Source organism: Butyrivibrio sp. ob235, assembly GCF_900109475.1.
In the GTDB taxonomy this organism is placed as follows: domain Bacteria; phylum Bacillota; class Clostridia; order Lachnospirales; family Lachnospiraceae; genus Butyrivibrio.
The window spans coordinates 1-57,671 of record NZ_FOBE01000016.1; the positions used below are offsets into that span (position 1 = coordinate 1).

Sequence of the window (57,671 nt, forward strand, 5' to 3'; positions counted from 1 at the left end):
AAGAGCAATTATGCGGTTCCGGGACTCTATTTCTATGATAATGACGTAATTGAAATAGCAAAAAATGTTAAGCCTTCAGCCAGAGGAGAGATTGAAATTACAAGTGTTAACAATGAGTATCTTCGCAGAGGTACTCTTCGTGTTGAGACTATGGGCCGAGGCTTTGCATGGCTTGATACGGGTAATCATGACTCTCTTCTTGATGCCGCTGATTTCGTATGTGCATTCCAGAAGAGACAGGGACTCTATGTATCCTGCATAGAAGAGATTGCATATAAGAGAGGATTCATCAATAAGGAGCAGCTTCTTAAACTTGCTGAGCCTTTGATGAAGACTGATTACGGTAAATATCTTGTTGAGGTAGCAAATGGCCTTTAAGAATTGCAAAGAGTTATAATACGGAGGATGAAAAAAGATGGGACAGTTAAATGTTGAGACATGTGAGATAGAAGGGCTTAAAGTAATTACCCCGCAAGTATTTGGAGATAGTAGGGGATATTTTATGGAAAACTATTCAAAGCGTGACTTTGAGAAAATAGGTATAGATATGGAATTTGTTCAGGATAATCAATCCGCTTCCAAAAGAGGTGTGCTCAGAGGACTTCATTTTCAGAAAAAATATCCTCAGGATAAACTCGTTAGGGTAATTAATGGAGAAGTTTTCGATGTTGCCGTAGATTTAAGAGAAAGTTCAAAAACGTTTGGCAAGTGGTTTGGTGTAGTGCTTTCAGCTGAGAATAAGAAACAGTTCTTTATTCCCAAAGGATTCGCTCATGGTTTCCTGGTTTTGTCAGATTATGCCGAATTTGCTTATAAATGCACAGATTTCTACCATCCGGATGATGAAGGCGGACTTCTTTGGAATGATGAGGAGATTGGAGTCAAGTGGCCTTATCAGGATGGAGTAGAACTTATCATGAGTGATAAAGATACTAAATGGGGAACACTGGCAGATTATAAGAGAAATAGAGATGGTTGTGCAAAGGAAGATATAGATAATGGACAAAACAGATTATGCTAGAAATGAATCAATAGATAAATTAAAGGGAGTGGCTTGTCTGGGGGTGGTTTTTATACATATACCTTTCCCTGGAATGATTGGCAGTATAGTTTCGTATGTGTGTGCATATGCAGTTCCTGTCTTTTACATGATAGCAGGATATTATGCTTATAATAAAAATGAAAATGTCATACGAAGGAGACTGGTTAAAATATGTAAAATAGCAATGTTTTCGTTTGCACTTTTCTTCCTGTATTATTTCGGAATGGCATGTTACATCAATAGGATATGGGAGTGGATAAATAGTATTTTTAACTTTGAAACAATTGTAAAACTTATTGTTTTTTGTTCTGTAGATTTTGCGATACCTCTATGGTATCTAATTGCCCAGATTGAAACATATCTTTTTTGGTATTTTGTTGTTAAATATAAAAAAGAACAAATTATGGTTAGAATTATGCCGCTACTATTCATTATACAGGTTATTATTACAACAATCTGTGAAACAATAGGGGCTAGTTGGTATTTGAAGATAAATTTTATTACAAGGTCTTTATCATGGTTTGTTTTAGGCTATTATATAAATTCAGTTTCAGAGAAGAAAATACAGTACATAAAGAATAGAATTTTTAGCAATAATTGTTGCTTGTGGAATTATATTGGTGATAGCACCTGCTGTTTTACATTCACGCCTAAAAATTTCTTGCGTAGGATATATCCCGTTTTCAGTAGCAATGTTTATTTTTTCGATAAAAGGATGGAAAATCAAGAACGATGGGATATTCAGGGTTATAGGTAATAAACTATCACTGTGGATATATATTTTTCATGTATTAGTAGGCGAAATAATTCAAGACATATATGAAATGATAAAATCTAATCCTTACCAAGCTGTATTTGTTTGGGGGAAACCAATAATAACTTTGATGGTAACTATTATTATTTCATATATATTCAATATCTTCTTTGAAAGAGCTATAGGCAAAAATAAAGTATGTATTAAAGTGTAAGGCATAGTAATGGAGTTAAGAGTGAATGCAAGATAGATAGTTTGCTTCACTCTTTTATAATGTGCACTCATTTTCACAATTGTTACTGTATTAACAATTATGTAAAGTTGCACATAATATACGGATTTATAAGAAATTATTCTTTCTAACTGTCAATTGTTATCTGTGCTTTATCACTGTAAAATACTATATTGAATGTTTTTAGACTTAAAATAGGAGAATTATGTGTATGATAAGGGTTTTGCATTCAGTTAGTAATCTTGATAGAGCTGGAATAGAGACAATGCTCATGAACTATTATAGGCATATAGATAGAGATAAAGTTCAGTTCGATTTTATTTGCAATAAAAAAAAGCCGGGTGCTTATGATGAAGAGGTCAAGAGACTTGGAGGGAATATATATCATTCTCCGGGATTAAATCCAGCCAAAATGTTCAAATATAACAGATTCATGAAAAATCTTATAGAAGAACACCCAGAATATCAAATAGTTGAGGCACATAATGGGGCATTTGGAGTATATGCTCTGCATGGTGCTAAATTATGCGGGATTCCCAATAGAATATTTCATGCTCATGGGGCTTCAATTACTAAAGACTGGAAGATGCCATTAAAGATTATTTGCAAAAAGTTTTTACCTTCAAATATTACACATTGCTATACATGTGGAACAGCTGCCGCAAGATTCTATTTTGGAGATGAGATTGTAGATTCCGGAAAATATGAATTTATACCAAATGCGATTGAAGTGAAAAGATTTATTTTTAATGAGGATATTCGTAATGGAATTCGTGAAAAGTATGGCCTTCAAGATAAGCATGTTTTGGGACATGTTGGTAGATTTATGACTCAAAAGAACCACGCTTTTCTCTTGGATATATTTGCTAAGCTTGTTAAAAAGGATGAAAAGGCGATATTAGTTCTTCTTGGTGATGGAGAGCTTATGACAGCCATGAAAGAGAAAGCAAAGAACTTAAATATATCTGATAAGATTCTTTTTATTGGAAATGTGGGAAATGCGAATGAATGGTATCAGGCTTTTGATGCTTTTATTCTGCCATCTATATGGGAAGGTCTTCCTGTAGTAGGAGTAGAAGCGCAGGCTGCGGATCTACCATGTGTTTTTTCAGATACAATTACCAGAGAAATCGGATTTTCAGAAGACGCAGAGTTTATTAGTTTAGAGGCATCTAAGGATAAATGGGTACAGGCTATAGAAAAGGGATTTGAGAAAAAACAAAGAGTGGATAAATCTAATCTTATCAGAGAGAATAATTACGATATAGAGACGGAAGCAGGTAAATTACAGGCTAGATATTTAAAACTTGCTGGGGTTAAGGAATGAAAATAGGAATATTGACACATCAATATATAAATAATTATGGGGCCTTTTTACAAGCTTATGCGCTTCATCAGGCTGTAAGCAAATTATTTCCCGATGACCAGGTGGAAATAATTGATTATGTAAATATTAAGCATTTTATTATTAATACCGGAGGTTGGTTTAGATTTTATAAAAATTATGAAAATTTTGCTTGTTGGATGCAAAAAATAAAACTTCCAGGAACATTTGCTAAAGCCAGAAATACACATATGGTTTTATCAAAAACTGTTTATAATGCAAAGCAGATCAATGCCCTTAATTATGACTGCATTATTGTTGGCAGTGATGAAGTTTGGAATTTTAAGGATTCAAAAGGTAATGCTAAGCTGAAGTTTGGGGAGGGATTAAATTGTAAAAATCTTATAGCATATGCGCCAAGTGTTGGAAAGACATCACCGGATGATATGCTTCCTGATTATGTAGTTAATGGCATAAAGAGATTCAAGGCTCTGTCTGCAAGAGATGATCTGACTTTTGAATTAGCTAAGAAGATTACAGGAAAAGAACCAACCCGAGTTTTGGATCCTACTTTTCTTGGCACATTTCCAGAGACCAATCTTCCTGTTAAGAAAAAACCATATATTATGTTTTATTATTGCGAGAAGCTTCCGGTGGAGATTCACGATCAAATTTTTGAATATGCCAAAGCACACAATCTTGCGGTTTATGGTGCGGGAGAATGTGACAAGAGGTATACAGAAATATCAGTAAATCTCACACCGTTTGAATGGGTAGAAATGTTCAGAAATGCTGAGTATGTTTTTACAGGAACATTCCATGGGGCTGTATTTTCGATACTAAATAGACGTCAGTTTAAAGTTTACCTTACAAATGAAAGTAGAATAAAAAAAGTTGGGGCATTGCTTTCTGAGCTGGAGATTCCCAATAGAAAAATAGGTATGGATTACATTTTTGACCTTGAGTTACAAAAAGAAGAAATTGATTATGATAAGGTGTTTCAGCTGATTGATTTGAAAAGAAAACAGAGCAGAGAATATCTCAAGACAGCTGTAGAGAAATAAAAGAAAAATGACTGAGAAAGAAAAGATAGTACTGTTTGAAAGTAAAGAAAAATGTTGTGGATGTGGGGCGTGTATGAATGTATGCCCTAAGCATGCTATTTCTATGGAAACAGATGAATATGGTTTTGTATATCCCAATATAGATTATTCAAAATGTGTTGGGTGTGGCCTCTGTAAAAAATCATGTGGATTTCAAAATTTACCACAATTGTATGTTCCTCAAAAGGTATATGCAGCGACATCAAGAGATAAAACTGCGCTTAAGATATCTGCTTCGGGTGGTGCTTTTGAAGCTATTGCAAGAAAAGTGTTAAGTGATGGAGGATGTGTATATGGTTCTGCAATGGATAAAAAAAATCGAGGTATGCTTATTCATCATGTAGAAATAAATAATATAGATGAACTTTATAAGTTGCAGGGATCAAAATATGTACAAAGCAGTATAGGGAATATTTATAGAACTGTAAAACAAAAGTTAACAAGTGGCCAAAAGGTACTGTTTTCTGGTACGCCCTGTCAGATAGCTGGATTGAAAAAATATATTTTGAATGAATATGACAATTTATACACGGTAGAGATAATATGTCATGGTGTTCCAAATAACAAATTGTTCAACGATTTTATTTCGTATGAGGAGCAAAAATTAGGTGGTGATATTTCTGAATTCTATTTTAGAGATAAAACCAAAGGACAAGGGTATACTACCAAAACTGTATATACCAAAGATGAAAAAAAAATTATTAAAACTTCAGTTGGAGAGTTAAAAGCATATATCAGGCTTTTTTCCAAAGGATTGACTTTAAGAGATAGTTGTTATTGTTGTCCATTTGCACAATCTCACCGTTGTGCAGATATAACAGTGGGCGATTATTGGGGATTTCATGTTGAACATCCTGAAGTAAAAGGCCTAGAAATGAGCAATAGGCTTGGTGTATCGTGCGTTTTATGTAATACCGAAAGAGGTAAGGAACTAATTAGTGATTGCGAAAATATGTTTTATTTAGTTGACTCCTCTTATGAAAAGGTGGCTAGACATAATAAACAAATGAACGGACCATGTATTAAATCTGATATGAGACGTATTGTGCTGAATACATATAAAGAAGGTGGATACCAGGCATTAGAAAAACTATATTGGGCTAAGTGGAAACGGGATAAGGTTAAGTACTTCATTAGTGGTATAATGCCAAAATCATTAAAGACAAGTATAAAAAGTATTCTTTCTAAGAAAGGAAAAAATTTGGGATTATGAAAAAAGTGCTTATTGTAATGCCTACATTGTATAATGGGGGCGCTGAAAAAAGTTTAATTAACTTTTTGAACGAATTACCTAAGAACAAATATGAAATAGATATTCTGTTATTTAAACGAAAAGGTTTGTTTTTGAATCAAGTACCGGAAGAGTATACTGTTTTAAAAACTCCCAGAGATGTTCAAAGAATGTATGGGACCCTGTCGAAATCAGGTCTTTTGCTTCCTTGGAGAGTTATAGGAAATGCTATTTCTGATATTTGTACACAAAACTCGAGAGAAAAGCGAGGCCATAGATGGAAATATTTTTATGGCCCTGTGATTAGAAAAATCGATAAAGAGTACGATATTGCTTTAGCGTATATTTCAGGTGAGGTCTTATATTATGTAGACGAAAAGGTTAGGGCAAAAAAGAAAATAGTTTGGATACATAATGATTATAATTCTGCAGGCCACCCTAAAAAGTATGATTATGATCATCTAAAAAATATGGATGCTATAGTTTCTATATCTGAATCTTGTGTAGATATTTTAAAAAAAGAGTTTCCTGAGTTTTCCGAAAAAATTTATATGTTGGAAAATATTACATCTTCAAAAGTCCTAAAGCATAGAGCATGCGAATTTGACCCGCTAGAATTTGAAAATAATGATTGCAATATTTTGTCTATTGGTCGTTTGCATGAACAAAAAGGTTTTGATATGGCGATAGAAGCAGCATCAATACTAAAGAGTAAAGGAATTGTTTTTAAATGGTTTATTATTGGATCAGGACCGTTGGAAGAAGAACTAAAAAAGATGATAAAAAAATTCCATGTAGAGGATTGCGTATTATTGATAGGTGCTAGAAGCAATCCGTATCCATATATCGCAAAATCTACAGTTTTTGTTCAGCCATCCAGATACGAGGGAAAATCAGTTGTCTTAGATGAGGCAAAAATATTAGCTGCTGCGATCATAACTACCGCATATCCAACTGTGGGAGATCAGCTGAATGATAAAGAAGGATTGATAGTTCCTATGACACCGCAAGGTATTGCTGATGGATTATATACATTTATCAAAGATGAAGGCTTGCGCAATGAATATACACAATTTCTGGCGCAGCATGAATATGGTAATCAAGAAATAATAGGACAATATATTAAATTAATAGATGCTTAAATGGTAGATATAAAATGGTTAATGTAAATGTTTTTGATTGGGATGCTGCTGATAATAATACACTGACAAGTGAATTGAGAAATATCGTAGGTGGTACCTGGAAAGTTGTAGGAATGACAGATGAGGATAGGAAGAGTATTATTCTTAAGATTAGGTTGGTCTTGTCGTTGTTCTTTAAGCGAAATATAATGGATGAAATTGTTTTTTGGCAGCAGTCACATGGTTTGATGTATGCTAATTTGCTTGAACTTTTACGGGTGAAAAAAGTAAACAGAATTACAATAATGACATTGATTTATAAAGAATCTAAAGGCTTTAGAGGCAAAATTAAGTATAATTTTTTTAAAAGAGCATTACAGTCAAAGCATGTTAATACTATTATTTGTTATTCAGCTAATGAATGTGAGCTATATAGTAATATATTTGAAGTGCCAATAGAAAAATTTGCGCATACTATGCTTGGGGTTCATGATTTTAAACAAGACATAAGTAAATATTCATCTGATAAAGGATACCTGCTAGCTGCTGGAAATAGTAATCGTGATTATAAATTTTTAACAGAGGCTTTAAATGGAACTAACTATAAATGCTACATAATAGACAGAACATGTGAGTTGAGCGATACAGATAATTGTAAAATAGTTCGAAATGTAAATTACGGAGAACAATTATATTCATTTATTGAAAATTCCCAAGCCATTATAATTCCGTTGGTTGATGAAAATATTTCTTCTGGTCAGACTGTAATTATACAGGCGTTTATGTTCGGAAAGCCTGTTATTGCTACGTATTCTAAGGCAATAGATGAGTATATTACAGATGGTGTTAATGGATACATTATAAGTAAGAATAAACAGGATCTTCTAAATAAAATTGAAGACTTCTATTCAGATGAAAAGAAATATGAGAGTATGTCAAAGGCTGCACGAAAGCAATATGAAGATAATTTTTCATATGAGGCTTTTTCAAAAAATGTTGCCAATATTATAGCTGCCAGAAAAAAGACATATTAAATGCAATAAGGGGAAAAAATGGTTAGTATTATAATGCCGGTGTTTAATGCACAAATGTATATGCGAGAAACTATAGATTCTGTTTTAGCACAATCATATAGTGACTTGGAATTAATAATTGTTAATGATGGCTCAACAGATGAATCTTTAAGCATAGCATTAGAATATGAAGCAATTGATTCTAGAGTAAAAGTTATAACTCAAACAAATATGGGCGTTAGTTGTGCACGAAATATCGGTGTTGGTGAGGCAAAAGGTGAGTATATAGTTTTTATAGATGCTGATGATCTGTTGGCAGAAGATATGATAGAGTTATTATTTTCGACAGCAAATAATAATAAAGCGGATGTTGTTTCGTGTGGGGCAGGCGTAATATCTGACGGAAAGCTTATAAGAGAAGAGTTTGGAACAAATAGATTTGTAAAATTTAATCATAGAGAGGCATTAGAATTTTTTCTTAAAGGGAAAAAAGTAAACATAGGTGTATGGTCAAAAATCTTTTCAAGGGATATTGCAAAGCAAATCCAATTCCGTGAAGGCATACGGATTAATGAGGATAAGTTATATATTTTTGATGCCCTAATGATTTCAAATACTTTTATTTTGAATGATGTTACGAAATATTATTACATGAAAAGAGAGGGATCTGCTACTACAAGAAAATTTGATGAAAGATGGTTTGATTCTTTGCTTGTAGCAGATGAGATAAGAAGAAGAATAGATACAGAACAAAGAGAATTGAATGTATTTGCTCGTGTGAATATGGTAAAAGCGTATTATTGGGTTTTGCTTTTATTCTATAAGAATCCATGGGCAATAAAACAGTATAACGATAAGTATAGAGAAGTAATTAGCGTTATAAAGAAAAATACTAGTATCGATATATATAGATATTTAACAAGAAATATGATAATTAACATTTCTTTATTAAAGTTGTCTGCTGTTCTGTTGGAAAGAATAAAGGTTAAAAGATGAATAAGCTACTTCTTGGTAAAAAAGAATTGGTAATGTTAGGTGTTGCACTACTTGTTGTAAGAACCTATATGCCTTTTATGAAAGTGCCGGTTCCGGGTATTGTAAATGCTATGATTTGGTATACTATATTAGCATCTTTTGGGATGGCTATAATTATGTCAGGAGAATATGAATTAGGTCATTTTTTTGCAGTATTTGTTATAGGAGTACTCGGAATAAGTAATGTAGTTGCTGGGAATTGGACTGTTTTAGTAGCTTTTTTGTTATTGTATGCTTCAAAGGACATATCAATAAAAGAAATTGTTGGACTTATGTTCAAAATGTCAGCTACCATATTAATAGTAGATACTATATGGTATTTTTTAAATTTTATGGTCGGACGAGTATCCTTGACAGTTACACGTGAAATTGGTGGTGAAATTATATATAGACATATGTTCTTTTTTAGCCATGCTAATGTATATTCTTACTGTGTTTTGTTTACAGCTTTTATGTTTATATATTTATATTATGAAACAATAGATAAAAGAATAATGTATGCTATTCTGTCAGCTATTGCTGCATTTATATATGTTTTTCCGAATTCTAGAACTACTGCACTTGTACTGATTTTGTTTATTGTTTTTGATATAAAGAAACCTATTGTTATTCAAAATATAATATATTTTATCTGTGCAAATATATATGTATTATGTGCGGCTTTTGCGGCAATAGTGATTGTTTTAATGGCGCTAGATCCTAGTGATGTATTTCCTGCTACAGTGAATAAAATTCTTAATGGAAGACTATCGATGGTTGTTGCAGCATATTTGGTTTATGGAATTCAACCTTTTGGAAGTGATATTATACATGAGCAGCTCATAATAGATGGAATTGGATACCTGACTTTATATCTTGACAATTTCTACGGTACGATTCTTATTAAGTATGGCATTTTCTCTGCGATTATTATTTCATTATGTTCGATACGAACTTCATGGATACTTTATAAAACAAAGCATTTTAAGGAACTGATTTTATTTTCTATGGTTTTTATCTATGGGTTATCTGAAGGTTCAGCGTTAAGTATTGTTCCTGTTTTTCAATGGCTATTTATAAGAGACTCATTATTTTTTGATAAAAAGAATCATGTATATGATATTTGATGAGGATTAAGACACGTGTATAAGGTAGATGGTATGAAAAAGAAAGCTATTATTATAACAAGACATGCAATTTCAAATTATGGATCACTGCTGCAATCGATTGCTACCGAAAGGGTTTTTGAAAACAAAGGGTATGAGTGTGAAATATTAGATTACATAAGAAAAGACGAATATAAAAGCAATTCATTATTAACGGCTGGAAAAACAAAAAAATATGTAAAGAGGTGCCCACCTTTGTTATTTGCATATTATATTGCCAGATATAAAGAGTATTTGATTGCAAGTAAGCGTTTTGACGATATGAGAAAAAAGTGGTTAAAGACTACAGCATTATATCATACGCTGGATAATGTACCTGATGCAGATGTTTATGTTAGTGGTAGTGATCAGGTATGGGGACCGCTACTTGGAAATGAATATGATTGGAATTATTTTTTGAAGTTTGTATCAGATGACGTTAAGAAGATTGCATTTGCTTCTTCGTTTGGGAAAATGGCAATCGAAAAAGATGTCAAAGAAGTTATGGTTAAGCTCTTTTTGCGGTATGATTATATTTCTGTAAGAGAAAAGCAAGCAGTTGATTTCTTGAAATCAACTGGTATTGAAGCGAAGCAAATATTGGATCCGACTCTTTTTTTATCAGGTGATGAATGGAGAGACATGGTAGGTTCTGAAAAAAAATCAAGTAAAGGGAAGTATGTGCTGGTTTATCAAATTCATAGAAATAAAGACCTTTGCATTTATGCTGAAAAGGTTGCCGAGAAGTTAGACTTGCCACTGATAAGAGTATCAGCAATGAAGCATCAGAAAAATTGGGGGGGTAAATTTGTTCTGGCACCGGATTTGAAAGATTTTATTGAATATATTGATAATGCAACGTATATTGTAACAGATTCTTTTCATGGAACTGCATTCTCAATTAATCTTAATACTCCATTTACTACGCTAATGCCTAGAACAGGTACGAGTTCTAGAAATGTGAGTTTGCTGGAACTTGTAGGACTTACATCCCAAATTGCTCAAAATGTAAATGATTTACATATGCTTGATTGTGAAATTGACTTCACTTTATGCAATAAAAAACTGAACGAAGAAAGGATAAAATCCAATTTAATTGTGGATGAAATGCTAAAGATATAAATTGTTATATTATTATGCATTTTTTTGGAAGGATAGAAAAAGTTGGAAAGTTCACAGTTTACTAAAAATGTTTCTATAATAATGCCAGTTTATAATGTTGAGGAATACTTGCCGAATTGTCTGGAATCTGTTAATAAGCAGACTTATAAAAAAATAGAATTACTAATTATTGATGATGGATCAACAGACAGCTCCGGAAGTATATGTGATTCTTTTTGCGCTAAACATTCGTATGCCAAAACTATACATTTGAATAATGGGGGAGTAAGCATAGCTAGAAATACTGGATTAGATAATGCAAGTGGAGACTATATTGTATTTATTGATTCGGATGATATATTAAGCGAGGTATACATAGAAGAATTAGTAACTTTGATGAATAAATCCGAGGATGAAATGGGAATAGTCGGTTATGATTCGACTGATGTTAGCAATCTTTCAAGAGCTACTGATATCTCTTCTTGCTTATGCGAATCTAGTTTTATTATTGATAATTTAATAAAGGACAGGGACGTTGGTGGATATTTATGGAATAAAATATTCAAAAGATCAATTATCGAGCAAGAAAATATTCGTTTTTTGAAGAATGTACTAATTTGGGAGGATTTATATTTTGTTCTACAGTACTTAAATAATATTTCACAAGTTTGTTGGTGTAAATCAAAATATTATTACTACAGAAAAAGGGAGTCTAGTGCAGTTAGAAGTATTACTCTTGAAAAGAAGTTTAACAAGGTAGGCATAGCAAAAAAGATATGTGAGTTTGAAGTCGCAGGATGTGATCAATTTCATAATGATTCGGAAAGAGTATATATGATAACTTATTATGATTATTGCTGGTCAGCGTTCAAACTAAAAGGGTTAGATAAGGGAATAAAGAAAGATTATTTTTGCGAAGTAAAAAAATATAATGGGTTAAAACACTATTCAGCCAAAGATTCTCTGAATATTCTTTTTTTATGGCTTTTTGGTTGATAGAGTAATCAATACATTTAGAAGGGAAATAAAGATAGTTCCTAATGAAAAAAGCAGCTATTATTACAATTTGGGATTTATGGAATTTGGGTAACAGATTACAGAATTATGCTGTTACAAGTATCTTATCAAAGAAAGGATTACAGCCAATTACTGTTATAGAGAAGAATATAACAGAAAAAAAATGGTTGGAATTTTTGAAATTACAAATTTATAAGATTATTTTTCTATTTTCAAATGGCAAAAATCAAAGAAGTATGCTGTTCCTACGTGCAAACAGCTTCAAACAATTTACAAAAAGACATATTTGCTTTGAACATATACATGATAGTAAGGAGCTAAATAAATATGACTATATATTCATTGGAAGTGATCAAATCTGGAATGCTGAAATAGTATGTCCTAATGATTTTTCATATGGACAAGTAACTGATAAGGATAAAATAATATGTATGGCGCCGAGCTTTGGAATATCAGCATTTGAACCCTCAATTGAAGAAATAATTAAAGGTTATCTAAATGAAATTAAGTATTTAAATGTTAGAGAATTTACCGGCGCAAATATTATTAGGAGATTGGCTGGGAAAGATGTTCCTGTATTTGTTGATCCGACATTGTTGATATCTGCTGAGGAATGGCAGATATTAGAAAGAAAGCCCAAAAGACTGGGGAATAGAAAGTATATTCTTAAATATTTTTTAGGAGAGGAGAGTATAGAAAGTAAATCGGAATCAGAAGAATTATACAAATTATATGGATATGAGACTATAACTATTATGGATAAAGGAAATCCATGGGCTTTTATTACCGGGCCTGCAGAATTTTTGTATTTAATTCATCATGCAGAAATAATATTAACAGATTCTTTTCATGCATGCGTTTTTTCAATATTATTTAAAAAACCATTTTGGGTATATAGTCGTGTGGGGGAAAGAATGAATTCTCGGTTGGATACATTATTCGATATTTTAAGGATTGACAATAGGTTTATGCATGATATGTCTAATCCGTTTCAAGTTGATTATAGTAAAGCGGATGATAGATTAGTTGATGAGCGTAGAAGATTTAATGAATTTATAGAAAAAGCAATATATGCTGGATAGGGGCTTGGTAATATGAAATTTAGCAGAGCGAAAAATGCATCAAGAAATGCCTTTTTTGGGGTGATTTTAAAAGTATATCAGATACTTATTCCCTTTATAATGAGGACTGCATTAGTATATTTTATGGGAATACAGTACTTGGGATTAAATAGTTTATTTTCATCAGTGCTACAGGTTTTAAATCTGGCAGAACTTGGAGTCGGAAGTGCTATGGTTTACTCAATGTATAAACCTATTGCAGAAGATGACAAAAACAAAATCTGTGCATTAATGAATATGTATAGGCGTTATTATAGAATCATAGGTTTGATTATTGCAGTAATAGGTTTAGGGGTAACACCATTTATTCCCAAACTGATAAAAGGAAGTATTCCTGCTGAGTTAAGTATATACATTTTGTACTTTCTGGAATTAGGGGCGACAGTTTTTTCTTATTGGTTATTTGCATATAGAAATTGTCTTTTTTATGCGCACCAGAGGGATGATGTCAATAGTAAAATTAATATATGTGTAAGTACGTTTATGTATTTGGGACAGATTTTAGTGCTGATTTATGTAAAGAACTATTATGTTTATATTATTACTACTTTGGTTGCTACAATAATTCGAAATTTGTTAACTGCCTATTTGTCTAAAAAACAGTTTCCTGAATATGTACCTAGAGGTGCGCTTAGCAAAGAAGAAACAAAAATTATTAACAAAAGAATACGTGACTTATTTACCTCTAAGTTGGGGTTTGTTATAGTTGGATCTGCAGATACGATAGTTATTTCAGCATTTTTAGGACTTGAAGTTTTAGCTATTTACCAAAATTATTATTTTATTGTTAGTGCTATTATGGGGATTATGACAGTTGTCTATAATAGTTGTACTGCTGGAATAGGGAATAGCCTTATTACTGAAACTAAAGAGAAGAATTTTGAAGATCTTAAAAAAATGACGTTTTTAGCTTGTTGGATAGCTTGCTTTTGCTCAACATGTTTCTTGGTTTTGTTCCAACCTTTTATGACAGTTTGGATGGGTACGCAGAGATTACTACCATTTAGTATAGTTATATGTTTGGCGGCTTATTTCTTTATATATGAAGTTAATCAAATTATGAACATATTTAAGGATGCAGGTGGTTTGTGGAGTGCAGATAGGTTTAGACCATTGGTGACAGCTCTTACAAATTTGGGCTTAAACCTTATAATGGTACAATTTCTGGGACTATATGGAGTGATTTTATCAACAGTTATTTCGACGCTTTTTGTCGGAATGCCATGGCTGTTTAATAACCTATTTAATGAATTATTTAAAAAAGAACAATTTCCGATTTTATTTAAAGAAATCTTTCTCTTTGTTATCGCGGGGATAATTGTAAGTTCCACGACATATTTTATATGCTCGCTAATTCCATTCAAAGGGGTAATAGAGGTTCTTTCTAAACTTATATTATGTATTATAATAGCTAATTCGCTATTATATTTCATGTTCAGAAAAAATGAAGTGTTTATAAACGTGGTAATGCTTTTGGACAGAATTACGAAAGGAAGATTGCGTTTAACAAGGAAAATTTGTAGGTTAGAACAATAATACCTAAAATAAAGAAGGAGTGTATGATAATTACTTTAAAATCATACAAATAATGCGATGGATAAACATATAGCTATAATAGTTCCATATTTTGGTAATTTGCCAAATTGTTTTAAAGCATGGTGGATTTCAGCTTTAAAAAATCCAATGTTGGAGTTTTGGTTTTTTACTGATAATGAACATATCAAAAGTGAGGGCAACATTAGAGTGGAGCATATGTTTTTTTCTGATTTTGCTAAACTCATTCAGAATAATTATGATTTTACTATACAGTGCCCGCAACCATATAAATTATGCGATTTTAAACCAGTATATGGTGAAGTGTTTAAAGACCGTTTAAAAGATTATGATTATTGGGGGTATTGCGATGTTGATATGGTTTTTGGAAATGTTAAGAGGTTTATAACTGACGATATTCTAGAAAAACATGACAAAATATTTGTTGATGGACATATTTCTATTTTCAGGAATGACAATAGAATGAATACTATATATCGATCACAAGGTAATTACCCTGAATACAATTTTCAGGAAGCATTTACGACTTCTGATTCATGTTATTTTGATGAATATAGGGGGATGGAGTTAAAACTAATCCGTGAAAAATGTAATGTTTTTAATGAGGGAACATTTTATATTAATGCGAATCCCAAAAAACCACATTTCTTTGGGAAAAATGGTAAGAAAATTGTTGCAAAGTGGGAAGATGGCAGCCTTTTTCAAATTGATGAAGAGGGTAATAGGCTTGAACTTATGTATATTCATATATGCAAGAGAGAGATGGTACTGGTACTTGACGAGAAGGATAATCATATTAAAAACATGAATATAGTTCCTGGAAAAATACTGTGCAATGATGAGACATCGTTACCAGGGTTATTTGAGTTTGCATCTGGAGGTAAGCTGTATCCATATTATTGGATGATTAGCCGGCTGAATTCACAACTTAAAAGATATTCTTTGCTAAAAATAATTAAACTAAATATTAGACGAAAACAAATTAGAGAATTGAGAACTAAATTATTATCGGAAGGATAACGCGTGGTAGTAGTTGAGTTTTTCTCTGAATTATACATTGTTTAAGGTGCGTCGGAATAAAAAACAAAGAGGTTTAGTCTCTTTGTTTTTTATTTTTGCAATAATTCTTTAATACAAACATAATATACAATAATTAAGATAAGAAAATTATACATATTTGCAGTTGATAGTGTTCCTAACAGATATGTAAAGGGTGGAAGAATAAATAAACAAAAATGTGTTGAATCTAATTTGTGGATGGGAATGAACTTGAATATACGTATTGCTAGAAACAGATAAAGAGCTATATGTGCAATTAACCCAATAATTCCTTCCGAAATTAGTATTTCTACTAATCCAACATCATAAGTATAGGACACTCTCCATGCATCGTATGAATAATAATAAACATCACCATTTTGCAAAGCGCCATTGCCAAGACCAAATAATGGATTTTTTTTCATGGCGTATCTAATACCTGAAAATTGGTAAGTACGGGATGAAACAGCATTCTTATTACCGCCATTATCATTTATGGGCACATTGTTATCCATGTTTAATTCAATATCAATACCGAGTACGTTAAGGTTCGATTTAAGCGTGGCTTTATAATAATAGTCAAGTTTCGGAAATGCCTTTGACGTTATTAGTAAAAAAACAACTAATGATGTACATAGGATGATTACGTGTTTAATGTATGAAATCGCGTGATGTTTTTTGTGTAATGCAAAAAGACCATATATAAAATTGATAATGAGGAAAAAAATGATATCTGACCTTGATCCGGAGTGTATTATTGCAATGGCATCTAATAGTAACAATCCTAAATACTTTTTGGTGTGTTCAAGATTATATAGATATAAAATGAGGGGCAATAAAAAAAGGCACATATTGCCGAATAAGCCAGGGAGCCCCATTGTGGTAGTGGATCTAAGCAAGCCAAATCTTATGTAATGATCATTTGGCATATATCGGGATATGGTATAAAGATTATCGAATGGCCTGATTGAAGTATAGCTTTCCCAAATACCGATAAAGAATAAAAATCCCCCGACCCATGTGATTACTTTTGTAAGGCTGACCAGTTCGTCTTTTGAAGGGGAAAGTATGTATATAGCAATCAATAAAAAGGCTTGCTCAAATATTATTAAGAAGATCGATTTTATTGATTGTGAATAAGTGAAAATATAACAAATATTGGTAATTATTCGTAATATGAAGTAACATGCAAGAAAGATAAATTCAAGTGGCAGGTTGTTGAATTGTATATTCTTTAAGCTTATATTTTTTTTTCTGTTTTGATACGCGTATATAAAAAAAGCTATATACATTAATCTTGTTACAGTTAAGACAGGAAACGATTTGGAAAAATCTATCCCGTAGAAAGAAGGAAGAAATAGCATACATGGAATAAAAAGGAGTAAATATTTCTTTTTTACAAAAAAGACGATATTTAATGCTAATAATATAAGTGAAAAGAAAAATAAAAACATATCTAAAAGTATAAGCTCCTATGAAATATATATTTTTTTAATTTTACTCCATTTAGAGAAAATTATTGTGGTACCGGTTTTTCTGTATGTTCGAATCCGGAAAAAATACTTTCTATTTGATTTTAATCGACTAATTTTCTTACTACATTTATTGGATTTGGGTACATATTTGTTTTTTACATTTTTTCTGAATTTTCTATTAGTGCTATACTGGATTTGATATCCGGTAATAGACGCTGGGGGCTGTTTCCATCTGATATATAAAGCTTTATTTTTTACAATGAATTTGGTAATAGAAACCCGTTTTATACTTGAATCAACTATTTCATCTTTATATCCGTTAAATAAATTAGGTTCAATATTTCCGGTTACATATAGTTCATTAAGGGAAGAGGTGTTGTATTGCGTGTACTTGCTAGTGGGAACATTATGTCCCCAATGAGTTTTTGTCCAACTTTCTGCAGACAATCCTCGAGATGAATATAGTTGACAAACGCCGTCTAAACCATTTTGCTTTTTTATATCAATACCATTAGTAGCAGTAAGTTTTCCTGCAGCGTTAGGACTTACCCAAAAATCGTATGCACAGGCATAATATAGATAATCATCTTTATCAATAAATGCTGTTTTGCCCCAAAAATGCAAAGCACAATTATTAATTTCTTTGGCAGTTAAATCTATTTTTGCATAGTTTGATGAATAAGAGATTTTTGAACATTTTTTTATTTTGGTGTTACTCCATGGGAGTGTATAAAGATATATACCGGAAGGATAAGGTTGGTAATCTAAAACAATCCAGCGGTTTCTTGATGCGGAATAAGCAAAAAGCTTAATTTTTCCAAGGTATACTGAAAAAGTATCGGGAAGTTTCTTTTGGCTTGTAGTATATAATGCTCCCATAGAAATGACGGTTTTCGCATCGGGGGATGTGGTATCGCCAAGTATTTGTCCATAATCACGATTTGCACTTATCATGAAATTACATAATGATTCTGAAGGCAATGTCATTGAATCATAAACAGGATCATTACTGGAAGCTAATGCCGTAGTTTTTAAATTGGCTATTACATATGCTAAAAGCATAAATATAGTTAGAATATACCGGATATTTTTGTTCAAGAGCCGCACTCCGTGACTTAGTGTGTTTTCATTTTTGTTGGTTTACTCCATTTAGAATAAACTATTTTATCTCCTTTTTCCACATAAGTTCTTATCCTGATATATATTTTATTACTACTTTTAATATTTTTTATTGATTTTGACGCAGTTGCTGCAGATTTAATACTTATAGTCTTGGTGAACTTTGTAAATGATTTATTTGTACTATACTGTATCTGATATCCAGAAACTTTTTGTTTTTTCCAAGTTATATTAAAACAATTCTTCCCAGGACGAACAGAAGATATTTTACTATTTTTTTGAGTTGGATCAATGAGGTCGTCTTTGGTTGGAATGAGATTATTGATAGTTACATCTTTGTTTGTATACTGGGGCTTGGAATCTTTATTCTCTTTTTGGGATGCGTTATTATGAGGAATAACGGTTTCTTTAGCGTTATTTCCTTGAGGCTGATATACACCATTACTTGATTGGTCATAGGTTGACGGCTCAATCTGATTATCAATATTTTGAAAATCTTTTACGTTATCTATAGATGCAGAGCTATTTCCGAATAAAGCATCCTCTGTAAGTGCAGAGCTGCCTATTGGCAGATCTGCTTCGTTACTGTTCGATTGGATATTTTCTTCAACATTATTTGATTGTGATAATGTTAGATAATAATCTTCAGCTACAGTACCAGCATACAATTGATTAAGGATTGAAGCATTGCATGCTTTATATTCGGAATTAGGAACAGTGTGCCCCCAAAGAATTTTGGGCGTGGTACTCGAGGATAGACCTCTTGTTGAGAAAACCTGTGTTCCGCCTGTTCCGTTTAATGAAGTTTTAGTATCGATGCCACCTGTTGCCGTGAATTTATCGACTGAGTTGCTATCTACCCAAAATGTAAATGCACTAGCATAATAGAGATAGTCATCATTATCAATGGGAGCTATTTTTCCCCAAAAGTGAAGACATGCGCTGGACATTTCTTCAGATGTAAGATCAATTTTTGCATAATTTGCAGAATATGTTACATGGTTACATTTTGTTGCTTTGGTTGATGACCAAGGTAAAGTGTAAATAAATATACCTGAAGGATATCTTAGATTATCTAAAGTAAGCCATGCTTTTTTTGATTTAGAATAAGCAAAAAGCTTAATATTTCCTAAATATATAGAAAATGTTTGTGGTAGTTCCTGACCACTGGTTAAATATATTGCACCGATGGAGCACATATATGGATATGAAGTGGTGGCCATATTACATAATATATGACCATTATCTCTGCCGGCGCTTTTCATGAAATCGCTTTGGGATTCAGATGGGAGATTCATGGAACAATAAACTGGATCATTCAATAAAGATACAGGAATTGTTCCGTCATGTACATCACTACTATATTTATATTTGGGAGTCCAATGTATTACATCGTTTGAAGAATATGAATCTGATGTTGCATACAAAATGTTATCTCTATCCAATTCAATTGGTGTTGGATTATAATCTTGCGCATTGACAGGCTGACTGAAAGAAGATAATAAAAGAATAACTATAAGAAGTGTAGATATTGATATAAAGGTTTTTTTAATCATACTGTGTCCTCGTTATAAATTGCATATGAATAATAAAATCAACTTCCATAAACAATAATATACGAATATATGATTTGGTTCAAAGTACTTATGATTAAATATTTGAAAAGAATTTATAAAGGTGCTAATCAAAAAATAAAAAAAATTATCAAATTATTATTTTTTTTAGGAACAAATTTTACAAAAAATGTTCTAAATGTTTGTAGTAATTTATGAGTTTGACAGATATACATCATCTTCTTTTGATGTTATAATTTTTAAGATTTTGTGTTGGTAAAGAATAATTATTTAAGTTTGGGTTTTAGAAAGGATTATTATGTATAGGAACGAAATAGAGATTGATGTTTTTAGGTGCATTAACGCTCTTATTAAAAATATTAAGTTTATTTTGGTTATAACAGCACTTTTTCTATTTATAGGAATTGGTCTTACTTTAGATAAGGGAAGTGATAAATATGGAGCCAGTGCTACGGTATATGCTTCGGCAGATAATTCATATTCAGATGCAGCTAATGCTGTTACGGCGATGAATGCATATATGGATGTGGCTAAGTCTCATAAAGTATGCCAGAGAGCTGCTCTTATATTAGGAAGAAGTGATGTAGAAACTTCTGATATTCAAAATAGTATTTATGTTTCTTCCTCTGCTGAATCGGGGTCTTCAGCTGCTGCTTTAGCTAGAGCAAATTCAGCAACAATTATTTCGTTTAATGCAACAACTACTGATGCTAATCTTTCAATGGAAATGGCAAATGCCATGGCACAGGCATATATGATTGAAATGAATAATATTTTGCATAATGATTCAATTAAGATATTGGATAATGCATATAGTTACTATACAGCTCATAATGCATTTCGAGCAGCGCTTAAGAAAAGAATCCAATTTATGATTATAGGCTTTGCATTAGCATGTATGCTGGTTGTTTTTTCTGATATATTTGATAGTAAAGTTCGTACTGTACGTGAGGCTACGATTCGAGATAATCTTCCTATTATCGGAATTATTCCGGACTATAAGGAATAAGAGGTGTGACATTGAGACGATTAGAAATATATAAAAATGATAATTCTATTTTGAATGATGCTTTTGATCAAGCTGTAATGAATCTCCACATATTGAAAAAGCAAAATAATTACAAAAGCTTTGTTGTTTGTGGTTGTGAAGCAGGGAACGGTGCTACAACGGTAGCAATTAATTTAGCCGCTGCTCTTGCAAGTTCCGGGTGGGATACTGTTCTTATTGATGGAGATATGAGAAAGAAGAACAGATATAAGAGATTAAATGAGAATGCAAAGGAAGGTCTTTCGGATCATCTTTTGAATAGGGAAAATCTAAACAGAGTAATATATCCGACTACAACAGATAATCTTTCATATATACCTTGTGGAGAATTAATAGACAATCCGGTAAGACTTCTTTGCTCACAAAAAATGAATGATGTAAGGAAAGAACTGGAGAGCAGATTTGATTTCATAATATATGATATGCCCGCAATTAATGCCGCTATGGATGCGGAAGTTATTGCTGTGAACTCTGATGCAGTAATACTGGTTTCGGCAATGGGAGATACCAGCAAGAAGGCTCTAATAGCTGCAGCTAATGCGTTAAATGAGGTAAAAGCAAACCTCATTGGGACAATAATTAACAAAGCGGATATGAAGCAATATACTTCATATCATGAGGACTATGATTACTTCCTTAATGAAAGATATGTTAAGAAGAATACAAGGGATAAGAAGAGAAAGAGATAAGGACTTAACAATGATTAAACATACTGAAATGAAGGCATTTGTATTATGTCTAAGCACAGTTGTATTTCTTAGTGCTAACATAAAAATATCCGTGAATGCTACAGGAGCTGGGATTCAGCTTGGTACTGATATTGCTGAGGAGGTTGTACCTCATCCTGATCAAAACAATGGAATTGCTCAGGATGACTTAAACGCAGATTCAACACAGAATATCAATACTGAAAATGGAGAAGTGGCTGAAGCACAGACTGCAGAAGATGATAATTCGCTTTCACAGACAGAAGATGAACTTAATGGCGATTCAAATGTAGCATACATTGAAGTAAAAGAATATTCTATTGATGATGGTTTATTAGAACCGGGTAGTGATATTACAATTGATCTTACCATTCATAATGTAAGTTCTATGGCACGAGCAGAGAGTTTGGTTATGACTGTCTCAAGTGATTCAGGTATGATTTATCCCAAATATGGAACTGATAATCAGATTTTTGTCGGAACTGTTCTTCCTGATGAAACAAAAACTATATCGATTCCAGTGACAGTTAGTAATAAATTCGAAGGGGATGCGGCGGATTTTACATGTTCATTTAATTATATTAGTCTTGATAGACAGATCAGTAATTCATCAACAATGGTAATTACCTCTTCAAGTGGAAAAAGCTTGGTGGTTAAAAGTTTAGATATTAGTACACATGCAATACTAAATGGTAAATCTCTTCTGAACATTAATTATTCAAATAAGTCCAACGGAAATATCACGGATGCAGAACTGTTGATTGAAGGTAACGTATCAGATGATAGTAAAAAGATAAAATTGGACACAGCGTATGCCGGAAAAAGCTATAATAAGGATTACAATGTTACATTTATAGAAGCGGGTACGCAGGACGTTAAAGTTAAACTTGTATATACAGATATTACTGGAGAACGAATGCAGACTGATTTAGGGTCTTTTAACATTATTGTTAGCCCTGAAGCTACATCCGCTACTGTTAGCAAGACCAATACAATACTATTATGGTGCGGCCGTGCATTAGCAGGTATTGCATTTGTTATTGCATTATTTACAGTTTTTTTACACTTAAAAAAAAGATAACTGATGAGTTGATTGGGGGTCACTTTTTATTTTGTTTATAAATTAAAAGGTGGCCCTTTTAGGTTGTTATATGAGTAAAATAGCGATTATTACCCCTTGCTTACTTCCTGTTCCTGCGATAAAAGGCGGTGCAGTTGAGCGTTTGATTACCGGAATTATTGATGATAATGAGAAGTATAATAAATTTGATATAGACCTTTACTGCATCAGTGACAAGAACACTAATGAATTTGCTTTTAACAAAACACATATAATAAATGTATATAATGATGGGGTTGATAAGTATATAGATAAATTCACGGATTCTTTGTATAGGAGAATCCCCAATGTCAGTTCAAAAAGACTTTTAGATAAGCAGATAATTAAGTGCTTTTCTGCCAGATTACAACAGCTTGATGGAATATATGACGCGATAGTAGTGCAAAATGTTATGTCCACAGCGCTCGAAATTGTTGAATTTTGTCAGGGTAAATATGAAATACCTATATATTTCCATATGCACAACTGTGTAGATGTTTACAGAAGTCCATATTATGTAAAAAAGTTAGTTCAAAATGGGGTCCAATTTATTGCTGTAAGTGAATATATTAAAAAAGAAATACTTGAGTGTGACAGAAATGCTGTAGTTCATGTTTTATATAACGGTGTCAGTCTAAAAAATGTTCAAAAGAAGGATGTTGGTGAAGATGCTGCAAGGAAATTCTTATACTCGGGGAGAATCATTCCGGGTAAAGGAGTAAAAGAACTTGTTTTAGCATTTGGTAATTTTCTGGATAAGTTAAATTTGGAAGAAAAAAGGGAATATCGGCTTGATATTATTGGATTCTCAGATAGTTTGACATTGTATGAGCGGCAGGTAATGAATATTGCCCAAAAGTATAGTGAAAACATTTGTTGTTTAAAAAAGATATCGGCAGATGCAATCCTTGAGAAATATTATGATTATGATGTTATTGTTATGCCTACAAAGGGGATGGAGCCATTTGGATTGGTTGCCCTGGAAACAATATCAAGAGGAATACCGCTTATTACAACGAATTCTGGAGCGTTACCTGAAATTGTAGGAGCTGGCGCTGAAATAGTAGATAAAAGTAATAATTTTGTAGATAATCTTGAGAAATCAATATGGAGATTATCACATGACAATAACCTAAAGAAAGATATTGCTGAAAAAGGATTTGCCAGGGCAAGAGAAATAGATGATTTTAATTTAGATAAGTATTACTCGAATTTCATTAGTATTATAAATAAAGAGAATGACACAGGTGTTATTTCTATAATAGTTCCGGTATATAATGTTGAAAAATATCTTGATAGATGTGTTGATTCTATCGAAAAACAGATTTATCGGAATTTGGAAGTAATTCTTGTTGATGATGGATCCACAGATTCATCAGGAGATATCTGTGATAAATATGCTAAACTGGATCCCAGAATAAAAGTAATACATCAAGAAAACCAAGGACTTTCCGCAGCTCGTAATTCAGGGTTGGAAATAGCTAAAGGAGAATTAGTATTCTTTCTTGATAGCGATGATTACATAGAACCTGAAACAATAGAAAGTATGGCCCAAAAAATGGTCAAAGATCATGCTGATATTGTTGCATGTGGAATTAAGCTGACAGGTGATAAAAATGAGATTTTTACGTCTTCTGAGTGTGGAATGTGGAGTGGGCATGAAGCGGTTATTCAAATGATGAGAACTAACAACGTTTGTAGTGTTGCCTGGAATAAGCTTTATAAAAGAAATTTGTTTAACTCCATCCGGTTTCCTGCTGGTATGCTTCATGAGGACGAAGCGACAACATATAAATTGTTGTATAAAGCAAAACTTGTATCATATACGCCAGAGACATTTTATTGCTATTTCCAACGTAGCAATGGGATTATGGGCGAAAAAATAAGTGAAAGAAGCAGACATTTTATTAAAGCAATACAGGAAAGGATTGCATTCTTTGATGAACAGGATGAAAAAGACCTTGTTCAGCATAGTCGCATTACACTGCTGGATGGAATTAAATATGCATATAGAAATGAAAAAGATGTAAAAAGGAAAAAAGAGTTACTGAAAATGTATCAAAGTAATATCGGCTTTGGTAATGCTCCGGAAGTTATGGGCGTTAGAAAAGCAAGTGCATTATTACTTTGGAAGTATTTAAGATATTAAAACCATGAATGAAGAAAAGTTAGTTTCTGTTGTTGTTCCTACTCATAATGGGGAACGTTATATAAAATACAGTATTGAATCCATAATAAATCAGACATATAAGAATTTGGAAGTGATAATCATTGATGATGGTTCTACCGATTCTGTAAACAAGATTTGCCGGGGATATGCAGATAAGGACAAGCGTATTAAGCTTATTACTACCGATAATAAGGGGGTTTCAGCAGCTCGTAACAGAGGAATCGCTGAGGCTAATGGTGATTACCTGATTTTTTCAGATGATGATGATTATCTTGAATATGAGTTGGTTGAAAAATATATAGAAGCTCATGAACAGTGGCATGATAAGAATGTTGCGTTCATCACTTGCGGTATGTTCATTCAAAATGAATATAACAAAAGAGTTGGTGATAGAATCAGTATTCTTGAACAAGGAAGAGGATATATAAAGGGAGAGAACTATCTTCTGACAAGAAATTCTGCAGCAACACTTGCATGGCTTAAAATATTTAATTTTATTACGAATAAATGCTACGATCTTAAGAAGATTAAGGAAAATTCAGTATTATTTGACAAAAGTGTCAGTGTTGCGGAGGACTTAAAATTCAACCTGGATTATCTTGAAGTTTGTGATGGAAACATAGGAATGGTAAATATGCCTCTGTATCATTATATAAAGAGGAAAAATGATGGATTGTCGTTAAAATATCATTCAGATGATCTTGATAATACAAAAGAAATATATAGGCAGTTCATGGAGTGGGAAAAAAAGCAGCCTGGCGTGACGGAGGATAATCTGAACGTTCTTAAGTCATTATATATTCAAGACTGGACTAACAGACTTACGGCAATATACCAAATGCATAAGGGGGAATCGCCATTTTCATGTGCTAAACGAAGTCTGAACAGAGAACTAAGGAGCAGAGAATTTAGAACTATGCTTCATGAGGTACGTAAAGCTAAGAAAATTCGTATGTTTAGATATATGTGTCTTAGAACAGGCAATTACGAAGTTTTTTATTTCTTCCGCGCGTTTTATCAGCTTTTGAAAGGATGAATAGTGTCTTTCGATAGAGGGAGTAGTTATTTTGGAAATCAATCAAGAAAAACTGGTATCAATAATTATACCTGTTTACAATGTTGAAAAATATTTTAATGAATGTATAGAGTCTGTTGTTAAGCAGTCATATAGGAACATTGAGATAATAATAATTGAGGACGGATCTTCTGATTCAAGCGTAAGTATATGTGATAATTGGGCAGAAAACGACTCCAGAATCACTGTGATACATCAGGAGCATAAAGGGGTTTCCGGAGCCAGAAATGTGGGATTGGATAGAGCAAAAGGAGACTATATCTGCTTTGTGGATTCAGATGATTATGTGACAGATAACTATATTGAAGACTTTGTTCGCAAAATCGAAGAAGTCGGATCGGATATTGTTTTTTGCGATATAAATACGACAAGATTGCCGAAACCTATTTATAGTATGCAGTCTGATCAGGTTTTTTCTGCTGATGAATTCAGACGTTTCCTATATAATCCATTTTCACGAGAATATGTTGAAATGGTTGTTATTTGGAATAAAATTTATAAACGCAGGCTCTTTGATAATTTAAGGTTTGAAGAAAACAAAATTCATGAGGACGAAATCCTGATGAATAATTTTTTTTATACCGTTTCTCAAATGGGGTATTTGGCGGCGAAAAATTATTTTTACAGATATAACCGCGATGGTATTACCGGTGAAAACAATGCTTATAAAACGCAACATATAAATGCTGTCGAGGCCTATGAAGATAGGATTGATATTGCAATCAAACATAATGATCGAGAAATGGCTGAGGCAACATTAAAGTGGACTTTTCTTAAGATTATAGACTTTTATAAAAATGGTAATGAAGATATGAAGAAAATGGCTAAAGAAAAATATGTTGATATTTTTTCCAAGTACTCATATCTGCTCAATGCAAAACGTTATATAAAATATCGCTTATTTATGATTAGCCCTGTAGCTTTCTGCAAGCTTTTTGGTTGAAAAAAGTAATTATGAAATTTGATGATAAGCAGTTAGTATCTGTAGTGATACCAGCATACAATGTTGAAAAGTATATAGAAGAATGCATAGAATCTGTGTGCCATCAGACATATAAAAATCTGAATATTGTTATTATTGATGACGGATCTACAGATTTTACCGGAAAAATATGTGACAAAATGGCAGAAACCGACTCGAGAATTGTGGTGGTTCATCAAGCTAATGGCGGACTTTCAGCTGCAAGGAATGTTGGAATAGAAAAATCAAACGGAGATTTCATCTGTTTTATTGATGGGGACGATGTACTGGATTTAGAGTTTGTTGAACGCCTTTTAGATGCGATAAACAAATATAATTTGGATATTGCCTTTTGCAGTTATAAAAGGTTTTGGGATAATATAGTGGCTTCTGATGATGAGGAGAATGCTGGTTTTACTGAATATACAAAAGACGAGATGCTTTCCATACTTTCAGATGTCCGGAATGAAGACAGAGAATTGGCTACTATAGTTTGCAATAAATTATATAAGAAAAGAATTTTTGAAGACTTAAGATTTATTCTTGGGAGAATACATGAAGACGAATTTATTATCCATAAGCTTGTGGGACAATGTAATAAAATTGGATATGTGAAGTTTGATGGATACTATTATCGTACGAGAACAGATAGTATAACGGGTAGTTGGAAAAATTATAGTCTTAAGCATTTAGATGTGATTGATGCGTATGCAAACAGATTAAAGTATATAAAATCAATTGGCAATAATGCACTAATTAAGAAGATGACTTTTTCAATGTGTGAAATTGTTTTGATGGAATACTTTTCGATTTGGGAAAATGGAAATCTAAACGCAGTTGTTCCTGATACAGGCATAACTATAGATAAATATTTAAGAAAGTATATGAAAGGGGTAGTACTGGAAAGATTAGCATATCTTACCCCAAGGTTAATTCATAAATATATATACTTTACTATTTCGCCGGTCTCTTTTTATAAAAAATTCTGGCATAGAGATATTTCAAAAAAACAAATAGACCAATAATTTTGGAGGGAAACATGATACTTGGAATTCATCAGCCTTATTTTTTTCCGTATATAGGCTATTGGCAGCTTATGAATGCAGTTGATGAATATGTAATAGCTGATAATTTAAATTATATGAAGCAGGGCTATATAAATAGAAATCAGATTCTGATTAACGGAGAAGCACAGTATTTTAGATTGCCTGTGCATAAGCCATCACAGAATAAATTGATCAATGAAACAGAGATTGCATTTGATGAGAATGAATATAATAAAATGCTAGAAACTCTGAGAAGCGCTTATGCTAAAGCTCCCAAATTCGAAAAAACATACGAGCACATAAAGGGCATTCTTGAATTCGGTCTTACAGATGAAGGGAAGAATATTGCTGTTTTCTTGGAAAATGCAATCAGGAAAACTGCTGTAGAGCTTGGAATTACTACTCCGATTTATCTGGCTTCGAAAGATGTTATTTTGGATGGTACATATAAAAGAGAACATTATGTAGTAGAGTCCTGCAAGAACAGAGGTGCGACAGAGTATTATAACGCGATAGGCGGCAATAAGCTTTACTGTCAGAAGTTTTTCCGGGAGAATGGGCTGGGGCTTAAGTTTGTCAAGACAAACAGTGATGTTAGTTATAGACAGTATGAGGGGAAAGAATTTGTCCCGAATCTTTCAATAATAGATATTATGATGTTTTGCTCAAAGGACCAGATTGCGGAACTATTGACAGAATTCTCCCTTGAAGAGGGCTATGAAAGTTTTGATGAGTAAACCCCAATAATAGTTTTAGGAAATAGAAATGGTATCAGTTATTATTCCTGCATATAATGCTGAAAAATACATAGAAAAGTGTTTGGAGTCTGTTTGTGATCAGACATATAAAGATTTGCAGATAATAGTTGTTGATGATGGTTCAAAAGATAACACGTTGCAGCTGATTAAACAAAAAGAACAGAACGATTCCAGAATTACGGTAATTCAAAAGGCCAATGGCGGTGTGTCGTCTGCCAGAAATATGGCACTTAGTCTTGCAAAAGGCGAATACGTCTTTTTTCTTGATGCTGATGACATGATTGAGCTTGAGGCTTTGGAAACTCTCGTAAGTTATGCCGGGGACAAAAATGCGGATTTTGTATCATGCCAGTATTCTAGGTGGGATGATACCGGAAAAAGGCTTGATGATTTTAATTTTCTCTCAGGCGAATTTGAGCTATCCTCAGATGGAGCGCGAATGGACTTCGTAACAGGCAAACTATTGCCTTATCATGTAGGATATGAAGTTTGGGACAAACTCTATAAGAATGAAATCATTAGGAACAATAAACTATTGTTTTCTGAAGAGTGTAAGATAGGCGAAGATTTAGCTTTTAATATTAAGTATCTTATATGTGCGGTAAAGGTAGTTTGTGTTCCGGATAGATGTATCAGATATGTGATTCATGAGGATTCGGCAATGGGTGGTCTTAATGATTTTTCTAAAAAAATCAATGAGTCTGTTCTGGTGCTTGAGGATATTTGGCAATATGCAAGTGATACAGAGAACAAAGAGGTTATAGACTCTTTTCCATTAGTTTGTACTAAGGTGTTGGAGAATACATATTATGATAAAACACCGGAAGAAGTTGTTGAGGCCTATAAAAATGTATCAGAAAAGAAGTTTGTAATAGATAGATATAAAGACGTAAAACGAAGTAAAGATTCTGTATTAAAGAGCTATAGTGATGGAATTGGAAAACTAAAATACAGATTCCACATGTATGTTCTGGCCGGAATGCAGGGATTTCCGTGGCCGGATCGATTAAAAATGACATTATATGACATTTATAGAAAAGTAAGACACAGGCAAATCCTTAAAGAGTGGAAAATGACCTATTAAGGTTGAAAGAGAAGTTTTAAAATGAAAAAACATGCGTATCTCATTATGGCGCACAACGAATTTCATATGCTTCGAAAGCTCCTTACAGAGCTTGATGATGAAAGAAATGACATTTTTCTTCATATAGATAAGAAAACGCAATTTGTTGATCAAAATGAAATAACTTCATGGGTACATTATTCAAATGTGTTTTTTGTTAAGAGGAGGAAGGTGTTTTGGGGAACATACAGCATAGTTGAATGCGAACTGGAAATGCTCGCAGCTGCTGTTAAAGGTAATTATCATTATTATCATCTTATTTCAGGGACAGATTTTCCGCTAAAGAGTCAGGATTTTATTCATGATTATCTGGAAGAAGAAGATAGTGAGTTTATAGATTTCCATAAAGAAGGGGATAAAGGTGATCTCTTTTTATATAAAATAAAGTATTATTATCCTCTTTTGCGCTACGTTGGAAAAGGCGAATTTAACGGCGTTGGAAAAAGACAGGATTTTCTGAGATTCCTTAAAAAGCAACAATGGAAATTATTGGAGTGTCAGAAAAAAATTGGAATAGACAGAATAAAAAAGTACAGAAATGTATCTTTTTATAAGGGAAACCAGTGGTTTAGTATTACTCACGATTTTGCCGAGTATATTCTTTCCTGTAAGAAAATGATAAAAAAGATGTATCGTTTTTCGAATGGTCCGGACGAAATAGTTGTTCCTACCATTGCGTTAAATAGCCAATATGCCGGTAGGGTTAAAAAAAAGAGCTTACGTCTTATTGATTGGGAAAGAGGGACTCCTTACAGCTTTATTAATTCAGATTTTGATGAGTTGACAAATTCTCAAGCTTTTTTTGCGAGAAAGATTTCTTATGATGAAGAACCGCTGCTGGTCAATAGATTAGCAAGGAAAATACATGACAATAAGAAACTCGAAAAAAAACCATTAGTAAGTATTGTTGTTCCGTGCTATAATGTTGAAGAATTTTTGCCTAAATGTGTAGAATCACTAATTGGTCAGACATACATTAATACAGAAATTATCTTAATCGATGATGGATCTACGGATAGAACCGGTGAAATAGCAAAGCAATTTGCAGATGAGCATAATAACATTTACTATTACCATCGTGGAAACGGAGGCCTTTCTGCAGCCAGAAATACGGGAATAGATATTGCAAAAGGTAATTATATAGCATTTGTCGATTCGGATGATTGGGTTGATTGCAATTATATAAGTAAATTATATGCAGCAATCAGTGACAGCGATGCGGATATCTCTGTTTGTGGATATCACAAGGAAGAAGGGGAAAGTGGTATAGTATCGTTTGATAAAACTGATGTCATATCACCCAAAAGAGCGATGATGATTTTGGGGGATATATATCCCAAAGAGAATGTACTTCTTGTTATTGCTTGGAATAAATTGTACAAAACATCATTGTTTTCGGATTTGAGGTACACAGAGGGAAGGATTCATGAAGATGAGTTCATAGCTCATAGAATTCTTGGAAAAGCTGATTCAATTGCAGTAATTACAGATACGCTCTATCACTACCGAATACGTGAGGGAAGTATTACAGCTACTGATAATGGGCAAAATATTAAACATCTTGATTTGTTGGATGCTTTTAATGATAGAATTAGCTACTCAAAATGCATGTTATATGGAGATACACTCATTTACATGCTTTATACCTTTGTGGAGGGGATGAAGATATTGATGCTCAAGTATTCAGATGAGGCGATTAAAAATAATAAGATATTGGATTCTTTCAGATCTAAGTCTTTTGAAATATTGTTTTCTAATTATGCATTTTTGAATAAGTATCTAAAGATTGAATTATTGAGAAGTATATTGAAAACAAAAAAATATAGAGATGTTGTTATTCGAAACAACAATGAATATGAGTTAACAGAGGGAAAATGATATATTAGATGGGTGAAAATAGAATGAAAGTAAGTGTGGTTGTTGCAACATATAACCAGGAAAAATATATCGGTCATACATTGGAAAGTATTGTATCACAGAAGACTGATTTTTCTTATGAAGTGCTTGTCGGCGATGATTGTTCGACAGATGGAACAACAAAGATAGTAGAAACGTACGCTGAAAAATATCCGGGAATAGTGATTCCATATATTAGAAAGAAAAATCTAGGTATGTATGCAAATCTTCCGGAGCTTATGACACATGCGAAGGGAGAATACATTGCTCTCATAGAGGGAGATGACTATTGGATTGATGAAAAGAAACTTCAGAAACAAGTAGATTTTCTTGATGCTAATAAAGACTATATTGCTTGTTTTGGACAGTGCATAATTGTAGACGAGAATGATGTCCGCCATCCGGAACGAGAGGAATACAGTCCGTACATAAAGGAGAAAAGGGAATACACCATAAAAGATTTTGAAAAATACGTTTTTCCCGGACAGACTGCGACGGCTATGTATAGGAGCTCAGGTTATGGGATGCTTCAAAAAAAGGTTATAGATGCTAAGATAGATCCCAAAATGATGGTGGATGTAGCGCAGGTTCTATGTATGTTATCGGTTGGTAGAATGTATAATCTTGGGGAAGATTTTGCTGCTTACCGATATGTTTTAAATGAAAACAGTGGTTCATGGTCATCAAAAAATGATGGATATGGAGTTAACCAGGTTATCAATTACTTAGATGGTTTGAAGAATTTAGAACAAGTTGCTACTGCTCTTGGGATGCAGCTGGATTTTGATGACAGACGAACTTATGAGCTGAACAAATTAAATGATAATATTGGTATTTTCTCTAGAGAGGATACTTATAGAATAAGGCAGAGAATAAAGGAGGATTATAACTCAAAGCAAAAGTATTATAAAGCATGTTTAAAAAATGTCTTTAAAGGGCGGAGAAGAACATAACTGCAAAAACAATTAAAAATTCGGGGGATAATTGTGGCAGGCAACATGTTTGATTTATTAGAGGGGGCTTAAATACGCAAATTGAGCTTAATTTATTAAGTATTCCAATTTGGAACTATATATTTTTATTTTAGTAGAGGAGAACATTGGTATGGAAAAATTGTTATTCTTGGGAAACAACTGTCATGTAGATGAGATGATTAAACATGCGAAGGAGAGAGGCGTATACACAATTGTTACGGATAACCTTCCTGTTGAGAAGTCACCTGAAAAGGGTATGGCTGATGAAGCATGGGATATCAGCGTAGTTGACATTGATGCACTTGAGAAGAAGTGCAGAGAAGAAGGCGTAACAGCAGTTCTTGCAGGTGCGGGAGAGACCTGCATAGAGGCTAACAAGGAACTTTGTAAGAGACTTGGTCTTCATTTTTATGCAGAAGATGAGACATTGGCAATCGTAAATGACAAGGCTGAATTCAAGAAAGTCTGCGCTGAGTGCGGAATGGAAGTTCCTATGGATTATAAGCTTGATATTGAGCTTAAAAAAGAGGATATTAAGAAGATTAAGTATCCTGTAGTTGTAAAGCCTGTTGATGGTTGCTCAAGTATTGGCCTTCATATCTGCTACAATGAGCAGGAACTTATTGAGGGCTATAAGGATGCTTATGAGAAGTCTGATAAACATAAGGTTGTTGTTGAGGAGTACATTGAGGGAGAACTTGCAGGCTACATCGTTGTTGTAAAAAATGGTGTTTGTGAGCTTGCCGGCTGCGGCGATGATGTAAAAGAATATCGCAATGGCCAGAGAAGAGTATTTGGATTCCTTCCTTCAAAGCATATAAAGCTTTTTGAAAGCTACAAACCCAATATTGATAAAATGCTTACAAAGATCGGCTGTAAGGAAGGTATTTGTGGTCTCCAGTTTTTAACTGATAGTAAGAGATTTGCAATTATAGAGATGAACTACAGACTTCCGGGTGGAAAGTATCCTTTCGAAGATCTTCTTTGCAATACTATGCTTGATACAGTTCTCGAGGAAAAGAAGAACCAGCCTTGCAATGCAAAAGCTGCTATGCAGATGTATTCATACGCATTCTGGCTCAATCCCGGAACAATCAAAGAGATAAAGGGAATTGACAAGATTAAGGAACAGATTCCCGGAATACAGATTCAGCAGGTTAAGCAGGTGGGACATGTTGTTGAACCTGATACAGCTATGCGCATGATTTTTGGATTTATTCTGTTCTCGTGCAAGAGTGAAGACTATGACAAATGTCTTAATATAATTAACAGTAATTTAGAAGTAATATCAGAGTCCGGTGAAAATATGACCTGTCCTTATGAATATGACCGCAAGGGTTATGCTGTAAAAACAGGTGATGTTGAGAGTGTTGGGCTCGCAGTGTAATAAAGTAAGAGGATAGCAATGAGCATTGGGAAATTCGTTGATAATAGAAAAGGCATATTTGTTACTAAGCCTTCTTTACCACCATTTGACGAATATGTGGAGTACTTAAGGGAGATATGGGATAGAGGAATCCTTACAAATATGGGACCGCTTCACGAGAAATTCAGGGAAAATCTTTCGGAATTTCTTGGCGTTGATATTTGCCTTCCAAGCTGCAATGGGCATATGGGGCTTGAACTTACTATTCAGGCATTTGAACTTCAAGGCGAGATTATTACGACTCCATATACCTTTGCATCCACAACACATGCCATTGTTCGTAACAGATGCACTCCTGTATTTTGTGATGTCAGGGAAGAAGACTGTACAATTGATACGGAAAAAATTGAAGAACTTATCAGTGATAAGACGGTTGCTATTGTTCCTGTTCATGTATATGGATTGCCTTGTAATGTTGATGAGATAGAAAGAATTGCAACGAAACATGGTCTTAGAGTAATATACGATGCTGCTCATGCTTTTGGAGTTAAAATTGGAGAGAGAGGCATAGCGTCATATGGTGATGCTTCTATGTTCTCTTTCCATGCAACGAAAGCATTTCATACTATTGAGGGAGGATGTGTAGCCCTTAGAGATGTAAAAAAAGCTATGCGATTATATCAGCTTGAAAATTTTGGAATCATGGGTGAGGAACAGGTTTCATTTACAGGAGCCAATGCTAAGATGAATGAGTTTGAGGCTGCAATGGGACTTTGTAATCTTTTGCATTTTTCTGAAAATATTGAGAAGAGAAAACGTGTTTACGAGCGTTACGAATCAAGATTTGCAGATTTGGACGGAGTAAGAATGCCTTCTCCTTATCGCGATGATATTACCAGAAATTATTCATATTTACCAATATTTATTGATAAAGATGTTTGTGGTATGAGTAGAGATGATGTTTATGCCTATCTTGCATTAAACAATATTTACTCCAGAAAGTATTTCTATCCGTTAACGAGTCAGTTTGACTGTTATAGAGATAAGGGGTATCGAGGTGATACTCCCATCGCTGAAAGATTATCAGAGCAGGTTCTTACACTTCCTATTTATGCTGATCTGGAACTTGAAAAGGTGGATCATATTTGCGATATGATAATAAACTTTTTGAAATAGGTTGTGCTTTGTTTGTGTTTGTTTTAGGAGTTTTTTGTAATGGTTTTACCCGTAAAAAAAGAGAAGTTACAGATTTTTCGGGATGTTTTTAAGTCATTCAGATGGTCTTTGGGTATATTAAAAGATTTTAGAATAAGGCTGTATCTTTATATTTTCATTTTATTCTTACATGCACTGTATGAGATTTTTTTGACAAGTCGGATCGGTAGTATTGTTGATCTTGCATTGCAGGATAATATGGAAAGTCTCATTACAAGAGGTAGTGCCTTAGTCTTATTTTATATTCTCAATATTATTATCAGTATTACCAGTAACAGGCTTGCAGCTCATAACTACAACGGAATGTATAATGAGTTGGAACTGAAGGTATATAGAAAAATAATGGATTCATCGTGGGAAGATTTGACGGAGTATCATTCGGGAGATCTTATTACCAGATTATCGTCGGACATTAAATGTGTGGCCGGTAATACAAGTGGTCTTGTCCCCACCATGATTTCAACTCTGTCTTTGATCGTTTTTTCTGGTATTTATATTATTTTACTCGACTTTACTATGGTACTTGTTGCGATTTTAGTAGTGCCTATAGTTGTTCTTGCCTCAAGAATTTATATGGGCAAGATATATCGATCCCAAAAAGAAATTAAAGAAGTAGAATCTCGTATAAATTCATACAATAAGGAAACCTTTAATAATATACAGGCAGTGAAGGCTTTTGGCCTTGGTGATATTTTTTACCAAAAAATGAATGATCTTGAAATTACCAGGAAAAATGCAGATTTAAGGTCAAACAAATATTCATTATGCTCATGGGGAATATCATTTTTGGTTGCAATAATCGGTGCTTGTATTTGCATAGGATGGATGTTCTACAGAGTACATTTAGGCGTAATCACTTTTGGTTCGTTGTCCATTATGGCCTTTTTGGCTATGAATGTAGGTCAATCAATGAAAAGCCTTCTTAATCTGATTCCAACAATTATGGAGTTTATGACTTCTGCTGAGCGTGTTAAAAGGCTTATGGAATTACCTGACGAAGAAGATTTTGTTGATGAAAGAATGAATGATTTTTCTGAAAAGATTAATAACGGTGTAGCTGTTAGTATCGAAGATATGTACTTCAAATATAAGAATGGCTATTCAGTATTTGAAGGTGCTTCTTTAGAGGCTAATCCCGGTGAAATAATTGCTCTTGTTGGACCTTCCGGTGAAGGGAAGACAACGATGCTTAGGATCATTCTCGGTATTGTAACTGCTTTAAAAGGAAAGGTCTTTGCTTCAAACGGTATTGACACCCTTAAACTTGGTAAACAGACAAGAGCACTCATATCGTATGTTCCCCAAGGGAATACTATGATGGCAGGAAGCATTTTGGAGAATATGAAGCTAGTGAAGGCGGATGCTACTGATGAGGAAATAAAGGAAGTACTTGAGACGGCATGTATTTATGAATTTATAGAAAATCTTCCTGATGGTTTGAACCATATGCTTGGTGAGAACGGACTTGGCTTTTCTGAAGGACAAAATCAGAGATTATCTATTGCCAGAGCTCTTCTTAAGGATGCACCAATACTTCTTCTGGACGAAGCAACATCAGCGCTGGACGTTGCTACAGAACGTAAGGTCCTTAATAATATTATGATAAAGGATCCTAAGAAGACTGTAATTCTTACTACTCATAGACCTACAGTTCTTACAATGTGCGACAGAGTATATAGAATAGCAAATAAAAAAGTATCAGTTATTGGTGAGAGCGATATTCAAACTCTTATGGATGAATTTTAAAATTCGAATTTATTCATAGATGTTATATTTTACATGGAAGTAAAAATGTCGGAACAAAATATTAAAGTCAGTATTGTTGTAGCAACATATAATCATGAGAAATACTTAAGGCATGCACTTGAAAGTATAATATCACAAGTTGTGAACTTTAAATATGAAGTTCTTATAGGTGAGGATTGCTCAACAGATCATACTGCTGAAATTGTAAGAGAATACTCAGATAAATATCCGGATATAATCATTCCATATATAAGAGAAATAAATTTGGGGATGACTGATAATTCCCTTGATCTTATTATGCGTACAAAGGGTGAATACATTGCTCTTCTTGAAGGCGATGATTATTGGACTGATAATGATAAATTGCAAAAGCAGGTAGATTTTTTGGATTCGCATCATGAATATGAGGCTTGCTTTGGCTTATGTGAAATAGTAGACCAGAATGAAGTGCGGCTACCGGATAGAGAGAAATATAGCGGTTTCATGAAACATGGGGGAGATTATACAGTTCAGGAATTCGAGGAATACCTTCTTCCCGGACAGACTGCTACTTCAATGTATAGGCAAAGTTCATTTACAGGCATCATTACGATGTTAACGCAATCAGGATATGATATGTCACGATTTATGGATCGTCACCTAGTATTGGCGATGCTAGCGAGAGGAAAATTATACAATTCGGGAGAGTATATTTCTGCATATAGATATGTTCTTGTTGAGGGCTCCGGATCATGGTCTTCACAAAATGATAATTATAGCAGTCAAAGCCTTTTAAATTATTTAGATGGACTTAAAGATATGGAATTGCTGGCAAAACAACTGGGATTAGTTATAAATTTTGATGCCAGAAGGAAGTATGAATGGGATAAGTACTGCAAGAATCGTTTGTCATTCAAAGAAAATGAGAGGCCATTGATTAAGAAAAAGATATTTGGGGACAGTAACAGTAAATGTGGTATGTTAATACACGTAATTAGAGTGTTTATTTCGAAAGGTTCTTTATATGAGTGAAGTATTTGATTTCATTGCAGATGTAATCGTAGACATAGCCGATATTGAAAAAGAGAATATAAAAGAGGATAGTGAATTGATTGATTCATTGGATTTGTCTTCTCTTGAGATTTTATCAATTATAGCCCGAATTGAAAAAGAATATTCAATAAAAATAGATGAAAATGAATTATTATCCATTACAACTATTAAGGACTTAGAAGATATAATTTCTTCAAAAAAGCAATAAGAGAGAATATATCTGTTTAACATGTAAGTTTTTGTATTAGCCAGGAGGAAAAGAGTGAAAAAAATACTTATTTTTGGTGTTTCCGGAAATATGGGCGGATATCTTGCTGAGTATTTCCTTCAGAACTGTAGTGATGAATATGAGATAATAGGTGTAGACCTGGTTGAACATCCAACAGTAAAGAAAATGATAAAAACAATAACAATGAACATCAATGATGAGGAAGAATACTCCAAGCTTCCCACTGAGGACGTATATGCAGTTATTGATATGATAGGTCCAATGTCGGCAAGAATGGTCGGATATAAGCCTATTGTATATGTTGAAACTAATGTACTGGGATCATACAAAATATTTGATTACGCTGTACGAGTTAATGCTGACAGAATTCTTTATGCAAAGAGCTTTATTGATATTGTAAAAAGAGGCGAAAAGCAGTTGGTATTGCATGTGGACGATGAGCCATATTTTGATTACGATAACTATCATTCAGTTTACTGTGTAACGCAGAATGCGACCAAAGAACTTCTTAGATGCGTACATGAATTTTACAAGATTAAGACATTTACATTCAGACTTCCGCATATTTATCTGTGGAATACAAATGATCAATATAGTGTAAAGGGCGTGCCTCATAAAATGATGCACAGAATCCTTATTGATCAGGCTACGGCAGGGGAAACAATAGAAGTTTGGGGGGATCCTACAAGACAAAAGGATATGGTATATGTTAAGGATCTTTGCCAGATGTTTTTTAAGGCTTGTTTTGTAGACAGAGAGACAGGATTTTATAATGTCGGTACAGGAATCGGAACACCGCTTCTTAAGCAGATTGAGGGAATGAGAGACGTTTTTGGAGGAGAAAAGAAATCAGAACTTGTTTTTTGTCCTGAAAAGCCGAATGCACCTCAATACATAATGGATATTAAAGAAGCTGTAGATGAGCTTGGCTATGAACCCAAGTATTCATATCTTGAAATGCTTGAAGATATGAAGAAAGAGCGTGCACTGGGAAGATTTTAATTATTTGTAACTGTAAAACTAAAAATATTATTTCTATGAGGGTGGAAAAATGAAAGAAGCACATATTGATGGAACTGACTTCATGGGTGAAAATCTGCGGGATAAGTTAGCATTTTGTGGTGAAAACGCAAGACTTTATCCTTTATGTAAGATGATTCATCCGGGAAATGCTGTACTAGAGGATAATTGCCAGTTATTTGATTTTGTATTTATCGATGCTGGTGAAAAACTGCGAATTGGAAAATATTCGACACTCACCTGGAATGTACTTATAGAAGGTGGTGCAAAGACAGATATAGGGCACAGGGTATTTCTCGGACCCGGTACGAAGGTGCTTACATCGACATATGAGTTCGATGGATATTATTCGATTGAACATCTTCCGGGAGACGCTGGTAAGATAAGATACGGCGATGTAATTATCGAAGATGATGCATATATAGGTGCCAATTGTACTATTTTGCCGGGGACTATTATTAGAGAAGGTGCCTTTGTGGGTGCAAATTCACTGGTTAAAGGTGAACTTGAGCCGTGGACTGTATATGTTGGAAGTCCTTGCAAAAAGATAAGGTTGAGAGAAAAACCTACATCCGAAAGAACTAAAATTGTAAATGCTATGAATTGGGAATCACATGTTCACGAGGAATAATGATGTATAAATTTCTTGATACGTTAAAAAAATACGAGGATGTTATTGCTTTCAGATTTTTGGATGAAGAGAATACATTCGAGATTAGCTATAAACAATATCTTGAAGATATTTGTTCCTGTGCCTTTAGGTTGGAGAGTGCTGTTGGGAATCTGAAGGGGAAACATATAGGAATTATTGGCGTTAATAGTTATGAATATGCAGTTATTATGGCTGCTACACTATTTAGCAGGGCAGTATTAGTTCCGATTAATTATCATGAAACTGACGATAATATTAAATATGTTATAGATAATTCGAGATTGGAAGTACTTATAGCCAATAATCCGAAGAAGTATGCTTGTGATTCAAATATTAAGTGTTTTGATTTTGATATCGCATTAAATCATGGTGATGGGCAGCAAAAGGATCTTCTTGATTTTTCTCAGGAAGAAGCAGACAATCTTTTGATGATTATTTATACATCCGGTACAACAAGTCTGTCAAAAGGTGTTTGTTTGTCTGTTCATAATATTTTTCATGAAGAGAAAATTCTTCTTCCTGAAAAATTTGTCAGGGAATATAATGCTGTTCCGGGATTTAAGGCTTATATAAATTTTCCTTTTTACCATATAGCTGGGATAATTGCCTGGATTGCATGTGCAGAGCATGGCTATACACTTATTCAAAGCGTTAAACCGCAGAACATTCTCAGTGATCTTATTGGGGAGGAAATTAGCGGTGCCGGAGTAATACCTGCTACTTTGAAGCTTTGGCTTAACTCTATAAGGAAAGGCCATATAGAGAGGCTGGGCGGAGTAAAATGTATTATTACTGCCGGAGCGCCGGTAAGTGCTGAGGATGTTAAAGAAATACAATCGCATGGAATAGCGTTTGGACAATATTATGGTATGACAGAAACCGGCGGCAACGTAACATATAATTTTGACATGGAAAAGCATATTGCCTCTGTGGGATGTGCCTATGATGATGTAGATATTAAGATTGTTGATGGTGAGATTTGTATAAAAAGTTCGGGCAATATGATGGGATATTATGAGAATGAAGAAGAAACCATGAATTGCCTTAAAGATGGAATGATTTATACTGGAGACCTTGGCTATCTTGATGATGATGGCTATTTGTATATCACCGGAAGAAAAAAGAATCTTATCATTTTATCCGGAGGAGAAAACGTAAGTCCCGAAGAACTTGAGAAACAATTATATAAAAATCCTCTTATTATCGAATGTAAAGTATTTGAGAAGAACGACAGAATATATGCCGGGATTAACTCAAGAGAGGAAGATCAGGAAAAAATAAGAACATACATTACAGAACTTAATAAGAAAATGCCTATTTATAAGAGAATTTATAAGATAGAATTTCAAGATAATGAATTTGAAAAGACAGCAAGCGGTAAGATCAAAAGATGATCGTACCGCTTGTTTTTGTTTTTTTATTTTTTTGACTTTGAAAAAGCGTTCTTTATATATATAAATAAAAATGTGACTGTTAAGACAAAAGGTATTCGTATGCCAATAATGATTGTGTTTCTTAAGGCCAGGCTTCCCTTCCACCAGTCATTTACAAACATATATTGTAGGTAACCGCCTATAGCAACCATTTCTATAGAGTGGATACATAGGATGTATAAAGAAAGTCTGCCGATTTTCCTGATAAATGACGATAAGAAACCTTCAAATCGGTTTAGTTGTAAAAATATTTTAATGACAATAATTCCAAGGATTCCATATACGATAATCGAAACAGGGCCGAGTGGATATTTGTCATTCGCCATATCAAAGAATGAACTTGTACCTATAATCATTACATATAAGACAATGGCAATGCCAACAAGGACTGTATAATAATTTTTGGAGATTGAAGAAATAAACAATTTGCGTTTTTTTGCATAGTATCCTATTCCCAAAAAGAAAACGGATATCAGGCCTTGTGACAGGGACCAGGGCATTGTACCAGCAAGACTCAATAGCCATCCAATAAAAGCAACCAAGAAGGATACTAAAAGGAGTCTATTGTCTTCAAAATAATTAGCCAAAAGATTGAAAACTATAATTGCAATGGCTAAAGCCAGAAGGAACCAGAGTGGGCCACAACAAATAAATCTAAAATCATTAATGTAAACATCTTTTGGAAAGCCAAATAAACCACCAAGGAAAACCATTATTGTTTGTTTAAGTGATGCCTTTATCCCTGAATATAGAAATAGATAGCTGAAAAAATGTATGACAGTAGCCAGAAACATTGATATAAAATACGGGATTAATAGAGTATGGAATTGTTTTCGGATACTCTTAATAAAAGGGGCTTTTCTAAAACCATATCCGCTTAAAATAAAAAATGCGGGCATGGCGGTTTCGGCAAAAATCTTAAGGATGAGCAATAAAAATAGAACGAATATATTGACTTGCTGCAACAACTCTTCTGAAAAAGTGTTCTCTCCGGAAATCTCTAATAAACCATAAGTATGACCTACCATTACAATAATCATTATGATTCCCTTAAGTAGATCAAACATTCCTAATGTATTTTTTGATATGTATTTCTGATTTTTCATATAAGTTATCCTTTTTATATTGTCCTGAGCAAGGCACTTTGATGTAAACTCACTTTACTAAGAGAGTGGAATATACTTTTTTCAGGTTATTCTCTAAGTCAAATTCACTAATCCCAAATTGTCCATTTTTAGCATGATCTGGCTTGAGCTCACTTATTGTAATGAGAGACTGCGTGATTTTGTGATTATATAATGCTTTGGATATATCACTACCGGCATAATCTGCAAGTGGCCAATTATAAATGACGTCATATGAAGGCACGATGAGTATCATTTCTTTGGATCCGCTGGCTTCTGCATCATGGAATTGGTTGATAATGTCATCAATAAGTGCTTCGCATTGTTGATATGAGATATTTGAATTATTGTAGGCAAAATATATTTTTCCGGGATGAATAAACAGAAGAATTATTGTTCCGGATAAAATTAAAAGTAGCCTTGCGTTTTTCTTATTTAGAATAATTAATTCATTCAGTGCAGCGATGAGTGCAATGAAAACGAAGAATAATATGTCTATTGCAATTTCTGCGCGATAAATATAATAAGGTTCTGCAGTTGCGCTTAGCAGCACAAGGTAAGATATGGACAAAACAAAATAAAGAATAGCTTTGAACGCTCTTTCTTTGAAACAATTACATTTTTTTGCCCACAATATGGCGGTTACTAATCCAAGAATGGTTATGAAAATATTCAAGGCGATTATGTTAACCAATGCATACAATAGCGTTATGGGGATATTTCCTAATGTGCTTTTTCCGATATTGCCGGCTCTACCACCTGTAGTTTCAATTATATTTGAGATAAACCAGCATATTATAAGTAGCAGATGCATAATGTTGCCGGAGCAATATTTTTTCAAATTAAACTGATTATTCTTTACTAAGTAGATGAGCCTCGAAAGTAACTCTGCGCCTAAATATGCAGCAAGTATTATTGAAGAGAACAGATTTGAAAAAATAGCAAAATATACCCAAACTAAAATAAGAATTTTGTGAGGAACAGAACTTTTTCTAAATAAATTATCCATGCCACCATAAGATATAGAGTGCATTACCAATGCGGCATTAAGAACTGCTGATAAAGTATAATTGTAAAAACAAGTAAGATCCTGAGACCAAATTAGAAAAATGTTGCTGTTTCCGCTGTGGATATATGTAATAAAATGTAAAATAATAAAAAGAAATCCATAACCAATACTTAATGGTAATGAGCAGAGCTTTTTTCTATAAAATAATAATGAAAACTCGACAAAATAAAGAGTTAATAATGCACTTCCAAAAAGACCATGAGCCAAAGTAAGAGAATAGCAGTAATTATGTATGATTGGATTAATGAATCGTACGCCCAAAAATGAAACTAAAGGCATAAAAGTTTCAGGAAAGACTTTTATTGGATTCCAATGGCCAATCATAGGTATGGGTTTACGGAACTGCCCAATATACAGCCAATCATCGGTGTCATAAACTACTAGAGGATTAATAGCTGTTAGAAAGAATAGTAGAAAAGAAAAAATAAATATAGAAAAAATAATATAGTAGAGAGTTGCATTTTTGTGTTTTGTAGTCATGAGTACCTCGTTTGCATAAGCGTGTTTTAAGACGTTATGCTATAAAAAATGTAATAATGTATGGATTTTAGACAGTATATATTCCTAGCTTTTCAGAAATGTAAAGGTAAATTAAATATGATTTTACATTTTTAGTCGGAAAATCATATTCAGGAATATTAAATTGCTGGTTTTTGTCTTTTGTCGGAATAGTCTCTTTTATATTGAGTTGGGAATGTATTACATGGTGTTTGTTTAATGTATATGCAATCCGTTCCCCTATATAATCTGAGAATGGCCAATTTCCATCATAGTCAAAATGCGGGACCAGTAAAGCTGTTTCATTTTCACTATCAGCATTTTGACATTGAGAAATCAAATCATTTGTCAGTTCTTCACATTGCTTGTACGAAAGATTTGAATAATTGTAAGAAACATAAAACTTCCCGGGATGTATAAAAACTAATAGTATTGTTCCTGCTAAAATGAGAAGCAGACGGGCATATTTTCTGCTTGTGGAAAGCAATTCACAAAAGCATGCCATAAGTGCAAGATAGACATAAAATAAAACAACTATGAATACGTCGGGCTTCATAATATAAGTAGGGTCTGACGAACTGCAAAGAAACAGTAAATATACAATTGATAAAGTAATATATAATATGAATTTTTGTACAGCGGGATTGGTAGCTCGTTGTTGCTTTATCCATATTATACCTACGGTAATTCCGAAAATAGTAATAAAAATATTCACGATGAATGTATTGAGAATTGCTAATAATATTGTGAAAGGAATTGTTCCTATTATGCTTTTGCCTATACTATCGGCTCTTCCGCCGGTAGTTTCGAGAATGTTGGCGATAAACCAGCTTATGATTACAATTAGACTAAGCCAATTGGCTTTACAGTATTTTTTTAAATCAAAGTTTTGGTTTTTGATTTCTGACATTAGAACTAATAACAACTCTGTACCAATATAAGCTGCCATTATTACAGATGAAAAAAGATTTGAATTAATAGCAAAATATATCCATATAAAAAGCAAAATTTTTTTAGGTAGATTGGAAACGACAAATAAAGCCTGTAAACCGCCATTTGACATGCAATGCATGACTAAAGAGGCATTTATAATAGCTGAAAGGGTATAGTAATAAAAACATGTAAGGTTTAGCGACCACAGTAAATAGTAATTATTGTTTCCGCTGTGAGTAAAAGCAAAAAAGTGCAATAAAATGAAAAGAATACCTATGCCTATGCTTAAATGTACTGAGGCCAACTTCTTTTTATATAAAAGCAGGGAAAACTCAACAAAATAAAAGGTAATAAGTATGCTTCCCAATATACTGTGTGCTATTGTTAATGAAAAATAATAATTATGGATTATGGGGTTGATAAAAAATGCACCGAAGGATGAAACCAAAGGCATGAATGTTTCGGGAAAAACACGGGTAGGATTCCACGCTCCTACCATAGGGAGCGGTATGCGAAACTGACCTATATACAACCAGTCATCAGCATCATATACAGTGAGAGGATTAATTTTAGTAAAGAAAAAAAACAGAGCAAAAAAAATGATTATCCCATAAATTATAAATATGTAATTTGATACTTTATTATTTTTGCTCATATAGCTGATATCCTTTCTCCCCATATCCTTAAAAAGTCTATAAGAAAAGTATAAGAAATACAATAGTATCTTATAACAAGATAATATAGAAAAAGCACAGATTTCATTGTAAAATTTGAAAACAGAGCTTTTAACTACAGTGCATATTTATTATGATTATGAATAATTTAACCAATACAATATCAACAATAATACCTTTTTATAATAATGCAGGGACACTGCCTACTATGCTTGACAGCATTTTGAGCGGAGTTTTAGTTCCTGATGAGATAATTCTGATAGATGATGGATCTACAGATGATTCTGCAGATATAGTAAAGGACTATGTGAAAAGATATCCGGTAATAAAATACTATCATCAGAATCATAAGGGAGTTTCAGCGGCAAGAAATCTGGGTATATCACATGCAAAATGTACGTGGATCAGTTTCCTTGATGCTGATGATTATATTGAGCCGGATATGTATGAACAGATGATTTCAGCTGTAGCCGATGGTGAGTGTGATGGGTGTATTTGCGGATATTTTACACATAAGGACGGAATAATTACATCTTACACAAGGATGCAATCAGATTTGTTGCAATCAAATGATATATTGAAGGCTATTTTTACCGATGATACAGTTAGAGGATTCCTTGTTACAAAGCTTTTCAAAGCTAATATTTTAAAACAGTATTCATTTGATGATAATATAGCGATTTGTGAAGATTTGTTGTTTCAAACACGTTATTTCGCTAACAATGATCTTAAATACAAGTATGTTCCTAAAGCTTTTTATCATTATATTCAGAATAATTCATCAGCTACATCAACGAGAGAGTATTTTGTTAATGGAATATTTATCTATAAACCTGCATTTGATAATATAAGAAGAATTATTGATGAAAACTATGTTTTAGATAGTTATAATTCGATTCTTGAATATAGTATGTATACACTATTAAAAGCCTATAGAGAAGGTGATAATAGCAAGAAAACAGTAAACCAAATCAGGGCGATGCAAAAAGAATTGAAGGCTACTCCATGTAAAAGTAAGTCAAAGCGACGAATTGCATATCAAGTAGCTCCGATATTATTTAGTGGTTTTATTTAATCAGATATCATAAAAATTTTACTAGACAAGTTGAGAAGGGATTGTTAGGTGAACTAAATGAATACAACTAGAAAGGTATTGTCTTTTTTGTCTGTGATAGCAATACTATTTATGTTTTTTATATATTTTTGGGCTGGTGCATATTCAATCTTATCAGCAGATGATTTTTCCCATGGAGTAGGCTTTGGTCTTTATAAGGCTTTTTTTCCGCTTCATTTATTAGGATCATTTTTGTTTATGTGGCATATATATTTCAGTTGGCAAGGAACTTTCTTTGCTATGTTTTTGCAGGCTTTTTTAAGTCCTATTAATGGATTTGGGTTAACCCAATTAAGAATTGTTATGATGCTTAATATTTTGCTCATATTTGGAACGATTATACTGCTGATATATAATTTGCTAAAAAACTTATCAATTGAAAGCAAATGTACATGGCTATTTATCGGTGCTTTATCTTTGCTTGTATTATATGGGTATACTACTTATCAGGAAGTGTTCTTTTGGTTTTCCGGCTGTACATCATATGGATTTCCATTTTCTGCTATGTTAATAGGGTTATCTTTCATACTTCGGTACTATCGGACAAAGAATAATAGAGATGCTGTATTTGCTAAAATGTTTGGATTTTTGGCTTGTGGCGGCACGCTTATGATTGCAGGGGCGGGGTGTTTTTTTGCCTTACTAATAGTTATTTATTATACCCTCATTGAAAAAGAAAATAATAAAAATGGGAGAAGGATATTTTTATGGTGGCTTGCAGGTGCAGTTATAAATACGATTGCACCGGGGAATTATTATAGACAAACGCAAAATGGATCGGGGGGGATACATTTTTTTCAATCTATAAAAAACTCTCTTGGTATTTGTTTGCGGAATTATAAATGCATGTTAAGAGATAGCCTATTATTCGAGGTTTTAGCGATTTGCGTTATAGTTGGAATAGTGATTGGTTTAAAAACAAAGATACAGAAGGATAAAAAAAGAACAGCTTATATATTATTGTTTTCTGTTATTGCACCTGCTGCATCTTGGGTTGCCGCATTTCCGGCTACTCTGGGCTATTCTGCGTCGGGAGCATTAAATAATAGGTGTGATTTTGTTATTAATTCAACGTTTGTTTTGTCGGTAGTCTTTGCGGCGTTTGTTTTTGGATATTTCCTTGCTTCTTATTATCAAAATATTGGTAAAGTCTCTATATGTGTCCTATTTAGCGCCGCTGTTATCTGGGCAATATGGAGACCGTATCCATTTTTGAATAATAAATATTACGAGATCGGGAAGCAATTGGTGAACGGAGATATTCAAGGGTATTATAGAAAGTGTGAGCAATTTCTTGACGGTTTGGAAGATTATCCGGATGGTACGGATGTAAGGGTTTCAATTGATGAAATGCCGCATGGAATTGATAATACAAAGGACTTTTATTATTATGAAGAACCGGCTGATCCTGAGAATTGGTTAAATAGTGCGCTGGCACAATATTATGATTTGAGTAGCTTTGCTGTTGAAGGATATGAGCCCGAACAATAATAGGACATCTTTTGAAATAAGTCATATAACAATTTTGCATGTAAATGGGTAGATATATTATGAAAAATCAAGATAAACAAAGTATTCCCCATATAATCAATTATTTCTGGTTCGGTGGTGGTCAAAAGCCTGAAACTGTTCTTAAATACATCGATAGCTGGCGAAGTAACTGCCCGGACTTTGAGATAAAAGAGTGGAATGAGTCAAATTACGACATTCATAAGCATCCATACATGGAAAAAGCCTACAATGAAAAGATGTGGGCTTTTGTTTCTGATTATGCGAGATTAGATGTTCTGTATAGTCACGGAGGAGTATATTTAGATACGGATGTTGAGGTGATTAAAGACTTTTCGCCGCTATGTGAAAACAAGGCGTTTTTTGGCTTTGAAAACAGCGAACTGGTAAATGACGGGCAGGGCTTTGGATGCGTAGCAGGTCTCCCCATTTTCAAAGAAATGCTTGATCTATACGACAGTGATGAAGCTTATGAGTTCTGGGGCGGAGAAAAACATAATGTTGAGAGCCCAAAACTTCGCACGTTGGTACTTAAGAGACATGGACTTAGACTCGATGGTTCAAGACAGACAGTAGGGGATGTGGAAATATTCCCAACAGATTTTTTTTGCCCTCTGAATTATGCTACGGGACGCATCGAAATTACGGAAAATACTTTCAGTATTCATCATTTTGATGGTAGCTGGAAAAGCGGCAACAGCGGCTTTTACACGAACCTGATGCGGAAACTCAATAGGATTTTCGGGGAGGAAAAAGGGAAGAGAGTTTTTGATTGTATTATACGTATTAAAGATAATATCAAGATGATACTGCGTAAATAATTGATATATCATTGAATTGTATACAAAATACTATTAGTTTTATGCTTTTTACTAGACATAACTACTTATAATAATGTATACTTGTGAACCGAATGGCGTACTAGTTTTATTAACGATTCGCTGGTTCTTGTGGGGAGGAACTATTATAAAAAAGAGTTTAATTGTTTGGAGAGTTTATGAATCGTTCTAATGTTTCTGCGTCTTTTGATGTTGTTCACGCAATACTGGATGTAGTTTTTCAATGTCTTTCGATGACAATTGTATATTGGGTTTGGGGGCACTTGGTGAAGGCCGAACAGCGTGATAGCATTTTCGCTATGCTGTTTGTTTTTATTGTGATTTATGTTGTTTGTAACAGAGCAGCAAATATCTATAATAACACTCTGTTTTTCTATGTTGACAGAATAATACGTCGTAAGACGGTTTCCTTTTTGTGGGCAACTTTTAGTTGTTTTCTCGTTTATTGGTTTTGCCTTGATCATTCGATTGATGCTGATTTTCTTATGGCGTTTTTGACATTGTCTTACCTTATAGTTCTGGTCGAGAGTCTGTTCTTTTTAAGGCTGATCGACAGGCTTATAAACAGAAAACATATCCCAAGATGTGTATATGTGGGAAGCAAGGATTCTTATAATAAATTCAGATATTTCCTTAATAAAACTCCGCTTACATTAAATGAAATAGGCTATGTGAGCTTTGATGATGATGATGATTCCCTTGAATACATCGGATGCTTGTCCGATCTTGAGGAGATTATCAGAAAGTATAATATTGATCAGGTTTATATCATGCAGAAGCGTGAGATGGATATTGCTTATATTCAGAAGTATATCGATCTCTGCATCGAAATGGGTGTTACCTGCAGAGTTATTGTTGATATTTACAGAAGGAGAAAGGCTTTCTCCTATAACAGCAGTATCGGAACTTATCCAGTAATGACCTACCATACTATCAGTATGAACACATGGGAATCACTGATGAAGCGTCTGTTCGATATCATTTTTGCTTTGATTGGCATTATTCTGACATCACCGATAATGATTATTACTGCGCTTGCGATTAAGTTTGATTCAAAAGGTCCCGCTATATTTAAACAGGTCAGAGTTGGTAAAAACGGCAGACACTTCAAGATATGGAAGTTTAGAAGCATGTATGCTGATGCTGAGGAGCGTAAAGCTGAACTCATGGAACTCAATGAGGTTCAGGATGGCATGATGTTCAAGATTAAGGATGATCCGCGAATTACCAGAGTTGGTAAGTTCATTAGAAAGACCAGTATTGATGAGCTTCCGCAGTTCTTTAACGTGCTTTTCGGATCAATGAGTTTTGTTGGAACAAGACCGCCGACGCTTGATGAGGTCGAGAAATATACTGCCGATCAGTGGAGGAGAATCAGCATCAAGCCCGGTATAACGGGTAGATGGCAGACCAGCGGCAGGAGTAATATTACTGACTTTGATCAGGTTGTTAATCTGGATGTCGACTATATCGATAACTGGAACCTGATGATGGACTTGAAGATTATATTTAAGACTGTACTTGAGATATTTAAACGCAACGGGTCTTACTAGAATTATTTGGGAGCTATAATATGAAAATTGCAATGATTGGGCACAAGAGAATACCGTCCAGAGAGGGAGGAGTGGAGATAGTCGTAGAGGAGCTCTCTACACGTCTTGTGCTTATGGGACATGCGGTTACGGCATACAATCGTAAGGGGAAAAATGTTGCCGACAAGAACGCTGATAAAGAGGCTCATAAGCTCAAAAGCTACAAAGGAATACGTATAGTTCATGTACCCACACCTGACCTGAAGGCATTAAATGCGGTAGTTTATTCTTTTCTTGCTACAATTTTTGCACTTCTTGGCAATTATGATGTAATTCATTACCATGCAGAGGGACCTTGTGCGATGCTTGTGATTCCTCATTTTTTCGGAATCAGAACTATTGCGACCATACATGGTCTTGACTGGCAGAGAGCTAAATGGGGCGGTTTCGCCACAAAATATCTTAAATTTGGCGAGAAAATTGCTGCAAGATATGCAGATGAGGTTATCGTACTTTCCCGTAACGTTCAGCAGTACTTTCTTGATACTTACGGAAGACAGACTATTTACATACCGAATGGCGTAAACAGGACCGAATTCCTGGAGCCCGACAGAATTGTTAAGAAGTTCGGACTTGAGAAAGAAAAATATATTCTTTATCTTGGAAGAATCGTTCCTGAGAAGGGAATAACATATCTTCTTGAGGCTTTTTCCAAGATTGATACAGACATGAAGCTTGTTATAGCCGGTGGCGGAAGTCATTCCGGTGATTTCATGCAGGAAGTTATGGATATGGCAAAAAAGGACAGCAGGGTTGTTATGACCGGCTTTGTACAGGGTAATACGCTTACAGAGCTTTTCGGCAATTGCTACATGTATGTACTTCCCAGTGATATTGAGGGTATGCCGATAAGTCTTCTTGAGGCTATGAGTTTTGGCAGAAGATGTCTTGCCAGCGATATTCCGGAGAATACCGAGGCGTGCCGCGAATATGCCAACTACTTCAAGAAGTCTGATGTAGAGGACCTTAAAAAGAAGCTTGAGGAGAGCATCGCGAATCCCGGCAGCTTCCACAAATTCGATGAAATAATGGACTACTGTTACAAGAGATTCGATTGGAACAAGGTTACAGGTGCCAGTGTTAGATTGTACATCGATGCAATCCTGAACGTTGAACGTATTAATAACATTTAATATGCCTTCCCTTGGGTGGTGAAGAAATAAAGTGCCTTCCCCCTCTGGGGGAAGGTGGCACGAAGTGCCGGATGAGGGGATTTAGTCCCAACAAAATTCTATGGGCAGAAAAAAGAAACAAACAATTGAATTCAGATTTTATGAGATACCCCAGGGACAGAGTTGCCTTGCTCTTTTAGGTGAGAAGTGGATCAGGGTTTATGGAGAAGAGGATAATGTTCTTCATTTCCATAACCTTTTTGAGGTGGGATATTGCAGGTACGGTGATGGTAAACTGATCCTCGATGAGAAGGATTGCCACTACGAGACCGACATGTTTTCTGCTATTCCGCCGAACTATCCGCATACCACCACGAGCGAGGAAGAGAATTTCTGGGAGTATTTTTTCTTTGATCCGGAAGCGGTGGTTGCCGAGATCTATCCGGATAATGTTCCCAAACAGCGCGAAGCTATAACAATGATAAATAAGAGAGCTGATTTAATGAATGCTGCAGAGCATCAGGAGATTGCAGAGACCATTAAACGTATTATGGAGGAGATGAGAGATAAAGATTCCTACTACAAGGAAACTACTCAGAACCTCATCAAGACTTTTGTTTTCTTGCTTATGAGGATTCATAAGTCTATGGATGCGGAGCAATCCTCGCTTATAGAGCAGGACACCAGCGGCGTTCTTGTAAGCATAAAGCCTGCAATTGAGTATATTGAGCAGAATTATGCGGATGACATAAGGGCTCTTGATCTTGCAAATGTATGTAACATGAGTGAGACACACTTCAGAAGGAGCTTTGTGGAAATAATTAACATGCCTCCCATGGACTATCTGAACCTTGTGAGAGTACAGAAGGCATGCGATAAGATGAAAAAGACGGAACATTCCATGGAAATTGTTGCTGTCGAATGTGGTTTTGGTAATGTGTCTACTTTTAACAGGAATTTTAAGAAATTCCTCGGAACATCGCCATATCAGTGGAAAAAGAACAGGGACAATTACGCAAACAAGCTCCTGGACTACAATATCCACGCCCTGAAAGGCTGGTAAGGCTTAAAATGGGCAACTTAATTGTTTAAGTTTATTAATAATCTGTTCAAATTTTATTCATAATTGGTCGATAATGCACATTTTAGCCTTTAAAATGTGCATTATTTTTTATACTCATTGGTATAATATACATATATTTGATTCGGAAACAGATTATTTCAGTCAAATTGCCCAAAACTCATCTGACATAATCTTAATAAATGAATCAGGTTAGAACATTATTTTAGTTTCATTAGGGAGGACATAATAATGAAAAGAAAAGCATTATCAATGGTTCTTGCATCTGCTATGACACTTTCCATGATCGCAGGTTGCGGCGGAAGCGGATCAGCAGATACAACAGCTAACGAGACAACAGAAGCAACAGAAGCAACAGAGAGCACAGAGGACGCTGGAGCAGCTGAAGAGGCTACTGAGGCACCTACAGCTGACGTTGCATCAGAAGGTGAGCACGAGCTTTCAGTTTACGCTTGGGATGAGAACTTCAACATTCCTGCTCTTAAGGCAGCTGAGAAAGCTTACCAGGCAGTTGATTCAGAATTCACTCTGAACATCATCACACAGTCCGGTTCACAGGATGTTGAGCAGGCGGTTACACTTGCTGCTGCTGCAGGCGACTTCAGCACACTTCCTGACATCGTTCTTTTCCAGGATCATTACATCCAGAAGTTCGTAGCAGATTATCCGGATGCATGGCAGGATATCGATGATGCAGGTATTGACTGGTCAAATCTTGGAGCTGAGAAGATTTCCTACAGCACAATCGGTGGTAAGCACTACGGTGCACCTGTAGATAACGGTACAGCAATCTTTGCATATCGTACAGACATCCTTGAGCAGTGTGGATATTCAATCAATGATGTAACAGGTATTTCATGGGACAGATGGCTTGAGATCGCTAAGGATGTACATGATCAGACAGGCATGGCACTCCTTTCAATGGATCACTCAGGTGATGATCTTCCTTACATGATGCTTCAGGCTGAAGGCGTGTCACAGTGGACAGATAACACAACTCCTAACCTTGTAGGCAATGATAAGTTCAAGAAGATCATTGAAGTTATCGTACAGGGTGCAAATGATGGTTCTATCATCCTTGCAAACAGCTGGAGTGAGTACACAGACCAGACAATCCAGGGCGATCAGGTTGCAGGTGTTATGAATGGTAACTGGATCATTCCTACAATCGAGCAGGTTGCTGACAACAGTGGTAAGTGGGCTATTACAACACTTCCTACAATTGATGGAGGAAAAGATGGTTATGCTGCAAACGGTGGTTCATCTCTTTATGTAACTGCTAACTGCTCAAAGCCTGATCTTGCAAAGTCATTCCTTGCTTACACATTTGGTGGTGGAGAAGGAGCTATCGAGACCTATGATGCAGCACTTACAGATGGCGGTGTTATCACAACATGCATCTCAGCAGGTAAGTCTGATGTATATGCTAAGGGTGTTGATTTCTTCAATGGCCAGGCTATCTACGCTGACATCGTTGAGATGGGATCTCACGTACCTGTAATTCAGCAGAGTGATTTCCACTACAACCTTCGTACTCTTGTAAACACACTTATTACAAACGTACAGAACGGTAACGACATTGATTCTGAGATTCAGGCTGCTCAGGAGCAGATTGAATTTGAGATCGCAGGTTCACAGAACTAATTTAGTATTGTAAGTATTTAAACCGGGGAATCGGGATTTTCCGATCCCCGGTTTTGTAAAATGAAGAAAAGGAGCGGCTCTGATGAAAAAAGGAAAATCCGTTACTGGAAAACAGAAAACAGCCGGTTGGATGTTTCTTGCAATAGCATCCATAATGATTTTTATATTCAGCTTTTATCCGATGATTTCAGCTCTCATCATGTCTTTCAAGACAGGATCTGCGGCTGCTATGAAATGGGCTAATCCCATTACCTTTAACTATACTCGTATGTTCCAGGACAAGACTTTTATGAAGTCTGTCTTCAACACATTTTTGTATCTGATAATTCAAGTACCGATAATGTTGGTGCTGGCAATACTTCTTGCGCAGCTCCTTAATAATAAAGATCTTAAGTTCAGAGGACTTTTCCGCACAATGGTATTCCTTCCGTGCGCAATTTCTCTGGTATCCTATGCATTGATATTCAGAACACTTTTTGCCACACAGGGTCTTGTAAATATGACTCTTATGAATATGGGGCTTATAAGTGAGAATATAAACTGGCTCGGACAGACAAATACAGCCAGATTTGTTATTATCTTTGCTCTTATCTGGAGATGGACAGGTTATAACATGGTATTCTTCCTGGCAGGTCTTCAGAATATTGAATATTCAGTATATGAGGCAGCTAAGATAGACGGTGCGTCAGGCTGGAAGACTTTCTGGCATATTACGGTGCCGCTTCTTCGCCCTGTTATAATCATGACCTTCATCATGTCAATAAACGGTACATTGCAGCTCTTTGATGAGTCCGTAAACCTGACAAACGGTGGACCTGCAAATACCACAATCACTATGTCACATTATGTATATAACAACGCATTTGGTACAGGTGTTGCTAACTTCGGATATGCATCTGCAATGTCATTCTTTATTTTCATTCTGGTTGCTATCCTTGCCTTTATAAATCTGAAAGTAGGTGATACACGTGACTAATAAAAAGAATAGATCCAATATACAAAGAAGGCTTATACCGAGCTATATCTTCCTTACGCTGTTTTCACTTTTTTCAGTATTTCCGCTGTTTTGGATGGTTACTGCAGCTACGAATGCCACAGTAGATGTTGCAAGAGGAAAAATCTGGTTTGGTACTCAGGCAGCTGAGAACTTTAAAAATCTCCTTGTTACTGCGAAAGCGCAGGGTGCAGGAGCATCTCTTTGGAGATTCATGGGTAATTCATTTACTTATGCGGCTGTTCAGACAATACTCTGTATCTTTATCTGTTCACTCGCAGGTTATGGCTTTGAGCTTTATCATGACAAGGGCAAGGATTTCCTGTTCGCTATCTTGCTTATGGCAATGATGATTCCTGGTGTTGCTACAATGATCCCTATGTTTAGGATGATGAGTAAACTTCATTTCCTTAACCAGGTATGGGGCTTCGTTTTACCTGCAATATCCACGCCTTTTATGATAATGATGTTCAGACAAAACAGCCGTAACTTCCCGGTTGATATTATGGAAGCTGCAAGAATTGACGGACTTTCCGAGTTTGCAATTTTCTTCCGCATGTATATGCCTGTTATGAAGTCAACATATGCTGCAGCAGCCGTAATTACCTTTATGAATGCATGGAACGCATATCTGTGGCCGAGAGTCGTACTTACTGAGAATAAGGCTCAGACTATGCCGATTCTTATTGCAAACATGTCTAATGGATATACTGTTGATTACGGAATGCTTATGATGGGCGTATTATTCTGTTCACTGCCTACAATGATCATATTCTTCGTATTGCAGAAGCAGTTTGCAGAAGGAATCACAGGTGCAGTTAAGTAATCACCTGCTTCGATAATTCTAAATATGGGGAAGATGTTATGAACGAGTTTAACTATGAAATAGTAAAAAATCCTGAGATTTTCCAGGAAAACAGGATGCCGGCTCATTCTGATCATGTAGCATATAAGTCACTTTCTGAGATGACAACAGGAAAGACAAGTTATAGGCTTTCTCTGGATGGTGTATGGCATTTTCATTATTCCAGGAATGTCAAGGATGCTCCGGAAGGCTTCTGGAAAAATGAGTATGATACAACTGACTGGGACAGAATAAATGTACCTGCACATATTCAGATGGAAGGTTACGACAAACCGCAGTATGTAAATGTTCAGTATCCCTGGGATGGATCGGAAGATATTCGCCCGGGGGAGATTCCGGAGAGATTTAATCCTGTTGCTGATTATGTGAAGCTTTTCACTTTGCCCAAGGATTTTAAGGGTGAAAAGATCTGTATCTCATTCCAGGGAGTTGAGAGCGGCTTTGCACTTTGGCTGAATGGAAAATATATTGGCTACAGTGAGGATTCCTTTGATCCCTCAGAGTTTGATCTTACAGATTCTCTTGTGAAGGGGGAAAACAAGCTTGCGGTAAGAGTGTTCAAATGGACCTCCAGCAGCTGGTGTGAGGATCAGGATTTCTTTAGATTTTCCGGCATTTTCAGAAGCGTATTTTTGTTTGCTGTACCTAAGGTTCATGTCTCTGACATCACAATCGAGACAGGACTTTCGGATGACTACAAGACTGCAAGCATCGAAATAAAGGCAGCGACAACCGGTAGCGGAACAATGGAACTTGGGCTTTTCTATAAAGGGGAGAAGATTCTTGAAGGAAAGATTCCGCTTTCTGCATCCGGTCTTACAACAGGAAAATGTGATTTTGAGAAGGTATATCTGTGGAGCGCAGAGACTCCGAATCTTTACGAACTTTATCTGACTATTACAGATTCTCGCGGTGTCGTTTGTGAAGTGATAAAACAGAATGTCGGTCTTAGAAGATTCGAGATGAAAAACGGGCTCATGCTTCTTAATGGCAAGAGAATCGTATTTAAGGGCGTTAACCGTCATGAGTTTAGTCACAGAAACGGCCGTGTTCCTGATAGGGAAGAACTGATTCAGGATATTGTTACAATGAAGA

The 57,671-nt window shown here is 34.5% G+C and carries 50 protein-coding genes (1 of these 50 running past the window's edge); 44 read left to right on the forward strand and 6 right to left on the reverse strand.

The features are described 5' to 3' along the window. The 15 genes from BMW61_RS11965 to BMW61_RS12035 form a co-directional block, all read left to right on the forward strand. Positions 1-378 (forward strand): sugar phosphate nucleotidyltransferase (locus BMW61_RS11965; RefSeq protein ID WP_242876722.1); only part of this gene is annotated, 378 nt, incomplete at its 5' end. A 37-nt stretch (positions 379-415) separates the two neighbouring features. Next, positions 416-1,021, forward strand: a complete 606-nt coding sequence (gene rfbC, locus BMW61_RS11970) for a dTDP-4-dehydrorhamnose 3,5-epimerase (protein WP_091822189.1) — start codon at positions 416-418, stop codon at positions 1,019-1,021. Then, positions 999-1,799: an acyltransferase family protein gene (locus BMW61_RS11975; RefSeq protein WP_091822192.1), complete on the forward strand. Its 801-nt coding sequence runs from the start codon at positions 999-1,001 to the stop codon at positions 1,797-1,799. The genes rfbC and BMW61_RS11975 overlap by 23 nt, the downstream gene beginning before the upstream one ends. 440 nt (positions 1,800-2,239) lie before the next feature. Further along, a complete protein-coding gene (locus BMW61_RS11980; RefSeq protein WP_091822194.1) occupies positions 2,240-3,355 on the forward strand; it encodes a glycosyltransferase family 1 protein in 1,116 nt (371 codons plus the stop codon). Next, a complete protein-coding gene (locus BMW61_RS11985; RefSeq protein WP_091822197.1) occupies positions 3,352-4,416 on the forward strand; it encodes a polysaccharide pyruvyl transferase family protein in 1,065 nt (354 codons plus the stop codon). The genes BMW61_RS11980 and BMW61_RS11985 overlap by 4 nt, the downstream gene beginning before the upstream one ends. Positions 4,417-4,423: 7 nt before the next feature. Then, the gene (locus BMW61_RS11990; RefSeq protein WP_091822200.1) at positions 4,424-5,668 is read left to right on the forward strand and encodes a Coenzyme F420 hydrogenase/dehydrogenase, beta subunit C-terminal domain; all 1,245 of its coding nucleotides are present in this window, start codon (positions 4,424-4,426) and stop codon (positions 5,666-5,668) included. Further along, positions 5,665-6,828: a glycosyltransferase gene (locus BMW61_RS11995; RefSeq protein WP_091822203.1), complete on the forward strand. Its 1,164-nt coding sequence runs from the start codon at positions 5,665-5,667 to the stop codon at positions 6,826-6,828. Before BMW61_RS11990 ends, BMW61_RS11995 begins: the two co-directional genes overlap by 4 nt. A 14-nt stretch (positions 6,829-6,842) precedes the next feature. Continuing rightward, positions 6,843-7,841: a glycosyltransferase gene (locus BMW61_RS12000; protein WP_091822207.1), complete on the forward strand. Its 999-nt coding sequence runs from the start codon at positions 6,843-6,845 to the stop codon at positions 7,839-7,841. A gap of 18 nt (positions 7,842-7,859) precedes the next feature. Next, positions 7,860-8,816 carry a glycosyltransferase family 2 protein gene (locus BMW61_RS12005; RefSeq protein ID WP_091822210.1) on the forward strand — a complete coding sequence of 319 codons (957 nt, stop codon included), beginning with the start codon at positions 7,860-7,862 and terminating at the stop codon, positions 8,814-8,816. Then, positions 8,813-9,961: a hypothetical protein gene (locus BMW61_RS12010; RefSeq protein ID WP_091822213.1), complete on the forward strand. Its 1,149-nt coding sequence runs from the start codon at positions 8,813-8,815 to the stop codon at positions 9,959-9,961. The genes BMW61_RS12005 and BMW61_RS12010 overlap by 4 nt, the downstream gene beginning before the upstream one ends. Before the next feature lie 33 nt (positions 9,962-9,994). After that, positions 9,995-11,101, forward strand: a complete 1,107-nt coding sequence (locus BMW61_RS12015) for a polysaccharide pyruvyl transferase family protein (RefSeq protein WP_139176295.1) — start codon at positions 9,995-9,997, stop codon at positions 11,099-11,101. A gap of 42 nt (positions 11,102-11,143) precedes the next feature. Further along, on the forward strand, positions 11,144-12,076 hold the full coding sequence (locus tag BMW61_RS12020) for a glycosyltransferase family 2 protein (protein WP_091822218.1): 933 nt from the start codon (positions 11,144-11,146) through the stop codon (positions 12,074-12,076). A gap of 44 nt (positions 12,077-12,120) precedes the next feature. Then, positions 12,121-13,179: a polysaccharide pyruvyl transferase family protein gene (locus tag BMW61_RS12025; RefSeq protein WP_091822220.1), complete on the forward strand. Its 1,059-nt coding sequence runs from the start codon at positions 12,121-12,123 to the stop codon at positions 13,177-13,179. 12 nt (positions 13,180-13,191) lie between these two features. Further along, positions 13,192-14,754, forward strand: coding sequence for a lipopolysaccharide biosynthesis protein (locus BMW61_RS12030; RefSeq protein WP_091822222.1), 1,563 nt, complete (start codon positions 13,192-13,194; stop codon positions 14,752-14,754). Positions 14,755-14,811: 57 nt separating this feature from the next. Then, entirely contained in the window at positions 14,812-15,792 is a 981-nt protein-coding gene (locus tag BMW61_RS12035; RefSeq protein WP_091822225.1) for a DUF6625 family protein, read from the forward strand. Positions 15,793-15,881: 89 nt separating this feature from the next. On the opposite strand, the gene BMW61_RS22800 is transcribed toward BMW61_RS12035, so the two are convergent. From BMW61_RS22800 to BMW61_RS12050, 3 genes are read right to left on the reverse strand one after another with little or no spacing between them, the layout of a single operon-like run. Then, the gene (locus BMW61_RS22800) at positions 15,882-17,264 is read right to left on the reverse strand and encodes an O-antigen ligase family protein (protein WP_091822228.1); all 1,383 of its coding nucleotides are present in this window, start codon (positions 17,262-17,264) and stop codon (positions 15,882-15,884) included. A gap of 18 nt (positions 17,265-17,282) precedes the next feature. Further along, positions 17,283-18,383 carry a fibronectin type III domain-containing protein gene (locus BMW61_RS12045; protein WP_091822231.1) on the reverse strand — a complete coding sequence of 367 codons (1,101 nt, stop codon included), beginning with the start codon at positions 18,381-18,383 and terminating at the stop codon, positions 17,283-17,285. A 17-nt stretch (positions 18,384-18,400) separates the two neighbouring features. Then, entirely contained in the window at positions 18,401-19,960 is a 1,560-nt protein-coding gene (locus tag BMW61_RS12050) for a hypothetical protein (RefSeq protein WP_091822234.1), read from the reverse strand. Positions 19,961-20,276: 316 nt separating this feature from the next. Between BMW61_RS12050 and BMW61_RS12055 the strand changes: the two genes are divergently transcribed. The 19 genes from BMW61_RS12055 (at position 20,277) to BMW61_RS12145 (ending at position 41,489) form a co-directional block, all read left to right on the forward strand. Next, positions 20,277-20,987 carry a Wzz/FepE/Etk N-terminal domain-containing protein gene (locus tag BMW61_RS12055; RefSeq protein WP_091822236.1) on the forward strand — a complete coding sequence of 237 codons (711 nt, stop codon included), beginning with the start codon at positions 20,277-20,279 and terminating at the stop codon, positions 20,985-20,987. Positions 20,988-20,998: 11 nt separating this feature from the next. Then, a complete protein-coding gene (locus BMW61_RS12060) occupies positions 20,999-21,715 on the forward strand; it encodes a CpsD/CapB family tyrosine-protein kinase (protein WP_091822239.1) in 717 nt (238 codons plus the stop codon). Further along, positions 21,651-22,814 carry a COG1361 family protein gene (locus tag BMW61_RS12065; protein WP_175475181.1) on the forward strand — a complete coding sequence of 388 codons (1,164 nt, stop codon included), beginning with the start codon at positions 21,651-21,653 and terminating at the stop codon, positions 22,812-22,814. The genes BMW61_RS12060 and BMW61_RS12065 overlap by 65 nt, the downstream gene beginning before the upstream one ends. 70 nt (positions 22,815-22,884) lie before the next feature. Then, positions 22,885-24,981, forward strand: a complete 2,097-nt coding sequence (locus tag BMW61_RS12070) for a glycosyltransferase (protein WP_091822244.1) — start codon at positions 22,885-22,887, stop codon at positions 24,979-24,981. Positions 24,982-24,985: 4 nt separating this feature from the next. Further along, positions 24,986-26,038, forward strand: a complete 1,053-nt coding sequence (locus BMW61_RS12075) for a glycosyltransferase family A protein (protein WP_091822247.1) — start codon at positions 24,986-24,988, stop codon at positions 26,036-26,038. Positions 26,039-26,069: 31 nt separating this feature from the next. Further along, positions 26,070-27,020: a glycosyltransferase family 2 protein gene (locus BMW61_RS12080; RefSeq protein WP_175475182.1), complete on the forward strand. Its 951-nt coding sequence runs from the start codon at positions 26,070-26,072 to the stop codon at positions 27,018-27,020. An 11-nt stretch (positions 27,021-27,031) separates the two neighbouring features. Beyond that, positions 27,032-28,063 (forward strand): glycosyltransferase family 2 protein, encoded by a 1,032-nt coding sequence (locus BMW61_RS12085; RefSeq protein WP_091822252.1) that lies wholly within the window; start codon positions 27,032-27,034, stop codon positions 28,061-28,063. Positions 28,064-28,077: 14 nt separating this feature from the next. Next, the gene (locus BMW61_RS12090; RefSeq protein ID WP_091822255.1) at positions 28,078-28,821 is read left to right on the forward strand and encodes a WbqC family protein; all 744 of its coding nucleotides are present in this window, start codon (positions 28,078-28,080) and stop codon (positions 28,819-28,821) included. 28 nt (positions 28,822-28,849) lie between these two features. Continuing rightward, the gene (locus tag BMW61_RS12095; protein ID WP_091822257.1) at positions 28,850-29,926 is read left to right on the forward strand and encodes a glycosyltransferase family 2 protein; all 1,077 of its coding nucleotides are present in this window, start codon (positions 28,850-28,852) and stop codon (positions 29,924-29,926) included. 66 nt (positions 29,927-29,992) lie between these two features. After that, positions 29,993-31,843: a glycosyltransferase gene (locus BMW61_RS12100; protein WP_175475183.1), complete on the forward strand. Its 1,851-nt coding sequence runs from the start codon at positions 29,993-29,995 to the stop codon at positions 31,841-31,843. Positions 31,844-31,851: 8 nt separating this feature from the next. Next, complete coding sequence (locus BMW61_RS12105; RefSeq protein ID WP_091822263.1) at positions 31,852-32,814, forward strand: glycosyltransferase family 2 protein; 963 nt, start codon at positions 31,852-31,854, stop codon at positions 32,812-32,814. 151 nt (positions 32,815-32,965) lie between these two features. Next, the gene (locus BMW61_RS12110) at positions 32,966-34,222 is read left to right on the forward strand and encodes an ATP-binding protein (protein WP_091822266.1); all 1,257 of its coding nucleotides are present in this window, start codon (positions 32,966-32,968) and stop codon (positions 34,220-34,222) included. 18 nt (positions 34,223-34,240) lie between these two features. Next, a complete protein-coding gene (locus tag BMW61_RS12115) occupies positions 34,241-35,377 on the forward strand; it encodes a DegT/DnrJ/EryC1/StrS family aminotransferase (protein WP_091822268.1) in 1,137 nt (378 codons plus the stop codon). A 39-nt stretch (positions 35,378-35,416) separates the two neighbouring features. Further along, positions 35,417-37,162, forward strand: coding sequence for an ABC transporter ATP-binding protein (locus BMW61_RS12120; protein ID WP_091822271.1), 1,746 nt, complete (start codon positions 35,417-35,419; stop codon positions 37,160-37,162). 45 nt (positions 37,163-37,207) lie between these two features. After that, positions 37,208-38,173: a glycosyltransferase gene (locus tag BMW61_RS12125; RefSeq protein WP_175475184.1), complete on the forward strand. Its 966-nt coding sequence runs from the start codon at positions 37,208-37,210 to the stop codon at positions 38,171-38,173. Beyond that, positions 38,166-38,402, forward strand: coding sequence for an acyl carrier protein (locus BMW61_RS12130; RefSeq protein ID WP_091822277.1), 237 nt, complete (start codon positions 38,166-38,168; stop codon positions 38,400-38,402). The genes BMW61_RS12125 and BMW61_RS12130 overlap by 8 nt, the downstream gene beginning before the upstream one ends. 54 nt (positions 38,403-38,456) lie before the next feature. Further along, complete coding sequence (locus tag BMW61_RS12135; protein ID WP_091822280.1) at positions 38,457-39,425, forward strand: NAD-dependent epimerase/dehydratase family protein; 969 nt, start codon at positions 38,457-38,459, stop codon at positions 39,423-39,425. A gap of 49 nt (positions 39,426-39,474) precedes the next feature. After that, positions 39,475-40,074 carry an acyltransferase gene (locus BMW61_RS12140; protein WP_091822283.1) on the forward strand — a complete coding sequence of 200 codons (600 nt, stop codon included), beginning with the start codon at positions 39,475-39,477 and terminating at the stop codon, positions 40,072-40,074. Beyond that, positions 40,074-41,489 (forward strand): class I adenylate-forming enzyme family protein, encoded by a 1,416-nt coding sequence (locus BMW61_RS12145; RefSeq protein WP_091822285.1) that lies wholly within the window; start codon positions 40,074-40,076, stop codon positions 41,487-41,489. The genes BMW61_RS12140 and BMW61_RS12145 overlap by 1 nt, the downstream gene beginning before the upstream one ends. Positions 41,490-41,512: 23 nt before the next feature. On the opposite strand, the gene BMW61_RS12150 is transcribed toward BMW61_RS12145, so the two are convergent. The 3 genes from BMW61_RS12150 to BMW61_RS12160 form a co-directional block, all read right to left on the reverse strand. Next, positions 41,513-42,634 carry an acyltransferase family protein gene (locus tag BMW61_RS12150; RefSeq protein ID WP_091822288.1) on the reverse strand — a complete coding sequence of 374 codons (1,122 nt, stop codon included), beginning with the start codon at positions 42,632-42,634 and terminating at the stop codon, positions 41,513-41,515. A 49-nt stretch (positions 42,635-42,683) separates the two neighbouring features. Next, the gene (locus tag BMW61_RS12155; RefSeq protein WP_091822291.1) at positions 42,684-44,201 is read right to left on the reverse strand and encodes a hypothetical protein; all 1,518 of its coding nucleotides are present in this window, start codon (positions 44,199-44,201) and stop codon (positions 42,684-42,686) included. A gap of 67 nt (positions 44,202-44,268) precedes the next feature. Continuing rightward, positions 44,269-45,807 carry a hypothetical protein gene (locus BMW61_RS12160; protein ID WP_091822294.1) on the reverse strand — a complete coding sequence of 513 codons (1,539 nt, stop codon included), beginning with the start codon at positions 45,805-45,807 and terminating at the stop codon, positions 44,269-44,271. A gap of 152 nt (positions 45,808-45,959) precedes the next feature. On the opposite strand from BMW61_RS12160, the gene BMW61_RS12165 reads away from it, so the two are divergent. The 10 genes from BMW61_RS12165 to BMW61_RS12210 all read left to right on the forward strand — a co-directional run. Continuing rightward, positions 45,960-46,901: a glycosyltransferase family 2 protein gene (locus tag BMW61_RS12165; RefSeq protein ID WP_091822297.1), complete on the forward strand. Its 942-nt coding sequence runs from the start codon at positions 45,960-45,962 to the stop codon at positions 46,899-46,901. A 57-nt stretch (positions 46,902-46,958) separates the two neighbouring features. After that, positions 46,959-48,431 (forward strand): DUF6056 family protein, encoded by a 1,473-nt coding sequence (locus BMW61_RS12170; RefSeq protein ID WP_091822299.1) that lies wholly within the window; start codon positions 46,959-46,961, stop codon positions 48,429-48,431. A gap of 59 nt (positions 48,432-48,490) precedes the next feature. Then, complete coding sequence (locus BMW61_RS12175) at positions 48,491-49,270, forward strand: glycosyltransferase family 32 protein (protein ID WP_091822301.1); 780 nt, start codon at positions 48,491-48,493, stop codon at positions 49,268-49,270. A gap of 176 nt (positions 49,271-49,446) precedes the next feature. Beyond that, entirely contained in the window at positions 49,447-50,841 is a 1,395-nt protein-coding gene (locus BMW61_RS12180) for a sugar transferase (protein ID WP_091822304.1), read from the forward strand. Between the two features lie 20 nt (positions 50,842-50,861). After that, complete coding sequence (locus BMW61_RS12185; protein ID WP_091822307.1) at positions 50,862-52,013, forward strand: glycosyltransferase family 4 protein; 1,152 nt, start codon at positions 50,862-50,864, stop codon at positions 52,011-52,013. A gap of 100 nt (positions 52,014-52,113) precedes the next feature. Next, positions 52,114-53,055 carry a helix-turn-helix domain-containing protein gene (locus BMW61_RS12190; protein ID WP_091822310.1) on the forward strand — a complete coding sequence of 314 codons (942 nt, stop codon included), beginning with the start codon at positions 52,114-52,116 and terminating at the stop codon, positions 53,053-53,055. A 249-nt stretch (positions 53,056-53,304) separates the two neighbouring features. Continuing rightward, positions 53,305-54,717 carry an ABC transporter substrate-binding protein gene (locus BMW61_RS12195; protein ID WP_091822312.1) on the forward strand — a complete coding sequence of 471 codons (1,413 nt, stop codon included), beginning with the start codon at positions 53,305-53,307 and terminating at the stop codon, positions 54,715-54,717. An 82-nt stretch (positions 54,718-54,799) separates the two neighbouring features. Next, positions 54,800-55,693 (forward strand): carbohydrate ABC transporter permease, encoded by an 894-nt coding sequence (locus tag BMW61_RS12200; protein WP_022763390.1) that lies wholly within the window; start codon positions 54,800-54,802, stop codon positions 55,691-55,693. Continuing rightward, complete coding sequence (locus BMW61_RS12205; protein ID WP_026497655.1) at positions 55,686-56,537, forward strand: carbohydrate ABC transporter permease; 852 nt, start codon at positions 55,686-55,688, stop codon at positions 56,535-56,537. The genes BMW61_RS12200 and BMW61_RS12205 overlap by 8 nt, the downstream gene beginning before the upstream one ends. 38 nt (positions 56,538-56,575) lie before the next feature. After that, on the forward strand, positions 56,576-57,671 hold the beginning of the coding sequence (locus tag BMW61_RS12210; RefSeq protein WP_022763392.1) for a beta-galactosidase, LacZ type. Its footprint extends 1,973 nt past the window's final position; the window shows 1,096 of its 3,069 coding nt (coding positions 1-1,096); it begins with the start codon at positions 56,576-56,578; its stop codon lies off the right edge, out of view.

Excerpts from the sequence above, each read along its gene's own strand:
- rfbC (WP_091822189.1), top strand. The coding sequence starts at position 416 with ATGGGACAGTTAAATGTTGAGACATGTGAGATAGAAGGGCTTAAAGTA.
- BMW61_RS12175 (WP_091822301.1), top strand. The coding sequence starts at position 48,491 with ATGAAAAATCAAGATAAACAAAGTATTCCCCATATAATCAATTATTTC.
- BMW61_RS12070 (WP_091822244.1), top strand. The coding sequence starts at position 22,885 with ATGAGTAAAATAGCGATTATTACCCCTTGCTTACTTCCTGTTCCTGCG.
- BMW61_RS12010 (WP_091822213.1), top strand. The coding sequence starts at position 8,813 with ATGAATAAGCTACTTCTTGGTAAAAAAGAATTGGTAATGTTAGGTGTT.
- BMW61_RS12075 (WP_091822247.1), top strand. The coding sequence starts at position 24,986 with ATGAATGAAGAAAAGTTAGTTTCTGTTGTTGTTCCTACTCATAATGGG.
- BMW61_RS12165 (WP_091822297.1), top strand. The coding sequence starts at position 45,960 with ATGATTATGAATAATTTAACCAATACAATATCAACAATAATACCTTTT.
- BMW61_RS12005 (WP_091822210.1), top strand. The coding sequence starts at position 7,860 with ATGGTTAGTATTATAATGCCGGTGTTTAATGCACAAATGTATATGCGA.
- BMW61_RS12160 (WP_091822294.1), bottom strand. The coding sequence starts at position 45,807 with ATGAGCAAAAATAATAAAGTATCAAATTACATATTTATAATTTATGGG.
- BMW61_RS12085 (WP_091822252.1), top strand. The coding sequence starts at position 27,032 with ATGAAATTTGATGATAAGCAGTTAGTATCTGTAGTGATACCAGCATAC.
- BMW61_RS12125 (WP_175475184.1), top strand. The coding sequence starts at position 37,208 with ATGTCGGAACAAAATATTAAAGTCAGTATTGTTGTAGCAACATATAAT.
- BMW61_RS12065 (WP_175475181.1), top strand. The coding sequence starts at position 21,651 with ATGATTACTTCCTTAATGAAAGATATGTTAAGAAGAATACAAGGGATA.
- BMW61_RS11980 (WP_091822194.1), top strand. The coding sequence starts at position 2,240 with ATGATAAGGGTTTTGCATTCAGTTAGTAATCTTGATAGAGCTGGAATA.
- BMW61_RS12100 (WP_175475183.1), top strand. The coding sequence starts at position 29,993 with ATGCTTCGAAAGCTCCTTACAGAGCTTGATGATGAAAGAAATGACATT.
- BMW61_RS11975 (WP_091822192.1), top strand. The coding sequence starts at position 999 with ATGGACAAAACAGATTATGCTAGAAATGAATCAATAGATAAATTAAAG.
- BMW61_RS11990 (WP_091822200.1), top strand. The coding sequence starts at position 4,424 with ATGACTGAGAAAGAAAAGATAGTACTGTTTGAAAGTAAAGAAAAATGT.
- BMW61_RS12180 (WP_091822304.1), top strand. The coding sequence starts at position 49,447 with ATGAATCGTTCTAATGTTTCTGCGTCTTTTGATGTTGTTCACGCAATA.
- BMW61_RS12200 (WP_022763390.1), top strand. The coding sequence starts at position 54,800 with ATGAAAAAAGGAAAATCCGTTACTGGAAAACAGAAAACAGCCGGTTGG.
- BMW61_RS12195 (WP_091822312.1), top strand. The coding sequence starts at position 53,305 with ATGAAAAGAAAAGCATTATCAATGGTTCTTGCATCTGCTATGACACTT.
- BMW61_RS12095 (WP_091822257.1), top strand. The coding sequence starts at position 28,850 with ATGGTATCAGTTATTATTCCTGCATATAATGCTGAAAAATACATAGAA.
- BMW61_RS12015 (WP_139176295.1), top strand. The coding sequence starts at position 9,995 with ATGAAAAAGAAAGCTATTATTATAACAAGACATGCAATTTCAAATTAT.
- BMW61_RS12000 (WP_091822207.1), top strand. The coding sequence starts at position 6,843 with ATGGTTAATGTAAATGTTTTTGATTGGGATGCTGCTGATAATAATACA.
- BMW61_RS12170 (WP_091822299.1), top strand. The coding sequence starts at position 46,959 with ATGAATACAACTAGAAAGGTATTGTCTTTTTTGTCTGTGATAGCAATA.
- BMW61_RS12025 (WP_091822220.1), top strand. The coding sequence starts at position 12,121 with ATGAAAAAAGCAGCTATTATTACAATTTGGGATTTATGGAATTTGGGT.
- BMW61_RS12050 (WP_091822234.1), bottom strand. The coding sequence starts at position 19,960 with ATGATTAAAAAAACCTTTATATCAATATCTACACTTCTTATAGTTATT.
- BMW61_RS12055 (WP_091822236.1), top strand. The coding sequence starts at position 20,277 with ATGTATAGGAACGAAATAGAGATTGATGTTTTTAGGTGCATTAACGCT.
- BMW61_RS11985 (WP_091822197.1), top strand. The coding sequence starts at position 3,352 with ATGAAAATAGGAATATTGACACATCAATATATAAATAATTATGGGGCC.
- BMW61_RS12120 (WP_091822271.1), top strand. The coding sequence starts at position 35,417 with ATGGTTTTACCCGTAAAAAAAGAGAAGTTACAGATTTTTCGGGATGTT.
- BMW61_RS12130 (WP_091822277.1), top strand. The coding sequence starts at position 38,166 with ATGAGTGAAGTATTTGATTTCATTGCAGATGTAATCGTAGACATAGCC.
- BMW61_RS12090 (WP_091822255.1), top strand. The coding sequence starts at position 28,078 with ATGATACTTGGAATTCATCAGCCTTATTTTTTTCCGTATATAGGCTAT.
- BMW61_RS12140 (WP_091822283.1), top strand. The coding sequence starts at position 39,475 with ATGAAAGAAGCACATATTGATGGAACTGACTTCATGGGTGAAAATCTG.
- BMW61_RS12190 (WP_091822310.1), top strand. The coding sequence starts at position 52,114 with ATGGGCAGAAAAAAGAAACAAACAATTGAATTCAGATTTTATGAGATA.
- BMW61_RS12115 (WP_091822268.1), top strand. The coding sequence starts at position 34,241 with ATGAGCATTGGGAAATTCGTTGATAATAGAAAAGGCATATTTGTTACT.
- BMW61_RS12105 (WP_091822263.1), top strand. The coding sequence starts at position 31,852 with ATGGGTGAAAATAGAATGAAAGTAAGTGTGGTTGTTGCAACATATAAC.
- BMW61_RS12145 (WP_091822285.1), top strand. The coding sequence starts at position 40,074 with ATGATGTATAAATTTCTTGATACGTTAAAAAAATACGAGGATGTTATT.
- BMW61_RS12185 (WP_091822307.1), top strand. The coding sequence starts at position 50,862 with ATGAAAATTGCAATGATTGGGCACAAGAGAATACCGTCCAGAGAGGGA.
- BMW61_RS12150 (WP_091822288.1), bottom strand. The coding sequence starts at position 42,634 with ATGAAAAATCAGAAATACATATCAAAAAATACATTAGGAATGTTTGAT.
- BMW61_RS12030 (WP_091822222.1), top strand. The coding sequence starts at position 13,192 with ATGAAATTTAGCAGAGCGAAAAATGCATCAAGAAATGCCTTTTTTGGG.
- BMW61_RS22800 (WP_091822228.1), bottom strand. The coding sequence starts at position 17,264 with ATGTTTTTATTTTTCTTTTCACTTATATTATTAGCATTAAATATCGTC.
- BMW61_RS12155 (WP_091822291.1), bottom strand. The coding sequence starts at position 44,201 with ATGACTACAAAACACAAAAATGCAACTCTCTACTATATTATTTTTTCT.
- BMW61_RS12035 (WP_091822225.1), top strand. The coding sequence starts at position 14,812 with ATGGATAAACATATAGCTATAATAGTTCCATATTTTGGTAATTTGCCA.
- BMW61_RS11995 (WP_091822203.1), top strand. The coding sequence starts at position 5,665 with ATGAAAAAAGTGCTTATTGTAATGCCTACATTGTATAATGGGGGCGCT.
- BMW61_RS12110 (WP_091822266.1), top strand. The coding sequence starts at position 32,966 with ATGGAAAAATTGTTATTCTTGGGAAACAACTGTCATGTAGATGAGATG.